The organism is Embleya sp. NPDC020630 (assembly GCF_044334985.1).
In the GTDB taxonomy this organism is placed as follows: domain Bacteria; phylum Actinomycetota; class Actinomycetes; order Streptomycetales; family Streptomycetaceae; genus Embleya.
This window is the reverse complement of sequence record NZ_JBIRUB010000001.1, coordinates 1049074-1106744: the sequence shown is the minus strand read 5'-3', so window position 1 is coordinate 1106744 and position 57671 is coordinate 1049074. Positions and strand designations below refer to the sequence as shown.

Sequence of the window (57671 nt, the reverse complement as noted above, 5' to 3'; positions counted from 1 at the left end):
CGTCACGGTGTGCGGGCCCACGTCGACCGATCCGGCCCGAGAGGCGTCACGCCCCGCGCAGCACCGCCCCGGTCCGCTCCGCCGCGAGCGCCACCGCCGCGTCCCGCGCGGCCGTCGCCTCCTCGACCGTGAGCGTGCGGTCCTGCGCCCGGAAACGCAGCGCGTAGGCCAGCGACTTGCTGCCCTCGCCGACCTGCGAGCCGGTGTACACGTCGAACAGGCGCACCGATTCGAGCAGCGCCCCGGCCCCCTCGACCAGCGCGGCCTCCACCTCGGCGGCCGGCACCGAGTCGGGCACCACGAGCGCCACGTCCTGGGTGGCCACCGGGTAGGAGGAGACGTGCCCGGCCTGAACCACGCGCTCCCCGTCCAGGTCGGCGGTGAGCAGGTCCAGGTCCAACTCCATCGCGCCGACCCGCTCCGGCAGGTGCAGCGCCTTGAGCGCCCTCGGGTGCAGCTCGCCGGCGTGCCCGACGACCCGCTCGCTCCCGTCCGGCGCGGTCGCCACCAGCGCGGCGCAGCGCCCGGGGTGCCACGGCTCGTGCCGATCCGCCCGCACGGTCAGCTCGACCCCGACGGCGTCCGCGACCACCCGCGCGGCTTCGATCGCGTCCGCCCAGATCTGCGGCCGGCCCTTGCCCCACCACCCGGAGCGCTCGCGCTCCCCGGACAGCACGACCGCGATCCGCTGCGGCTGATGCGGCAACGCCGCGGCCAGCGCGGCCAGTTCCTCCTCGCTCGGCCGCCGGTCCACGGCGAGCACGGGCGCGGGCGGGGTCGAGGCGTTCGGCCGGAAGACCACACCCGACTCGAACAGCGCGAGGTCGGTGTTGCCGCGCCCGAGGTTGCGGCGCAGCGTGTCCAACAGGCCCGGCAGCAGCGTGGTGCGCAGCGCCGGCTCCTCCTCGGAGATCGGGTTGACCAGCACCACGGTGCGCCGCCGCGCGTCGTCCTCGGCCAGGCCGAGGTCGTCGAACGCGCTCTGCCCCAGGAACGGGTAGTTGAGCACCTCGGTGTAGCCCGCGCCCGCGAGGGCCCGGCCCAACCGGCGCCGACGCCGCTGGTCGGCGGTCAGCCCGCGACCGGCCGGCACCTGTGGCAGCGTGGCCGGCACCCGGTCGTAGCCCTCCAACCGGATGACCTCTTCGGCCAGGTCGTTGGGGTCGGTCAGGTCGGGCCGCCAGGTCGGTGGGCCGACGGTGAGCGTGTCGATGCCCTCGACCGAGCAGCCCACCTCCTGCAACCGCTGGGCCACCGTCTCGCGGGTGTAGGGCACACCCGCGACCTTAGCCGCGTGGTCGGCGGCCAGGGTGATCCGCACCGGCTCGCGCGGCGCGTCCACCTCGGTCACGCCCGCCTCGGCTTGGGCGCGCTCGCCGCCGAGCGCGGCCAGCAGGTCGACCGCGCGCTGCGCCGCCGCGCGGGCCGCCTCCGGGTCCACGCCGCGCTCGAACCGGCGCGACGCCTCCGAGGACAACCTGTGCCGACGCGCCGTGCGCGCGATGGCCACCGGGTCGAAGTGCGCGGCCTCGATCACGATGTCGCTCGTGTCGTCGCCGATCTCGGTGCTCTCGCCGCCCATCACGCCCGCGAGGCCGATCGGCCCGCGGTTGTCGCAGATCAGCAGGTCCTCGGGGTCGAGCGTGCGCTCGACGTCGTCGAGGGTGGTCAGCTTCTCGCCGGCCTGCGCACGGCGCACCACGATCGGCCCCTGCAACCGGGCCCGGTCGTAGGCGTGCAGCGGCTGGCCCAGTTCGAGCATGACGTAGTTGGTCACGTCCACGACCAGCGAGATCGGCCGCATGCCGCTCATCTGCACGCGGCGCTGCACCCACAGCGGCGAGGGCGCGTCGGGGTCGACGCCGACCACGGTGCGCGCCACGAACCGGTCGCAGCCGGCCGGGTCCTCGACCCGCACCGGGTAGCCGTACCCGTTGGCGTCGGGCACGTCCAGCAGCGCCGGGTCGCGCAGCGGCTGCCCGTAGGCGATCGCCGCCTCGCGGGCGACGCCGCGCATCGACAGGCAGTAGCCGCGGTCCGGGGTGACCGCGATGTCGAGGACCTCGTCGACCAGGCCGAGCAGTTCGATCGCGTCCGCGCCGATCTGCGCCTCGATCGGCAGCACGATGATGCCGTCGTGGTCGTCGCCCATGCCCAGCTCGCGGGCCGAGCAGATCATCCCGCGCGACACGCGCCCGTAGGTCTTGCGCTCGGTGATCTCGAACGGGCCGGGCAGCACGCCGCCCGGCAGGATCACCACGACCTTGTCGTCGACCTCGAAGTTGCGCGCGCCGCAGATGATCTCCTGCGGCTCGCCGGTGCCGTTGGCGTCGCCGACGTCGACCTTGCAGAACCGGATCGGCTTCTTGAAGCCCTCCAGCTCCTCGATCTCGAGCACCTGGCCGACCACGAGCGGACCCTTGAGGTCCGCGCCGAGCTGTTCGACCGTCTCGACCTCGAGGCCGAGCGCCACGAGCTTGTCGGCGACGTCGCGCCCGGACTCGCCGGCAGGGAGGTCGACGTACTCCCGCAGCCACGAAAGCGGGACCCGCATCAGATCTCCATCCCGAACGGGAGGGTGAACCGGACGTCACCCTCGACCATGTCCCGCATGTCCTCGACGTTGTGCCGGAACATCAGCGCGCGCTCCAGACCCACACCGAACGCGAAACCGCTGTACACCTCGGGGTCGATGCCGCACGCGATCAGCACGCGCGGGTTGACCATGCCGCAGCCGCCCCACTCGATCCAGCCCTCGGACCGGCAGGTCCGGCACGGGTGCTCGGGGTCGCCCACCGAGGCGCCCCGGCACACGAAGCACTTGAGGTCGAGTTCGGCGGAGGGCTCGGTGAACGGGAAGTACGACGGGCGCAGCCGGGTGACGATGCCCTCGCCGAACATGGCCTGCACGAAGTGGTCGAGCGTGCCCTTGAGGTCGCCCATGGTCAGGCCCTTGTCGACGGCCAGGCCCTCGATCTGGCCGAACACCGGGGTGTGCGTGGCGTCCAGCTCGTCGGTGCGGTACACCCGGCCCGGACAGATCACGTAGATCGGCGGCGTGCGGGTGAGCATGGTGCGGATCTGCACGGGCGAGGTGTGCGTGCGCAGCACCACGCCGGAGTCCGCGGAGCCGTCCTCGGCGCGCACGAAGAAGGTGTCCTGCATGGTCCGCGCGGGGTGGTCCGGCAGGATGTTGAGCGCGTCGAAGTTGTACCACTCGGCCTCGACCTGCGGGCCCTCGGCGACCTCGTAGCCCATCGCCACGAACAGGTCCTCGATGCGCTCGGAGAGCGTGGTCAGCGGGTGCCGGGCGCCGCGCGGAGCACGGTCCCACGGCAGCGTGACGTCGACCGCCTCCTCGACGAGCACGCGCGCGTCCCGCTCCGCCTCCAATTCGACCAGGCGCCGCTCCAGGGCCTGCTTGACCGCGCCGCGGGCCTGGCCCACGCGCTTGCCCGCCTCGGCCTTGGCCTGCGGCGGGAGCGCGCCGATCTCGCGGTTGGCCAGCGCCAGCGGCGAACGGTCGCCGGTGTGCGCGACCTTCGCCTCCTGCAGCGCGGCCAGGTCGGCGGCGGCCTCGACCGCGGCGAGCGCCGCGTCCCTGGCCCGCTCGACTTCCTCGGGTTTCAACGCCTCGACCTCGACCGGGTCGTACGACTTGTTCGGTGCCGACATCTGTGTCCAGTGCTCCTGTGGGGGATCCGCCGGTGGTGGAGGCGGCAATGACGTCCTGCGACGTCCGCGCTCCGAGTTTACTGACGCCCGATGGGCGTGCGTGTCCGCGGCCGCCGGACCGCGACGACGTGGGTGGGACTTCCTCCGCGCGGGCAGCGCTACATGAGGACGTCCGGCATCGCGGCCGGCAGGGTGAATCGAAATCGGGCCCCGCCGCACTCGGCGCGATCCACGCCGATGGTGCCCGCGTGCGCTTGGACCAGGCCCTTGACGATGTACAGCCCCAGGCCGGTGCCACCGCGGCGGTTGCCGCGCCAAAAGCGGGTGAAGACGCGCTCGAGGAGTTCGTCCGGGATGCCCGGGCCCTCGTCGCTCACCGTGATCTCCGTCCCGTACGCACCGGGCGCGGACCCGATGGAGACCGCGCGCATCTCGATGGTGACGGTTCCCGCGCCGTGGCGCACCGCGTTTTCCAGCAGGTTGCCGAGAATCTGGTCGAGTTTGTCGGCGTCGAGCCACATGCGGGGCAACGGCCCGTCCACCACGACCACGAAGCGCTCGTCCGGCAGGCCGTTGCATTCGAGCGCGCGCAGGTGCCGGTGTACCGCCTCCTCCATGTCGACGACCTGGCGGTTGAGTTGCAGCCGGCCCGCGTCGATCCGGGAGATGTCCAGGAGTTCGGTGATCAGCCGGGTGACCCGGTCCGCGTCGGCGTCGACCGTCTCCAGCATCAGCCGCTTCTGCTCGTCGGTGAACCGCTCCCACTTGGCGAGCAGCGTCGCGGTGAAGCCCTTGACCGAGGTGAGCGGCGAGCGCAACTCGTGCGCGACGGTGGCGATCAGGTCGGAGTGGCCGCGCTCGATCCGCCTACGCGCGTCGGTGCAGCGCAGCGACACCACGAGTTTGCTCAGCGGCCCGCGCGGCCCGTCGTCGCGCACGTAGGACGCGGTGACCAGGATCTCCCGCCCGGCGAGCAGCAGGTTGCGCTCGGGTTGGCGGGTCCGGGTGGACAGCCCGCCGTACGGATCGGTGCACACCCACCAGCGCCGGCCCTCGATGTCCTCCAGCGGCAGCGCGTCGGCGATGTGTTTGCCGAGCGCGTCCTCGGGACGCGTCCCGGTGATCCGGGCGGCGGCGGCGTTGAAGGTGACCACCGTGCCGTTCTCGTCGGCGACCACCAGGCCGTCGGGCAGCATGTCGGCGTCCATCGGCCCCCTTCCCGTTTCGGGCCCGAGGGAGTTCCGGGCCGGACACACTATCCCAAGGCGCAGCGTGCCGTCCGGGTGCGCCGGACGCAACCGACTCGTTCCCCGGCACTCGCCAGTCAAGCCGGGTACGTCGGGGTCATCGCGCGTTTCGCGCGCCGGAGCGGCAGCCCCCGTGACCGCGCTGCGCGCGGGCGGAGGCATACAGACACACGGCCGCGGCAGTCGCCAGGTTCAGACTCTCGGCCCGTCCGTGGATCGGCACCCGCACCACGGCGTCGGCCAGCGCGCGGGTCTGCTCGGGGAGCCCCCACGCCTCGTTGCCGAATATCCACGCGGTGGGTCCGGCGAGCCCGCCCGCGTCCAGTTCGCCGTCCAGATCGGCCTCGCCCGCGCCGTCCGCGGCCAGGATCCGCATCCCGGCGGCGCGCAGCGCGGCGACGGTGTCCTCGATCCGGGCGCCGGTGACGACAGGCAGATGAAAGAGGCTGCCCACCGAGGCGCGCACTGCCTTGGGGTTGTACGGGTCCACGGAAGCGTCGGTGAGGACGACCGCCTCGGCGCCGGCCGCGTCGGCCGCGCGCAGCACGGTGCCCGCGTTGCCGGGGTCGCGCACGTTGGCCAACACCGCGACCAGGTGCGGCCGCGCCGCCATCGCGTGTTCCAGGGTCACGTCCACGAACCGGCACAGCGCCACCACGCCCTGGGGGGTGACGGTCTGGCTGATCGCGGCGACGACCTCGTCGGTGGCGGTGAACACCGGTACCCGGGCCTCGTGCGCGCCGGCGACCAGATCGGGGTAGCGCTCGGCCACCTCGGGGGTGATGTACATCTCGCGCAGCGTGCCCGGCAGGGCCACCGCCTCGCGCACCGCCTGCGGTCCCTCGGCCAGGAACAACCGCTCCCGGGCCCGGAAAGCGCGTTTGGCGAGCCGCCGAGCCGCCGCCACTCGTGGTGATCGGGTGGACGTCAGCTCGGGGCTCGCCATCGCGTTACCGTTCTCTGCTCTCGACCTGCAACGGTCTGGGAAGTGCTGCGACATCGACGACGTGAGTCGACGATCAGGCCGCGGCGTCTTCCTTCTTCGCGTTGACGTCGGCCGGGAGGGCCTTCTGCGCTACCTCGACGAGGGCGGCGAACGCCGGGGCGTCGTTGACCGCGAGCTCGGCGAGCATCTTGCGGTCGATCTCCACACCGGCGGCCTTGAGGCCCTGCACGAAGCGGTTGTAGGTCATCCCGTTCAGGCGGGCAGCGGCGTTGATGCGCTGGATCCACAGCTGACGGAAGTCCCCCTTCCGCTTCTTGCGGTCGTTGTAGTTGTAGACCATGGAGTGGGTGACCTGCTCCTTGGCCTTCCTGTACAGACGGGACCGCTGGCCGCGGTAGCCGGACGCCCGCTCGAGGATGACGCGGCGCTTCTTGTGGGCGTTGACCGACCGCTTGACGCGTGCCACTTGATGAACTCCTTGATGTCAGACCGCGGTGTGTCGACCGCGGCCCGGGTAAGTCTGGGACCGTCGCCTGTCGCCGACCGGTGGGTTCTCGTCAGCCGGTGCGACGACTGCTGCCTACTACTACTTCTTGAGCAGCTTCTTGATCTTCTTGGCGTCGGCCGGGGCCACCTCGACGACACCGGCGAGGCGCCGGGTCAGGGTCGAGGGCTTGTGTTCGAGAAGGTGACGGCGACCCGCACGCTGGCGCAGCACCTTGCCGGAGCCGGTGATACGAAAGCGCTTGCTGGCACCGCTGTGGGTCTTGTTCTTCGGCATGTCGCCGCAGTCTCCTCGTCGTGCCGTACCCGCCCGGTACCACCGGGCAGGCACAGGTGTGTGTGCAAATCGGCGCGGGGCGACCCGTTCCGGGTCAGACCTGCTCTTCGGCCTTCGGCTCCGCGTCGGACTCGACGGGGGCTTCGGCGACCTGAGCGGCGGCCTCGGCCCTGCCGGCTTCCGACTCGTCGGGGCGTTCGTCCCCGGACTCGACGGCCACCCGACGCGCGTCCTTGCGCGCCGCCTGGGCCTCGCGAGCCTCGGCCATGGCCTCGGTCTTCTTCTTGTGCGGGCCGAGAACCATGATCATGTTGCGGCCGTCCTGCTTCGGGTTCGATTCGATGAACCCGAGCTCCTGGACGTCCGTCGCGAGACGCTGCAGCAGTCGGTAGCCCAGTTCGGGCCGGGACTGCTCGCGACCACGGAACATGATCGTGATCTTGACCTTGTCGCCCTGCTTCAGGAACCGCTCGACGTGACCCTTCTTGGTGTCGTAGTCGTGCGGGTCGATCTTCGGCCGGAGCTTCATCTCCTTGATGACCGTGTGCGCCTGGTTCTTGCGCGCCTCACGGGCCTTCATGGCCGACTCGTACTTGAACTTGCCGTAGTCCATGAGCTTGCAGACCGGCGGCCGGGCGTTGGCCGCGACCTCTACGAGGTCGAGGTCGTACTCCTGGGCAAGTTCCATGGCCTTGGCCAGCGGGACGATTCCGACCTGCTCGCCGCCAGGACCAACGAGTCGCACCTCGGGGACGCGAATCCGGTCGTTGATGCGGGGCTCGGCGCTGATGGGGCCTCCTCATACCTGAAGCGACCGCGGGCGAAGCGGTCACATGTGTCTCGGTGTCACTTCCCCCCGAGCCAGGTTCTCCGCGAAGCCATCCAGGCAACGCGAAAAAGCCTCGCACGGTTGCATGCGAGGCTCCACCACCGGCTGACGAAGCCGCCCAGAGGGCGGCAAACGTGGAACGGACGCACACGAAGTGCGTCGCACCGGACCGGTACCCGTCGTCCGTGAGGTCGATCGGGTGGGAGACGGAGCCTCCGCTTGCAGGCCGGGCATGCAGATGCCCGGTCGGTCGATACACCACTCTACCACTGGCTCGAACATGCCGAAGGGCCCCGTTGTTCCCCGATTCGGGGGCATACCCGAGACTGGTTCCCATGAGCGAGAGCGCCCCCCATATTGCACCCGGCCCGGCCGACGACGTCGACGTCATGACCCGCGACATCGCGGACGTGCCGGCCGTCGAGGTCATCACCACGCTGTCCGTCCACCTGATGAGCGCGGCGGCGGTCAAACTGGGCCTGGCCGAGGACGGCGAGGCGCACAAGGACCTGGACGAGGCCCGCAAACTGATCACCGCCCTGGCGGGCCTGGTCACCGCCGCGGCCCCAGAGGTCGGCTCCTACCACGCGGGCCCTTTGCGCGACGGCCTCAAAACCCTCCAACTGGCCTTCCGGGAGGCTTCCACATACCCGGACGTCCCCGGAAAGGGTCCAGGCGAAAAACTCACAGGCCCAGTCCACTAACCCCAAGCGGGGTGCCGGGACCCTGGCCCGGCACCCCGCCACGGAAGCGAACCGAGCCATCCAGCCGGTCCGGCGCTTGAGGACAACCGGACCGGAGGCCGGCCCCGGAAGCGACCCGGCCCAACTCAGCCCGTCCGGCGCTTGAGGACAAGCAGGGCACAGCCCGGCTCGGGGGCAAACCCGCCCCATCAGCCCTCCGGCGAATGAGGATCGGCAAGCACCACCGAACCCAAGCCGAGCAACCAATCCAGCCCGTCCGGCGCTTGAGGACAACCGGACCGGAGGCCGGCCCCGGAAGCGACCCGGCCCAACTCAGCCCGTCCGGCGCTTGAGGACAAGCAGGGCGCAGCCCGGCTCCGGAGGCGACCCGGCCCCAATCCGGCCCGTCCGGCGCTTGAGGACGAACCCCGGTCGCGTCTATCGCGAAAAGAGTGGCTCCGCCTCCAGCGAAGCGCCCGGCGGCAACATCGCCAGGTCGAGCCCACGATCCAGCCGGGCCCGGACCACGTCGTCCTCCGCCAACCGCCCCACGATCCGCCGCGCGGCCTCCGTCACCTCGATCGGCGACGCCGCCGCCACCAGGCTCAGCGTCAGGTCGTTGCCGCCGCCCTCGGTCAGGTACACAGCCGACACCGCGCTCTCGGGGTGCACCGCCTCCCGCACCGCACCCAGCACCTCCGGATCCCGGTGCGGAGCCAGATGCGCCCGCCCCTCCGCCACCGCCCGCAGCCGACTGCCCGACACCTCGTACGGATACGGCCCGGCCAGGTCGAGCAACAGCGTGTCCGCCTCCTCCGCGTACGCGGCGTGCGCGGCGCGCGCGGCCTCGACCGGGATCGGCCGGGCGTCCGCCCGCCAACGCGCCAGCGCCGCGACCGAGGTGAACGCCGGCAGCGCCCGCCGCCCGTCCGGACCCTGGATCGTGGGCACCGCCATGTCGCTGGACTTCTCCCGCCGCAACTCCCCGGGCGCGACGTCCTCCTCCTCGGTCAGGATCGCCACCACCGGGACCAGCAGTCGCGCCTCGCACAGGGCCCGGGAGACCGCCTCGTCGTCCACCTCCGGCGCCGCCAGCGCCTGTGCCAGCGCGGGGTGGGCGCTGCCGTCGTCGTCGGGGAATCCGGTGTCGGGAATGCTCTTGCCGCTGAAATCCACCCGTCGACTGTAGGCCACCGGCCGACCGCCGCCACCACCCCGGACCAGCCCCGGGAGCATCGCGGGTCGGCGACCACTTGCCGACCCGCGACCTCCCTATCGAGGTCCGGCTCGCCCGCCCCGCACATCCGACCCGCGACGGCGCGATCGAGCCGCCACGGCCCCGGGAGACCGGACGAGGCGCCGGGCCGAGCCGGCCCGTCCTGGCCCGTGCTCGGACGGGTCGGGCTGAAACCGGCGCGGATCCCGAACCGCGTTCAGCGTAGATCCGGCGGGATTTGCCGTTGGGGACTCCCACCACGCTCACCCATTCGAGTGAACCCCAAGTCACCCGCTTGCCCCGCACCTGCCGTACAGGCATCCATCGCGCGCAGCGCCCACCGAGGCACCGAGTTCGACACACCAACGGCGCGAGGCAACCTGGACGCCGGGGGCACGAGGCGGGCGGACGAAGGCGCCTCGGTGGAGCGCAGCGGAACCGCAACCCACTCCACAACCGGCAGAGCGCAGCGGAGCCGGAACCCCCAAGGCGCCGCGCAGCGGCAACGCCCCCCGCGCTTCCGCCCCCGACGGAGCGAAGCGGAGGAGAAACCACTTCACACCCACCCCGACCGCGCCCCAGAGGCCGCCGGGGCCCGGCCGGAGTCGGGGGGCAACCAAGACGCGAAGCCAGGACCGCGACGCAAGCCAACCAAGCAGCCAGGCTCGCGGCATGAGCAGCCCAAGCAACCAGGGTCGCAACACGAGCCACCCAAGCCACCACACCCGCAACACAAGCCACCCAACCAACCAAACCCGCAACACAAGCCACCCAAGCCACCACACCCACAACACAAGCCACCCAACCAACCAAACCCGTATCCCGCAGCGTTGCTTCTTATCGGGCGCTTCGCGCCGGCTCGCGAGGGACCACCCGACCCAAAACTCGCGGCTCCGCCGCTCTCCGCGCTGCGCGCGTCGATCACGCGGGCGGCCCGAGTAGTGGGCGCTGACGCGCCAACGGGGGTGCGCGTCGCGTGTAGGGCGGCCGAGTCGCGGGGGGCTCACGCGCCACAGGAGTGTGCGCACCGGATGGGCGAGGCAGCCCGAGTCGCGGGGGGGGGCTCACGCGCTACCGGGTGCGCCCACCGGATGGGCCGGCAGCCCGGGTCGTGGGCGCTGATGCGCCGACTGAGTGCCCGGCTGCGCCTTCGGTGCACGTCAGAGTCGCGACCGGAAGCGGTTCCGGTGTGCGCCGCGTCGAGGTCGGTGCCCGCGCCGGCCCCGTCCCACCCCCGTGGTCGTGTCGTCAGAGGCCCAATCGTCGATAGCGCGATCGTCTCCTCGCCAATCGGGTCGGGGTGTCCATGGTTCGCAAAGTGTCGAGTTCCTCGCGGAGGGTTTCGGCGACCCGTTGTACGAACGCCACGGGTTCGGTGGCCGCGTCCGGGTGTTCGGGGACCACTCGGTCGACGATGGCGCTGTGGTGCAGGTCGGCGGCTCGGATGCCCTGGCGGTCGGCGATTTCGGGGGCGCGATCCGTGGTGCGGTACAGGATCGCCGACGCGCCCTCGGGGGGCAGCGGCGACAGCCAGCCGTGTTGGGCGCAGACGACCCGGTCGGCCGGCAGCAGTGCGAGGGCGCCGCCGCCGGAGCCCTGGCCCAGCAGCAGGCACACCGTCGGCGCGGGCAACAGCACCAGCTCGGCCAGGCACCGGGCGATCTCCCCGGCCAGCCCGCCCTCCTCCGCCTCCGGGGACAGCGCCGCACCGGCGGTGTCCACCACGGTCACCAGCGGCAGCCCCAACTCGGCCGCGAGCCGCATTCCGCGTCGGGCCTGGCGCAGCCCCGCCGGGCCGAACGGGCCGTGCTCGCTCTGCCGGGTGCGGTCCTGGCCCAGCACCACACACGGCGCCCCGGGGCCGGCCCCGACCCCGAACCGGGCCAGCACCAGGCGCAGCGCCGGTTCGCTCTCCCCCTCCCCCGTCCCGCGCAGCGGGGTGACCGAGCGCGCGCCGTGTCGCAGCAGCGTGCGCAGGCCCGGCCGGCGCGGATCGCGCGAGCGCCGCACCGACGTCCAGGCCGGCACGTCCGGCAGCGGTTCGGCGACGACCTCGGCGTCCGGGACGGCCGACCCGGACGGCACGGGCGGCCCCGGCGGCGCGGCGTCCGGGCCGAGCACGTCGAAGACCCGGATCACCACCCGGCGCAGCTCCTCCGGCGGCACCACCGCGTCGATCAGCCCGTGCTCGTACAGGTTCTCCGCGACCTGGACCCCGTCGGGGAACGGGCGATCGTGCAGGGCCTGGTACACCCGCGGCCCGAGGAAGCCGATCAGCGCGCCGGGCTGGGCGGCCGTGACGTGGCCGAGCGAGCCCCAGGACGCGAACACGCCGCCCGTGGTGGGGTGGCGCAGATAGACCAGGTACGGCAGACCCGCGGCGCGATGCGCGGCCACCGCCGCGGAGATCTTGACCATCTGCAGGAACGCGACGGTGCCCTCCTGCATGCGGGTGCCGCCCGAGGTGGGCGAGGCGACCAGCGGCAGGCGCTCGGCGGTGGCGCGCTCGACCGCGAGGGTGAGCCGTTCCGCCCCCGCGACGCCGATCGAGCCGGCCAGGAAGTCGAACTCGCAGGCCACCACCGCGACCCGGCGCGCGTGGATCCGGCCCTCGCCGGTGACCAGCGCCTCGTCCAGGCCGGTGCGCTCGCGGGCCGCCGCCAGTTCGGCCGCGTAGTCCGGGTCCGGGGCGGCGAGCGTCGGCAGCGGGTCGTTCCAGGCCCGGAAGCTGCCCGGGTCCAGGACGCGGTCGATCAGGTCGAGCGCCCGCACCCGCTCGGGGTGACTCATACGATCAAGCTAACGCACCGTCAACGCCCCGTCGGCGCGACTCGGCGCAGACGCACCCGGGCCGCCCGACGAGCCCACCACCGGCCACGAGCCCTACCCGCGAGTGCTACCGATCGGTACGTCGATCTGGCAGGCTGCGGCCATGGTCTCCGCCGCGCCCCCCGTGTCCGCTCCCGCCCCGACGCCGACGGCGAGCGCCGACCGGTCCCGCTACGACCGGGCCACCGCGCACCTGGACGCCCCCTTCGCGATCGTCGATCTGGACGCCTTCCGGGCCAACGCCGCCGACCTGGTGCGCCGCGCGGCCGGCACGCCGGTGCGGGTGGCCAGCAAGTCGGTGCGCTGCCTGCCGCTGCTGCGCGAGGTGCTGGCCATGGACGGCTACCGCGGCGTGATGGCCTTCACCCTGCCCGAGGGCCTGTGGCTGGCGGCCGAGGGCGTCACCGACATCCTGGTGGCCTACCCCTCCGCGGACCGCGCGGCGTATCGGCGGCTGGCCGCCGACGCCGAGGCCGCCGCGCGGGTGACGGTCATGATCGACGACCCGGCGCAGCTGGACCTGATCGAGCGCGCGCTCGCCGACGTGCGGCCCCGGGCCGAGGTGCGGGTGTGCCTGGACATCGACACCTCCTGGCAACTCCTCGGCGGCCGGGTGCACATCGGCGCGCACCGCTCGCCGCTGCGCACCCCGGAGCAGGTGGCCGCGGTCGCCGAGGCGGTCGTACGGCGGCCGGGCTTTCGGCTGGTCGGCCTGATGGCCTACGAGGCGCACATCGCGGGCGTCGGCGACGCGCCCGAAGGCCGCGCGCTGTACGGCCGGGTGGTACGGGCGATGCAGGCGCGCTCGGGCGGCGAACTGAGCCGGCGCCGGGCCGACATCGTGCGCGCGGTGCGGGCGGTCGCGCCGCTGGAGTTCGTCAACGGCGGCGGTACCGGCAGCGTGGAGCGCACCGTGGCGGAGACCTCGATCACCGAGGTCGCGGCCGGCTCCGGGCTGTTCCAGCCGCGGCTGTTCGACCACTACAGCGCCTTCCGGGGCCGGCCCGCCGCGCTGTTCGCCCTGCCGGTGGTGCGCCGGCCCGGCCACGGTTGCGTGACCGTGCTCGGCGGCGGCTACCCCGCGTCCGGCGTGCCCGCGCCCGACCGGCTGCCCCAGCCGTACCTGCCCGCGGGGCTGACGTACCACGCGCAAGAGGCCGCCGGCGAGGTGCAGACCCCGCTGCGCGGCGCGCCGGCCGACGATCTGCGGATCGGCGACTCGGTGTGGTTCCGGCACGCGAAGGCGGGCGAGTTGTGCGAACGTTTCGACGCGCTGCATCTGGTCGAGGGCGACCGGGTGGTGCGTACGGTGCCCACGTATCGGGGCGAGGGCCACACGTTCCTGTAGGCCGCGAACCCGAAACCCGGACCCGCCGCGGCCCTTCGTGTCGGCCCCGGCACCCGAACCGACCTGCCGTTACCCGGACAAGACCCTCTCGTTCGGCCCACCGCGCAAAAAACGACCCGTTGAGGGGCTGTCCGGCACCACTCCGGATGGCCCACAATGCCCATTGCCGGCGCCGTATCGGCGCGGCGGTACGTCCGGCCGGTGAAAGGTCGCAGCCATGATCGCGCGCTTGGGCACCCTCGGGCAGGAACATCCCGTCACCGGGGTGACGATCTGGCGCGGTTGTGCGGTCGTCCACCTGGCCGGCGAACTGGACCTGCACAACGCCCCGTTGTTGCACCGCACCCTGATCGAGTTGATCGACGGCGGGTGTCGTCGGGTGGTGGTGGACGCCACCGGGCTGAACTTCTGCGACTCGGTCGGCCTGGGTGTGCTGATAGACGCGTTCAAGTCGATGCACGCGTTCTCCGGCGAACTGCGGCTGGCCGCGCCCGACCGCAACGTGCGGGCGACGCTGCGGATGACCGGCCTGATCGACGTGCTCGGGGTGCGCGACACCCTCCAGGAAGTCCTGGACGAGTTCGCCGACTGACGCCGGCGCCGGCGGGCGGGCCGGCGCGACCCGCACGACCGCGCGAAGGTCGGCTCCCGCGTCGGTGCCGTGCGGCATGATCGGGCTCGTGACCGAACGTCTGATGCTCCTCGACACCGCGTCCCTGTACTTCCGCGCCTACTTCGGCGTCCCGGAATCCGTCAAGGCACCCGACGGCACGCCCGTCAACGCCGTGCGCGGCCTGCTCGACTTCATCACCCGCCTGGTCGAGGACCGCGAGCCGACCCGGCTGGTCGCGTGCATGGACGCCGACTGGCGGCCGCAGTTCCGAGTCGACGCGATCCCCTCCTACAAGGCGCACCGGGTCGCCGAGGAGATCGGTCCCGACGAGGAGGAGATCCCGGACACGCTCGGCCCGCAGGTGCCGGTGATCGAACAGACGTTGGACGCGCTGGGCATCCCGCGCGTGGGGGTAGCGGGCTTCGAGGCCGACGACGTGATCGCCACGCTGGCCACCCGAGCGCCTACGGCGGTGGACATCGTCACCGGCGACCGGGACCTGTTCCAACTCGTCGACGACGCGCGCTCGGTCCGGGTGCTCTACACGGTCAAGGGCGTGGCCGCGCACGAGGTGATCGACGAGGCGGCGGTGCTGGCCCGCTACGGCGTACCCGCGTCGGCCTACGCCGACTTCGCCACGCTGCGCGGCGACGCCAGCGACGGGCTGCCGGGGGTCAAGGGCATCGGGGACAAGACCGCCGCCCAGTTGATCGTCGAATACGGCGACCTGGCGGGGGTGCGCCGGGCGGCGGCCGACCCCCGGGCCAGGCTCACCCCGGCCCGGCGGGCGCGGATCGTCGAGGCGAGCGACTACCTCGACGTGGCACCGGGCGTGGTGCGCGTGGTGCGCGACGTACCGCTGCCGCCGGCGGCCGAGTGGGATCGGCCGTTGCCCACCGAACCGGCCGATCCGCAGGCGCTGGACGCGCTGCGCCGGCAGTGGGGCCTGACCGGGCCGGTGCACCGACTGCTCGACGTGCTCGCCGCCCGCCGGTGATGCCCGGAATCTCCACCTGAGGACGGCGGCCGGCCACTCGAAAGGGTCGCTCCGGAACGCGCCGGGCGCACGGGCGTGAATGTGACCCGGGTCACATTCAAGAAAACTTCGGCGAACTTTGTCACGTTCGTCGCAAAGCCCGCTCTCGACCGCCATGCGTACCGAGTGTGACACCCCGATCACCGCCCAACCCGACCGCGACTGGCTCCGCGGCGAGTGGCAGCGGGTGACCCTGCGGGCCGGTTGGCCCACCCGGGTCGCCTGGCACAGCGACGCCGTCGAGCAGTGCCTGGACGCCTTCGTCAGCGGCGGCCGGGACCACGCCGCCTGCCTGGCCCTGGCCCGGGACCGGGCCGCCGCCGAGATCCCGCTGGAGGTGGCCCTGGCCGAACTGGACGCGCTGTTCCTGTGCGCCCTCGCGCACAGCGCCCCCGGCCCGCTCGTCCAGGCCTACCTGAGCACCCGCGCCCGGGCCAACCCGCCCGGCACCCTGCCCCCCGGCACCGACCCGATCACCGAACTCCCCTCCGCCGCCCTCCTCCAGCAGCGCCTCGTCGAGCGCACCGCCGCCGGCGAACACGTGCGCATCGTCGTGGTGCGCCTGGAGGTGCCCGAGTCGCTGCTGTGGGGGCACCTGCGCCACCTGCTGCTCACCGCCCGCCACCTGGAGCGGGCCCTGGGCGACCTCGCCTACGCGGTGCCGCCCGGCCGGCTGATGGCCCTGCTCGACGGCGACGACCCGGAACTGCCCGACCGGCTCGACCGGTTGTGCCGCGCCCCCGTCGACCCGCTGGACGGCCCCGGCGGAGCACCCGGCGGCGCGCCGCGGATCCCCCGATCGAGCGTGCGCGTGACCACCGCGCCGGGCACGACGGGTCGATAGCACCGTGACGAACCACTACTTCGCACCCCCGTTCGTCACCCGAACGACGCAGCGTCACCCCGGCCGCGGTTCCACTGTCGAAACGGGCGCGGACCTCGACCATCCGCGCCCGTACCGCACCACCTGCGCCGGAGCGCACTCCGGGTGCCTTGCCGAGGGCCATCGCTTCTGGACAGACCGTGGCCGGATGGTCACGATGCTGTGCGACCGATCGGGCACGGCAAGGGCACAAGGGGGCAAACGGTGGCACGCGAGGACGACTCGGCGACCCCGGACCCCAGCGGCGGCGACATGGGCGGCGCCGCGGAGGCGACCGGATCCGGCGCCCCCTTCGTCCCCGGTCAACGCGGCGTGCATCACCCTCGGGTGTACGACGGCGACCTCTGGCCCGCCGAGCCGGCCGCAGCCGAACCGGCCCAGCCCGGGTCGGCCCACGCCGCAACGACCGACCCCTTCACGCCCGAATCGGGCGGCGACGGCACCGAGCGCCCACCGTGGGACGACGAGGCGGTACCCGTGTTCGAGGGGCCCACGGACCTGGAGTTGGCCGAGCGGGTACGCGCCGGCGACGGCAACGCCTACGGTCTGCTGTACCAGCGACACGTGCGCTCGGTACGCGCCTTCGCCCGCACCTGCACCCGCACCCCCGAGGCCGCCGACGACCTGTGCGCCGACGCGTTCGCGGCCACCCTGGAGGCGCTGCGGGCGGGCGGCGGGCCCCGGGAGGCGTTCCGGGCCTACCTGCTCACGACCGTGCGCCATCTAGCGATCAGCTGGACCAGGAACAACCGGCGCGAATGGCTCACCGAGGACTTCGCCGTCTTCGAATCGGCGTGCGAGAACCAGGATCCCCTGGTGAGGGCCGACGACACGCGACTGGCGTACCAGGCGTTCCAGGAGTTGCCCGAGCGCTCCCGGACGGTGCTCTGGCACGTCGACATCGAGGGCGAACAGGCCGTCCAGGTCGCCCCGTTGGTCGGCGAGAACCCGGACAACGTGCGCAAGATCCTGGAGCGGGCCCGCCAGGAACTCAAGGACAACTACTTCGTGGCGTTCGCCACCGGCGGTGTCGACGACGAGAAGTGCAAGAAGTTCACCCGGCACTACGGCCGGCACCTGCGCAACCGCATGGACTCGGAACGGCGCCGGGAGAGCATCGACGCACACCTGAAGAAGTGCAGCAGGTGTCACGACACCTACGCGGAGATGGCCGACGTGCGCGACCGGTACGGGCCGATCGCGCTCGCGCTGATCGGCATCACCGCGCCGGTCTTCCTCAGCGGTACCGCCGTGGCCGCCGGCGCCGCCGCGGCGGGGGCGGCGGTGGCCGGCGGTCTCGGCCTGGCGGTCGGCGCCACCGGTGCGGGCGGCGTCGCGAGCGGCGTGGCCGCGGGCGCCGCCGCGGCCGGCGGCGCGGCGGCGGGGGCGGGCGTGGGCACCGCCGCGGTCAAGGGCACGGCGCAGGGTGGGCAGACGGCCGGCCGCTCGTCGCTGATCGCGGGCGGGGTGGTGGTCGCCGTCGCGGTCGCCGCGTTCGCCCTGGTGGATACCGACAAACCCAAACCCAAACACCCGTCCCCGCCGGTCGCCGCTTCCGCGCCGGCCCCCCTGCCGCCCGCCCCACCCCCCGCCGAGACCCGGCCCCCGCAACCCTCGCCGCCCAAGCCGGCCGAGGTGGCGTCACCCGAGCCGACCCCGCCGGCCGCCTCGCCGCGCCCGGCGCCCACCACCCGCCCACCGGCCCACCGGCCCAGCCCGACCGTCAAGCCCACCCGCTCCGGACCGACGCTGGTGGCCAACAACAAGGAGTTCCGGGTCGACGACGCCAAAATCGGCTTCCGGTGCGACAACGGCGCCGGCAAGTGGTGCGAGAACCCGACCATCACCGTGCCCAGCGCCCTGGCCGCGCCGCTGATGCCGGCCGGCTCCACCGCGGAGTGCACCGAGATCAAGGGCAAGAACGGCTCGCACTACACCCTGTGCCGACGCTGAGCCGCACACCCCGAGCCGCCGACTGCTAGCGCGGAGGGCGCGCCGTACCCGCCCACGGGGCCGCCGCCTCCAACTGCCCGGCGAGGCGCAGCAGCGTCGTCTCGTCGCCGTAGCGGCCCGCGAACTGCACGCCCACCGGCATCCCGTCGGCCGTACTGCCCAGCGGCACCGACATGGCCGGCTGCCCGGTGACGTTGAACAGGCTGGTGAACGCCGCCATGCCGCGCATCCCCGCCAGCGCCGCCCGCGGATCGCGGTTGGGGTCCAACTCGCCCAGCTTCGGCGGCACCACCGCCATCGTCGGGGTGAGCAGCACGTCGAAGCGCCCGGTCAGCCGGGTCACCGCCCGCCCGATGGTGTGCATCGTGTCCACCGCGGCCAGATAGCGCGCCAGCGTCAGCCGCCGGCCCTTCTCCACGATCAGCTCGGTCGCCGCGTCCAGGTCGCCGGGGCGCAACTCGCGCCCCAGCTCGGCCAGTCGCAGGTCCACCATGCGCGCCATGTGCGCGGCGCTGATCGGCGCGATCACCTCGCCGGGCCGGGTCAGCGTGTCCGGCCATGCGACCGGCTCCACGTCGTGCCCCAGTGCCTCGCACAGCGCCGCCGCCTCCTGCGCGGCCCGGGTGCACTCGGCGTCCACGAGCACGTCGGCGTCCACGGGGTTCAGGATCAGCCCGATCCGCAACCGCCCCGGGTCCGCGCCCACCTCGGCGGCGTACGGGCCCACCGGCTGCGGCGCGTGGTAGGGGTCGCCCGGCTCCGGGGTGCCGGTGACATCGAGCAGCGTCGCGCTGTCGCGGACCGTGCGGGTGACCGCGTGCGCCACCGAGAGACCGGCCCACGACTCGCCGCGGTCGGGCCCGGCGGTGACCCGGCCCCGACTCGGCTTGAGGCCGAACAGTCCGCAGCACGAGGCCGGGATCCGAATCGAGCCGCCCCCGTCGGTGGCGTGCGCGACCGGCACCATGCCCGCCGCGACGGCCGCCGCCGAGCCGCCGCTGGAGCCGCCGGCGCTGTGATCGAGCCGCCAGGGGTTGTGCGCGGGACCGAACAGGGCCGACTCGGTGGTGGTGCCCAGGCCGAACTCGGGGGTGTTGGTCTTGCCCACGATCAGCACGCCCGCCACCCGCAGCCGGGTGACCAGGGTGCTGTCCCGCTTCGCCGGCGCGCCCGCGAACAGGCGCGAGCCGTTGGTGGTGGGCGTGCCGGCCACGTCGCACTCGAGGTCCTTGATCAGGTACGGCACCCCGGCCAACACGCCGGGCAACAAGCCGGCGACGGCGGAGCGGGCCTGCTCCTCGCACAGCGCGACCACCGCGCCCAGGGCCGGTTCGCGCTCCTTGATCGCGGCGAAGGCGACGTCGAGCACCTCGTCCGCGCTCACCTCCCCGCGGGCGATCAGGCCCGCGAGTCCGGTGGCGTCATGGGACTGATACTCGTCGATCCGCACGGTGGGACCTCCTGGGCTGGGGAAACACGTCCGCCCCGCACCGTACGCGACCGTACCCACTCGCCGTGTGGCCGCTCGGCGGATCGGCACAATCCGGCGCGTCCTGCGGGGCGGCCCCGCTCAGCCGACCGAGGAGTAGGCGACCACGCCGCGGCGCAGCCCCTCGATCGCCTTGCGGGCGGTGCCGCCGACCTTGCTGTCGTCGGGCGCGGCGGCGGCGATCTGGCCGAGCACGTCGACCAGTTGCTTGATCCAGCGGACGAAGTCGCCGGCCGGCAGGTCGGCGTCGCCGAGGACCGCGTCCAGGCTCATCCCCGACGCCCACGAGTACGCGGTCCAGGCGAAGCCCAGGTCCGGCTCGCGCAGGAAGTCGAGGTGGTGCTGCCCCTCCAGCGCGTCGAGATGGCCCCACAGCCGGACCATGTCGACCAGCGCCGACGTCGTCGTCCCGGCCGGCACCTTCGGCGACATCGCGTCGTCGGGCTGCCGCGACTCGTACACCAGCGCGGACGCGCACGCGGCCAGCTCGGCCGGGGACAAGTCCTCCCACAGTCCCTCGCGCAGGCACTCCGCTGTCAGCAGGTCCAGCTCGGCGTAGATCCGGGCCAGCCGGCGCCCGTCCTCGGTGACCGTGTCGCCCGCCAGGTATCCCAGGTCGGTGAGCATCGCGCAGACCCGGTCGAAGGTGCGCGCGATGGTGTGCGTGCGGCCCTTCATCCGGCTCTCGATCACCTGCGTGTCCCGCAGCAGCCGGTGATAGCGCTCGGCCCAGCGCGCGTGCTCCTCGCGGTCGTCGCAGCCGTGGCACGGGTGGTGCCGGATCGCCCGGCGCAGCCGGGCCAGCTCGGCGTCGTCGGCCGCCGGCGAGCGCTGCTTGCGCCCCCGGGGATGGTCCACGTGGCCGGCCCTGGTGCGCAGCGAGGACGCCAGGTCGCGGCGGGACTGCGGATTGCGCGCGTTGAACGAGCGCGGGATGCGCAGCCTGTCGATCGCCTCGACCGGCACGGGGAAGTCGATCCCGGCCAGCCGGCGGGCCTGGCGGTCCACGGTGAGCACGAACGGGCGCGGACCCTCCGGGCCCTGGTCGGTGCCGGGGTCCAGGACCACGGCCAGGCCCGCGTACTTGCCGGTGGGCACCATGATGATGTCGCCCGACTTGAGCTTCTCCAGCGACGCGGCGGCCGCGGCACGGCGCTGGACGGCGCCCTCGCGGGCCAGTTCCGTCTCGCGGTCCTTGAGCGCGCGCCGCAGACTCCCGTATTCGGCGAAGTCGCCGAGGTGGCAGGTCATCGCCTCGCGGTAGCCGGCCAACCCCTCCTCGTTGCGCTGCACCTGGCGGGTCAGCCCGACCACCGAGCGGTCGGCCTGGAACTGCGCGAACGAGGTCTCCAACAGCTCGCGCGAGCGGTGCCGGCCGACCTGGCCGACCAGGTTGACCGCCATGTTGTAGGACGGCTTGAAGGAGGAGCGCAGCGGATACGTGCGGGTGCCCGCCAGGCCGGCCAAGTGGGCCGCGTCGAAGCCCTGGTGCCACAACACCACCGCGTGGCCCTCGATGTCGATGCCGCGTCGCCCGGCGCGGCCGGTGAGCTGGGTGTACTCGCCCGCGGTCAGGTCGGCGTGCGTCTCGCCGTTCCACTTGACCAGCTTCTCCAGCACCACCGAGCGGGCGGGCATGTTGATCCCCAGGGCCAGCGTCTCGGTCGCGAAGACCGCCTTGACCAGGCCCTTGACGAACAACTCCTCGACGACCTCCTTGAAGGTCGGCAACATGCCCGCGTGGTGTGCGGCGATGCCGCGCTGGAGCGCGTCGAGCCAGGAGTGGTAGCCCAGGACGTGCCGGTCCTCGTCGGGGATGCCGGTGGTGCGCGCCTCGACGATCGTGCGCACCTCGGCCCGCTCCGCGTCGCCGTTGAGCCGCAGGCCCGCGTGCAGGCACTGCTGGACCGCGGCCTCGCAGCCCTTGCGGCTGAAGATGAAGGTGATCGCGGGCAGCAGGCCCTCGGCGTCGAGCCGGTCGATCACCTCGGCGCGGCTGGGCGTCCAGATCCGGCTGCGCACCGGCCGGGCCTCCTGGCCGCGGTTGCGCCGGTAGCGGTCCTGCGGGCGCCCGGCCCGCTCGCTGTCCATCCGCCCCAGGCGCACCAGCTCGGGGTTGACCTCGGTGTGGTTCTCGTCGGTGAACAGGTCGTAGGTGCGGTTGCCCGCGATCACGTGCTGCCACAGCGGCACCGGACGGTGCTCGGAGACCACGACCTCGGTGTCGCCGCGCACGGTGCCCAGCCAGTCGCCGAACTCCTCGGCGTTGCTGACCGTCGCCGAGAGCGAGACCAGGGTGACCGATTCGGGGAGATGGATGATCACCTCCTCCCACACCGCGCCGCGGAAGCGGTCGGAGAGGTAGTGCACCTCGTCCATGACCACGTAGCCCAGGCCCGCGAGCGCGTTCGAGGACGCGTAGAGCATGTTGCGCAGGACCTCGGTGGTCATCACGATCACCGGGGCGTCGGAGTTGACCGAGTTGTCGCCGGTGAGCAGGCCCACGTTGGCCGCGCCGTAGAGCTTTTGGAAGTCGGTGAACTTCTGGTTCGACAGCGCCTTGATCGGCGTGGTGTAGAAGCACTTGCGGCCCTGTTCCAGGGCCAGGTGCACGGCGAACTCGCCGACCACGGTCTTGCCCGAACCGGTGGGCGCGGCGACCAGGACCCCCTTGCCGGCCTCCAGGGCGCGACAGGCCTCGACCTGGAAGGAGTCGAGGCCGAAGGGGTATTGCTCGCGGAACGCGTGCAGACTCGTGCGTTCGTCCGCGGCACGGCGCCGGGCGGCCGCGTAGCGCTCGGCCGGGGACATCTGGGTATCGCGGTCCGTGCCGCGTGCGGGATCGAGAGGCATCTCGTCAAGCAGACTACCGGCCGGGACCGACGGCTGTGATCACCTTTTTTCGATCTTGCCGACCGACGGGTCGAACAGACGACCGCGGCACACCCGACCGGTCCGCCCCGCCCTGCTCGGCCCGACTCGGCCGGGCGGCCCGGGGGCACCGCCGTACGCCTCAGCCGGGCGGCGCGGGGACCAGCGCCCGGACCGCGGCCGGGACGCAGTCCGCGGTCAGCGGCAGTGCGCCCAGGCGCTCCCCGTCGGCCCAGCCGCTGAGCCCGCGCGCGCTCAGCGACACGGTCGCGGCCCGGTGCACGGTGACCAGCGGGTGGCTCACGTGCCGCCCGCCGTAGACCTTGGGGAACACCCGCAACAGCTCGGCCCGCCCGCAGGCGGCCACCACCGTTATGTCGAACAGCCCGTCGGCGAGGTCGGCGCCCGGGCACATCCGCATGCCGCCGCCGTAGGAGCGACCGTTTCCGACCGCTATCAGCGTCGCCTCGACCTCGAACGGCTTGCCGTCCAGTTCCAGCTCGTAGTCGATCGCCTTCAGCGCGCCGAGTTCGCCCAGCAGCGCGGCGTTGTAGCGGGTCCGCCCGCCCGCCCAGGTCATCCGGTTGGCCCGCTCGTTGACCCGCGAGTCGAAGCCGGTGCACAGGATCGTGCCGAACCAGCGCTCGCCGACCCGGCCCAGGTCCACCGGGCGGATGTGCCGATCGGCCACCACGCGGGCCGCCGCGGCCACGTCGCCCAGCGGCAGGTCCAGCGCGCGGGCGAAGTCGTTGCCGGAGCCGATCGGTATCACGCCCAGCGGCGTCGGGGTGCCGGCGACCGCCTGGAGCGCGGCCGCGACCGTGCCGTCGCCGCCGACCGCGACCACCGCGTCCACACCCGTGCGCACCACCGAGCGCAGCCGGGCGATGCCCTCCGCGGCGCCGGGAGCGGACACCTGGTGCGGCGTCAGCCCCCGGTCGCGCAGCAGGTCGGCGGCGAGCGACGCGGCCTTCAGGCCGCGCCCGCGGCCCGCGGTGGGGTTGACGAATATTGCGATCTCCCGAGACACAAGGCGCGAGAGTAGCCCACCCGACCTCAGGTGATGTCGTCCACCCTGGCGGCAGAGCCCGGGTCCGGGTCCTCGCCGACGGCGCTCGGGCGCTCGACCGGGCGCACCGAGGTGTCCAAGACCGACGCCTCGTCGTCGTCGAGGTCGGCGCCGAACGCCTCCTCGCGCCGCCTGCCGCGCCGGCGGTCGTTGATCCAGGCCACGATCAGCGCGATCCCGTACAGGATCGTGATTGGGATGGACAGCAGGATCATCGTCAGCGGGTCCGTGGTGGGGGTGGCCACCGCGCCGAAGATGAAGATGCCCATCACCACCCAACGCCACCAACTTGCGAGTTGCTTCGCGGTGACGACCCCGCCGATGTTCAGCATGATCAGCACGAGCGGCAATTCGCACGCGATGCCGAAGACCACGACCATGCGGATGACGAAGTTGAGGTAGTCGTCCAGTTGGATCTGGTTGCTGGCGTCCGCGAGCGTGAAGTCGAGGAGCACCTGCAGGGCGTGCGGCAGGATCCAGTACGAGAAGTAGGCGCCGCCCAGGAACAGCGGCACACCCACGCCGACGAACGCCAGCGAGTACTTCTTCTCGTGCTTGTGCAGCCCCGGCGCCAGGAAGGCCCACATCTGGTAGAGCCAGATCGGAGAGGCCGCGATGATGCCGGTGGCCAGCGAGATCTTCAGGGCCATCGAGAACGGCGAGAGCACGCCCTGCTGGACCAGGACGCCCTGACCACACTTGGTGACACCCGTGCCCTTGACGTCCTTGAGGTCGCAGACGGGGTGGACCAGGAATCGGCCGATGTCCTCGTAGAAGAACGCGGCGACGATGGTCACGACAATGATGGCCAGGAGCGCCTTGACGAGCCGGTTGCGCAATTCGCGCAGGTGCTCCATCAGGGGCATGCGCCCCTCGGCGTCCTTGATCTTCTTTTGTTTCGGGCCGGACTCTCGTCCACGCCCTGCCTTGTCAAGCACCTTGAGGGCCGACTCCTAGAGGGCGTACGGACTCAGCGACGGTTGTGGTCGGGCTCGCCGACCGGCCGCGCCTCGTTCACGTCGCCCGGAGCGGCCGAGATGGTGCGCGGCGGCGCCTCGGTGGTCTTGGCACTCTTGTCGGACGCGGGGGCCTCGGCCGCCCCGTCCTCCTTCATCGCCTTGGTCTCGCTCTTGAGGATGCGCAGCGAGCGACCCAGCGCCCGCGCCGTGTCCGGCAGACGCTTGGCGCCGAACAACAGCACGACGACAACCAGGATCAGGATGATCTCGGGCCAACCGAGCTTGCCAAACATAGTCAGTACCTCATTGCCGGGGCCGGGGGGTTACGGGTTCGATCGTACGCCGGTGCGGATGACGCACGTGCAACGCAATGGTGGCGAACAACTGCACCGGGCGTAACCCCCAGGGGTCACGCGGGCGAATCAATACCGGTGCGCGGACGCGGACCGCGGGTGCGGTACGACGTCGTCTCGCGCCGTGGGGCGGCCCGCCGCGTCCAGCTCGGCCGCCGCCCGGGACAACCGGTCGGCGGCGTCGGCGACGGTTGTGCCCAATCGGCGAACGTCACCGAACAACCGCATGGCGAACCAGGCGAGGACGCCGAGTCCGACGAGCACGAGCACGAGGAAGAGCAGGACCCACGGCAACATGCGGCGACCCTAACAGCCCGCGAAGGCCCCGCTCAGCGTGCCACCTGCATGGACGACACCCCGCCGTCGGTGAGCAGTTCGACGATCCGCTCACCGGCCGGGCGGCGCACCGAGTCCGCGCAGGTGGGGCAGCGGAAGAGGTAGAAGGACTTGTTCGGTCGCAGCACCAGCCGTAGCTGATCCGCCGTCAGCTCCACCCGTCCGCATACCGGGCAGCGCGCCGTGAACGTCGACACCGTGGGCCTCCTCGCAAGGTCGGGAAGGTTGTCGTCGGTGGTACCGGGAGGTGCCGGCGGGCCGGATCCGGGGGCGTGTGCCGTTTTTGGACAGTCGCCCGCGGGCCCGGCCGCTCGGTCTATTCCGCGTAGGCCGCGAGCGCGGCCGAGGCGGTGCGTCGTACGTCGTCGACCAGCTCCGGCGGGGAGATCACCCTGCCGTGTCCGCCCAGGCGCAGCGCCAGCCGCCGGATCCCGGCGGGGTCGGGCGTACGCAGGGTCAGCCGCAGACCGCCGTCGGCCAACTCCTCGACCTTGTCGTAGCGGTAGTACTCGGTGACCCAGCGCCCGCCGGGCCCCAGTTCGAGCACCACCTCGATGCCGTCGGCGGCGGTCGGCGCGAAGCCGTCGGCCAGGTCGAGCGGTTCGATCGGCTGCGGCTCGGACGCCTCGTCCAGCAGCACCGCCTCGGCGACCCGGTCGAGCCGGAACAACCGGCGCCCCTCGGCCTGGCGACACCACGCCACCAGGTAGGTGTGTCCGTCGACCAGGACCAGCCGGATCGGGTCCACCTCGCGCTCGGTGATCTCGTCCCGGCGCGGCACGTAGTAGCGCAGCCGCAACCGGCGCTTCTCGCTCACCGCGCGGTCCATCGTGGCGAACGCCGACTCCTGGGCCGCGTCGTCGCCCTCGAACTCGACGGTCACCCCCTCGGCGGCGCGCGCCGCCTCGCCGGCCGCGTCCTCCAGCTTGGCGGTCACCCGGCCCAGCGCGACCTTGTCCCGCTCGCGCAGCCCGGACAGCCCGGCCAGCGCGCGCAGCGCCACGAGCAGCGCCAACGCCTCGTGCGGGGCCAGGCGCACCGGGCGCACCGGGGCGTCGGCGTTGTCCAGGAAGACCCGGCCCTCGAAGTCGACGTGCGGCTCCAGGAGGTCGTCGGCCATGAAGCTGGTGCCGCACATGTGCAGGGTGCCCAGGTCCGCCTCGACCTGGGTCACCGGCAGGCCGAAGGCGCGCGCCACGTCGTCGAGTTGGGTGCCCGGGCGCTCGCGCAGGTAGGCCACCAGGGACAACAGCCGTCGGGTGTCGTCGATCGCGTTGCTCATCCGACCTTCACCTGTCCCGTCGCCCCGTGGGCGGCCTCGCGCAGTTGCGCGACCACGGCGTCGCGCAGGTGGGGCGGCTCCAGCACGACCACGTCGGGGCCGAACTCGGCGAGCCAGTGGTGCAGCCCGTGTCCGTGACTCATCTCCAGCTCGTCCCAGCCCTCGCCGGCCGGACGCACCGCGCTCGCGCGCGCCCGCAGCGGGAACCCCGCGCCGGTGCGCACCCGGATCCGGGCGATGCCCTCGCCGCCCTCGCCGGCGAAGCGCGCGACCTGGGCGCGCACGTCCACTTTCGCAGGCACCTCGGCCGAGAACGGCTCCTTCAGCGGCTTCGGCTTGGGCTTGTCGGCGATCCGGTCCAGCCGGAACACCCGCTGCTCGCCCCGGTCGCGGGCGAAGCCCACCAGGTACCAGCGGCCGCGCCAGCAGCTCATCCCCCACGGCTCGACCACCCGCGCGGTGACCTCCGCGGCGCCCGAGCGGCGGTAGGCGAACTGGATCGGCCGACGGGTACGCAGCGCGTCCAGGAGCGGACCGAATGCCGGCTCACGGGCGGTGACCCTCGGCTCGACGCTGGTCAGCGGGGCCGAGTCGATCTCCACGCCCGCGGCCTTGAGCTTGTACAACGCGCCGGTGGCGGCGCCGGCCAGCGCGGACTGCTGCCAGGCGCCGGCGGCCAGGGCGAGCGCGGCGGCCTCCTCCGGGTCCAGCTCCACCGGGGGCAGCGTGTTCGCCTCGGGACGGATGCGGTAGCCGTCGGCCGACTCGATCAGGGGGTCGTTGGCACCGGTCTCGACGATGAAGCCGAGCTCGCGTACGTCGTCCTTGTCCCGCTCGAACATGCGGTCGAAGGCTTCGTCGGACGTGCACAGTCGATACGACTCGATCGACTGCCGCAACTCTTCCTTGGTGACGTAGCGACGGGCGGCGAGCAGGCACATGACCAGACTCACCAACCGCTCCTGCTTCGGAATCGCCATCAGATCCCAGTCCCTCCCACACGGCGCAGCCCCGACCGTACCGCGTTCGGCGCGCGGGTTGGTCCCGCCCGCCGATCTGCCCCCCGAGTTCGCCCGTCGCAGGCCGGCGCCGTTAGGCTCTCGGACCGTGATCACCTGGCGACGCGGCGAAGTGACGGCGATCCGACGGGCCTGGCGCGGGGCCGTGGAGGTGACGGTGACGGTGCCCGAACCCGAGCCCGCCCGCGTGTTGCGCGCGATCGCCTACCCGCACCTGACCGGTATCCCCGAGGTCGGCGACGCGGTGCTGCTCAACACCACCGCGCAGGACATGGGCCTGGGCACCGGCGGCTACGCGCTGGTGGTGGCGCTGCCCGAACGGCTGCCCGCGGACCCGCCGCCCGGACCGGGGCATGTGGTCAAGGCCCGCTACACCCCGATGCAGGCGGTGGTGCTCGGCGTCGACGAGCAGGACTCGCCGCACCACGCCACGCTGAGCGCGGCCGACTCGCTCGAGGGCATGCCGGTGGTGGTCGCCGACCTGCACTCGGCGCTGCCCGCGATCTGCGCCGGGATCCGCGCCGCGCGCCCGGACGCGCGGGTGGTGTACGTGATGACCGACGGCGGCACGCTGCCGCTGTGGTTCTCGATGACCGTCGACACGCTGCGCACACACGGCTGGCTGGCCGCCTCGATCACCGTCGGCCAGGCACTCGGCGGCGACCTGGAGGCAGTCACCCTGCACACCGGCCTGCTGGCCGCGCGCCATGTCGAACACGCCGACGTGGCGATCGTCGCGCAGGGCCCGGGCAACCTGGGCACCGGCACCCGGTGGGGCTTCTCCGGGGTCGCGGCGGGCGAGGCGATCAACGCGATCGCCACACTCGGCGGGCGCCCGGTCGCGTCCCTGCGCATCTCCGACGCCGACGGCCGCGAACGCCACCGCGGCGTCTCCCACCACAGCCTCACCGCATACGGCCGAGTAGCCCTGGCCCCGGCAGACGTGATCGTCCCGGTCCTCCCGGAACCCCTGGCCACACAGGTAGCAGCCGACATCACCCCCCTCCAAGCCCGCCACCGCATCCACACCCACCCCACCACAGGCCTGGACGGAGCCCTACAAACCAGCCCGGCCCGCCTATCCACGATGGGCCGCGACCTGAAAGCCGACCACGCCTACTTCCTGGCCGCAGCCGCAGCCGGCCACTGGGCCGCAACCCAACTCCCCACGTAACCCAGCCAAACAGACCGCCCCCCAACCCGTCCGGCGCACGAGGACCGGCGGGCAGGCCAGGAAAGCAAACAGCCACGTCCAGCACAGGCAGGCCACTCCCAGCCCGTCCGGCGCTTGAGGACAGCAGGCCGGCTGGGAACGCCTCCGGCCCGGCGACGAGCACAGGCAAGCCGACACCACCCGGCCCGTCCGGCGCATGAGGACCCGCAGGCAGGCCAGGAAAGCAAACAGCCACGTCCAGCACAGGCAGGCCACTCCCAGCCCGTCCGACGCTTGAGGACAGCAGGCCGCAGGCCGGCCGGGAACGCCTCCGGCCCGGCGACGAGCACAGGCAAGCCCACTCCCAGCCCGTCCGGCGCATGAGGACCCGCAGGCCGGCCAGGCAAGCAAACAGCCACGTCGAGCACAGGCAGGCCATCCCAGCCCGTCCGGCGTTTGAGGACCCGCCGGCCAGGCCGGGAACGCAAACGGCCCCGATCCGCACAACGTGTGCACGAACCGGGGCCGTCGCCGAGCGACTAGCGCACGTTCAACAGGTCCACCACGAAGATCAGCGTCTCCCCGGGCGCGATCGCCCCCGGCGATCCGCGGTCCCCGTACGCCAGGTGCGCCGGAATGACCAGCTTGCGCCGACCCCCGACCTTCATCCCCTGCACGCCGCGGTCCCAGCCCTCGATGACCTGACCGATCCCGAGCCGGAAGTCCAGCGGCCGGCCCCGGTTCCAGGACGCGTCGAACTCCTCACCGGAGGAGAACGACACGCCGACATAGTGCACGCTGACGTCCTGGCCCGCCCGGGCCTCCGCGCCGTCGCCCTCCCAGATCTCGGTGATCTCCAGGTCGGCGGGCACGCCGCCCTCGGGGAAGTCGATCTCGGGCTTCGTAAGCTCGCTCACAGCGGTATCCGTATCCGTTCGAGTACTGAATGCGCGTCCAAACGTACCGGGCGACCCGCCCGGTACGACCACCACACCGGCCGTCAGGCGGCCGTACCGCCCAGCGCGTCGACGATGTCCACGACGAACACCAGCGTCGAGTTGGCCGGGATGGTCGGCTTGGCCTCGGCGCCGTAGCCCTTGTCCGCGGGCAGCACCAGCAGGAGGCGGCTGCCGACCTTCTGGCCCACCAGACCCTCGTCCCACCCGGGCACGACCTGGCCGACACCGATCTTGAACGCGGTCGCGCCGCCGTGGTCCCACGACGAGTCGAACTTGGTGCCCTTGTCGAAGAGCGCGCCGGTGTACTGAGCCACCAGCGTCTGGCCCTTTTGGACCACCGGGCCGGTGCCCTCGATCAGCGGCTGCACGACCAGCTTGGTCGGCGCGGCGGTACCCGGCGGGATGGAGATCTCCGCGGCCTTGCCCGACTCGACCTTCGCCACCGGCAGACCGGCCGGCGGGGTCACCGCGGCGCCCTTGGCCTCGGCCTTGGTGTCGATCGTCTTGGTCGACTTCAGGTCCAGCATCAGCACGACGGCCTGCTTTTCCTGGGTGACCTTGGCCGGGACCACCACGAGCATCCGGGTGCCGACCTTCTTGCCGATTATCCCCTGACCGATCTCCTTCAGGAGCTCAGCGCTGCCCGCCTGGAAGACCTCGGGGGTCTTGGTGTCGTACGAGTTGCCCGCGTCCGTGCCGTCCCAGTTCTTGCCGACGGTGTCCGCGACGACGTAATCGTCCTTCTTGATCACATCGCCGGTGCCCTCGATGAGAATCTTGGTCGTCGTCTTGTCGCCGGACTTCCCCTTGGGGATCTTGATGTCCGGCTTCTGCCCGAAGGCACCGGTCACGATGGGTGTAACGGTTTTTCCTCCGTCGTCATCGCCACACGCGACCGCGGTGAAGGCCAGTGCGGGGACCAGAAGGAGCGCAGCGAGACGGCGCACGATGTTCCTCTGCTGAGATGGACAAGGACCGGGACACTCTATGGGGTCCCGATGTGAGGGCGACGTGAAGACGACAATCGCGTTCAGGCCACTTCGCGCCCCGGCCGGCGCAGCCGCGCCGCCCAGCGCCCGTCCTCGGCGCGCACCGTCAGCGGAATCCCGAAACACTCGCTGAGGTTGGCGTCGGTCATCACCTCGCGCACCGGCCCCGCGGCCACCGTCGCGCCGCGCCGCAGCAACAACGCGTGGGACACCGCGGTGGGCAGCTCCTCCAGGTGGTGCGTCACGATCACCAGGGTCAACCGCGGATATTCGCGCGTCAGCGAGTCGATCGCCTCGAGCAGCTCCTCACGGCTGGGCAGATCCAGCGCGTTGGCCGGCTCGTCCAGCAGCAGCAGCCTCGGATCGGGCATCAACGCCCGGGCGATCCGGGCCCGGCCGCGCTCGCCCTGCGAACACACCGCGATCTCGCGCCGCGCCAACCGCTCCAGGCCGAGCAGCGCGATCAACTCCGCCGCCCGGGCGTGTTCGGCCGGCCCGTACTTGCCGTACAGCGGCTGCACCGTGCCGCTCGCGCCGGTGAGCACATAGTCGGTCACCGTCAGGTATTCGGGCACCCGCAGCGCCGCGTTGACCGCGCCCACCTGCGCCCGGACCTCGCGCACGTCGACCTTGCCGAGCCGCTTGCCCAGCACCGTCACCGCGCCGTTGCCCGGAAAACGCAACGCGCCCGCCAACGCCAGGATCGTGCTCTTGCCCGCGCCGTTGTGCCCCAGCAGCGCCCAGCGCTCGCCCTCGCGGACCGTCCAGTCCACGCCGACGAGCATGTCGGTGCGCCCGGCGGGCCCGTGCGCCCACACATCCACCCCGTCGAGCTCGAAGACGGGCGGAGCGATGTCCCATGCAGGTGTATCGACCATCGATCAAGCATGCCGGCCGCCCACCCGGCTCCCGACGCGGGAGGGGGTGGGCGGCGGCCTCGTCTCACATGCCGGCCGGCGCGGGTCGAGACGCCCGGCTCACATGCTGGCGATCAACTTCTCCACACGGTCGTCCACCGACCGGAAGGGGTCCTTGCACAGCACGGTGCGCTGCGCCTGGTCGTTGAGCTTGAGGTGCACCCAGTCGACGGTGAAGTCGCGCCGCTGCTCCTGGGCCTTCTTGATGAACTCACCGCGCAGCCGCGCCCGAGTGGTTTGCGGCGGCAGCGACTTCGCCTCGAAGATCTTCAGGTCGTTGCCGATCCGGTCGACCTGTCCGCGTCGCTCCATCAGGTAGTAGAGCCCTCGGCGCCGGTGGATGTCGTGGTAGGCGAGGTCTATCTGCGCCACCCGCGGCGAGGACATGGGCAGGTTGTGCTTGGCCCGGTAGCGCTCGATCAGCTGATACTTGATCACCCAGTCGATCTCGCGCCCGACCAGATCGAGATTGCCGGAGTCGATCGCCTCGAGGGTGCGCTCCCACAGATCGAGCACCTTCTCGACCGTGCCGGTGCGGATGCCCCGGCGATCGGCGAACTCCTGCGCCTTGGTCAGGTATTCGCGCTGGATGTCCAACGCGCTGGCCTCGCGGCCGTTGGCCAGCCGCACCTTGCGCGAGCCGGTCATGTCGTGACTGACCTCGCGGATCGCCCGGATCGGGTTCTCCAGGGTCAGATCGCGCATGACGATCCCGGCCTCGATCATCCGCAACACCAGGTCGGTCGAGCCGACCTTGAGCAGCGTGGTGGGCTCGGCCATGTTGGAGTCGCCGACGATCACATGCAGCCGCCGATAGCGCTCGGCGTCGGCATGCGGTTCGTCGCGCGTGTTGATTATCGGACGGGAACGGGTCGTGGCGGAACTGACGCCCTCCCAAATGTGTTCGGCGCGCTGACTCACGCAGTACACCGCACCGCGCGGCGTCTGGAGCACCTTGCCCGCGCCGCACAACATCTGACGGGTCACCAGGAACGGGATGAGCACGTCGGCGAGCCGGGAGAATTCCCCGTGCCGCGCCACACAATAGTTCTCGTGGCAACCGTAGGAGTTGCCGGCGGAATCGGTGTTGTTCTTGAAGAGATACACGTCACCCGCGATGCCCTCTTCGTGCAGCCGCCGTTCGGCGTCGACGAGAAGACCCTCGAGAATGCGCTCACCGGCCTTGTCGTGCACGACAAGTTCCGGCACCGAGTCGCACTCGGGCGTCGCGTATTCGGGGTGGCTGCCCACGTCCAGATACAGCCGGGCCCCATTGCGTAGGAAGACATTGCTGCTTCGGCCCCACGAAACGACTCGGCGGAAGAGGTACCGCGCCACCTCGTCCGGGGAGAGCCTGCGCTGCCCCCGGAACGTACAGGTGACGCCGTACTCGTTCTCCAGCCCGAAGATGCGGCGGTCCATGCTGCAACATTACGCCGACGACGCGCCGTTCCGGGACAACTCCGCGTCGGTGGTTTTCACAAGCTGGATCACGTTTGGGATCAGCCGGCCCCGACCGGCCAGCAATACCAGCAATCCGAGCCCCGCACCGACCCCCGCGACCGCGAACGCACCCCGCGCGCCGGCCACTTCTCCGGCCCAGCCGGCCACCGCCATGCCCAGCGCCGCGCCCGCGCCCATCGCGGCCACCAGCCACGCGAACGCCTCCGTCACCGTGCCGCGCGGCGCCAACTCGTCGATCAGCGTGAACACGCACGCGATCGCCGGCGCCAGGAACACCCCCGACAACACCGCGAGCGGCATCATCAACCACGGCCCGGGCACCACGATCAGCGGCAGGTAACACACCGTCAGCCACCCCATGAACCACAACAACCGGCGCGCCGGCGGGGTACGCCAGGCCCGTACCCCGTGCACGAGACCGCCCAGGAGCGCGCCGAACGACATCGCCGCCAGGAACACCCCCGACAGCGCGTCCGAGCCCTCGCGATCGGCGTACGCCACCGCCGCCACGCTCAACACGCCCAGCGCGACCCCGGCCAGCGTGAAGGCCGGCAGCACCACGCGCAGGCCGGGCGAGCGCAGCGCCCCGGCCCAGTGCGGCGTATGCGGCTCGCCGCGCCAGACCCTCGACGGGTGCGAGGTGGCCACGATCAGCGTGCCCGCGACGCCGACCAGCCCGGTCAGCAGCACGGCCAGCTGCGCCGAGCCCAGCTGGACCACGACCACCACGATCAGCGGCCCCACAGTGAACAGCACCTCCTGGGCGGCGGCGTCCAGCGCGTAGGCGGCCTGCACCCGCTCGGGGGTGAGCACCGAGGGCCACAACGCCCGCAGCCCGGCCTCCAGCGGCGGCGTGGTGAAGCCCGCCACCAGCACCGCCGCCACCGCCACCGGGAGCGGATGGGCGCCCACCAGCGCGAACACCGCGTAGGCCAGCGCGGACACCGTCGCCGAACCGATCAGCACCCCGGTCTGCCCGCGCCGGTCCATCCACCGCCCGAGCACCGGCTGCCCCGCCGCACTGGCCAGCCCGTACACCGCCGACAACGCGCCCGCCAGGCCGTAGCCGCCGCCGTCCGCGCGCACCAGCAGCAGCACCGCCAACGCACCCATGCCGTTGGGCAGTCGCCCGAACAGCGTCCCGCCGAGCAGCCGCCCCGCGTAGGGCACGCGCAGCAACTCCAGATAGGTCCGCATCCGCGGATACCGCCCTCCCGTGCCGCACCCGACACATCCGCTCATCCCGAAGTCATACGTATGACTATCCCGTATCACTGTGCCCGCCCGGTCGGCCGCATGGCAAGCGCGTTCTAGGCTGGACCCGCCCCGCCCCGCCCCGCCGCCCCGCCCCGACTCCGCCGCCCGAGGTCACCGTGCCGTCGCCCCCGCCCCCCGCCGGTCGCCCGACCAGCAAGGACGTCGCCCGACACGCCGGCGTGTCGCAGTCCACCGTGTCCCTCGTCCTCGCCGGCAAATGGCGCGGCCGGGTCTCCCCCGCCACCGTCGAGACCGTGCGCGACGCAGCCGCCGCCCTCGACTACCGGCCCAACACCTCGGCGCGGTCGCTGCGCCTGGGCCGCACCCGCACGGTGATGCTCGTCGTACCGGTGCTCACCTCGCCGTTCTTCGGCGCCGTGCACAGCGGCGCCGCCCGGGTGGCGGCCGAACGCGACTTCGGCGTCGTCGTCTACCCCACCCTCGACGGCGCCGACCTGGCCCCCAACGCCTTCTCCCCGGCCGCCATCGACGGCGTGCTCGCCTCCTCGATGGCCGCCGAACCGCTCGACGTGCTGCGCTCCGCCGGCCCCGGCACCGGCCACCTGCCCCTGGTCATGCTCGACAGCGAACCCGGACACGGCCTGCCGACGGTCAACCACGACGTCGCCGAGGGCATGCGCACGATCGCGCGGCACGTGGTCGGCCTCGGCCATCGGCGCGCGGCCCGGCTGCGCTCCACCGTGCGGACCTGGACGTTCGAGGCCCGCGACGCGGCCTTTCGCGCCGCGCTCGGCCCCGCCGAGGTGATCGCCGAGGCGTGCGCCCCGCTGACCCTGGACGGCGGGCGCGAGGCGGCGCTGAGCCTGCTCGCCGCGCCCGCCCGCCCCACCGTGCTGGTGTGCGACGACGACCTCCAGGCGGCCGGCGCCTACAAGGCCGCCCGCACACTGGGTCTGCGCGTGCCCGAGGACCTGTCCGTCACCGGCTTCGACGACATGCGCTACGCGCGCGTGGTCGAGCCCGAACTGACCACCTTCCGACTGCCCGCCGTCGAACTGGGCGCCCGCGGCATGAGCGCGCTGCTCGACCTGCTCGACACCGGCGACGCGGGCCCCGACGTGGTCCTGCCCGGCGAACTGGTGATCCGCGGCTCCACCGCGCCCCCGGCACCGGCCTGACCCCGCCGGCGCCGCCCGCACGCGTCAGGGCCCGCACACCGAGGCGGTGTACGGGCCCTGTGACGGGATCCGGGCGGACGGGGCGCCCGGGAGCAAAAAACCTGCGGAACTACTCCTCGCCGGCCTCGGGAGCGGTCTCCGGCGCGGCCTCGGCCGCCCCCTCCGCCGCCTCGCCGGTCGGCTCGGCCTCGCCGAGCAGGCGGGTCAGCTGACCGCCCACCAGACGCTTGAACTTGCGCTGCTGCGGCCTGGTGCGATCCAGCGTCGCGACCTCCAGCTGCGAGGCCGTGATGGAGCGCTTCTCGCCGACACCGTCGCGCGAGAGGGCGTCGACCGCCACCTTGAGCGCGTCCTCCAGCGACAGCCCCTCGCGGTGCCGGCGCTTGAGCTGGTCGGTGATCTGCTCGACGTTGCCGCCCATCGCCACGTAGTTGTGCTCGTCGGCGACCGAACCGTCGTAGGTGAGCCGATAGATCTGGTCGTCCTCGGACGCGGCGCCCACCTCGGCGACGATCAGCTCCACCTCGTAGGGCTTCTCCCCCCCGCTGGAGAAGATCGTGCCCAGCGTCTGCGCGTACACGTTCGCCAGACCACGGGCGGTGACGTCGTTGCGCGCGTACGAGTAGCCGCGGATGTCGGCGTAGCGCACGCCGCCGATCCGCAGGTTCTCGAACTCGTTGTACTTGCCCACCGCGGCGAACGCGATGCGGTCGTAGATCTCACTGATCTTGTGCAGGGCGCGAGAGTAGTTCTCCGCCACGAACAGGATGCCGTCCGCGTAGGTCAACACGACCACGCTGCGGCCCCGGGCGATGCCCTTGCGGGCATAGTCGGCCCGGTCCGCCATGGCCTGCTGCGGCGACACATAGAAGGGCGTCGTCACCGTGGAGTCCTTTTCGTCGAAGCCGGTCTCGAAGGGTCGGCTGGTGGGGTCGTCGACATCGACGTCAGGTCAGCGGGGCGGTCGGGCCGTCGGGGGCGTCCATGCGGGCGTTCACCACGGTCCGGACGATGGCGCCGACCTCGTCGGAGGAGAGCCGCTGGATGCCGTCCTCGGTCACCAGGGTGACCACCGGGTAGATCCGTCGGGTCAGGTCGGGACCACCGGTGGCGGAGTCGTCGTCGGCCGCGTCGTAGAGCGCCTGGATGCACACCTGCACGACGCCGTCGGCGTCCAGGCCGGAGCGGTAGAGCTTCTTCAGCGCGCCCCGGGCGAACAACGAGCCCGAACCGACCGCGTGGAAGCCGTGCTCCTCCGACCGGCCGCCGGTGACGTCGTAGCTGAAGATGCGCCCGACCCCGCCGTCCACGTCGAAGCCGGCGAACAGCGGAACCACCGCGAGGCCCTGCATGGCCATGCCGAGGTTGCCGCGGATCATCTGCGACAGCCGGTTGGCCTTGCCCTCCAGCGAGAGCGTGGTGCCCTCGATCTTCTCGTAGTGCTCGAGTTCGACCTGGAACAGCCGGACCATCTCGACCGCGAGCCCGGCGGTGCCGGCGATGCCCACGACCGAGTACTCGTCGGCCGGGAACACCTTCTCGATGTCCCGCTGTGCGATCAGGTTCCCCATCGTGGCCCGCCGGTCGCCGGCCATCACCACGCCGCCGTCGAACGTCGCGGTCACGATCGTCGTACCGTGCGGCGCCTCGATCGTCACGGGCTGCAGCGGCGGCGTCCTACGCGCGGGCAACAGCTCGGGCCGATACGCGTCGAGGAATTCGGCGAACGAGGACGACCCGGGGGTCAGGAAGGCAGCCGGTAGACGCCCGGTGCCACGAGTGTTGGCTTCCACACGATCCCTTCCACATAGGTTGCGGCCCGGCGCAACGCGTCGGGTCGATCCTTGAACATGCCCAGTGCGGCATTGCAGTTGAAGCAGAGTACGGCTCGGACCCTACCGGTTTCGTGATCATGATCGACGTGCTCGGGCCGGGTGGACCGACAGATCGGACATACGCCCATTTGGTCGGCGAGCATGGCCCGATAATCAGCCTCGGTCATGCCGTACTTGCGCTTGAGATGACCGGCCCGACTTTCGACCTTGCGACAGGCCTTACAGGCCGCCGCCAAACCGTCCCATTGTCGGGAAATTTTATGCCATTCGGAATGCGGCTTGATCTCTTCACATTTCGAGCAGCGCTTATATCCGTCCGGCACGTCGACTCTGGGCCGCACCTTGAATCCGGCACGCTCCCGCCGTGCGCGGTAGGACGCCGAATTACGCTGCCGATTACACCCAAGGCAATAGAATGAAAGCCCGTCCGGGCTCTTCACGTTGGATCCGAAGTCCCGGACGGGTTTCCACTCCTTGCAGTCAGGGCATTTCTTGCCCGATCTCAAATCGGACATTTACTCCTATTCACCACCTTTTTGGACAAATCCACGCACGAATTCCTCGGCATTCTCCTCTAGCACCTCGTCAATTTCGTCCAATACCGCGTCGACATCGTCCGTCAACTTTTCGTGCCGTTCCTGCACGTCCGACTGGGCCTCGGCGGTGGTCTCCTCGACCTCTTCCGAGCGCTTTGTCGCGCGCTGTTGACCGCCGCTGTCCTTAGTGGCCATGTCACTCACCCCACCTTGAGATCATTTCCTTGAACCGGTGCTTATCCATTCCCCGGAGGATCCACACCCCCGATCCCGAAGGATCGGGGGTGTAAGTGCCAACGAGTGTCGGATGCCCGGTGTTCCGGAACACGATTTATCCGTCCGTTCGCTTTGTTCCCGCGAACGGGCGAGGTCACCCACCCGTGAGCGCGCGGACCAGATCCTCGGCGGTGCGGCAGCGGTCGAGCAGGTCCTTCACGTGGGCCTTCGTCCCCCGCAGCGGCTCCAGGGTGGGCACCCGCTGGAGCGAGTCGTGACCGGCGACGTCGAAGATCACCGAGTCCCACGAGGCCGCCGCGACCTCGTCGGCGTACTGCTCCAGACACCGGCCGCGGAAGTAGGCCCTGGTGTCCTCCGGCGGCAGATGCACCGCTCGCTGCACCTCGGCCTCGCCGGCGATCCGCTCGAAGCGGTCCTCCAGCTTGTTGTACAGCCCCTTGTCGGGCCGTACGTCGGCGTACTGGAGGTCGACCAGGTGCAGCCTCGGCGCGTCCCAGTCGAGCGCGTCCCGTTGCCGGTAGCCCTCCAGGAGCTGGAGCTTGGCCACCCAGTCCAGCTCGCGCGCCAGCGACATCGGATCGGTCTCCAGGCGGGCGAGCACCGACTCCCAGCGGTCGAGCACGTCCGTGGTGTCGGCGTCGACGTCCTTGCCGAACCGGTTCTCGACATACTTCCGGGCCAGCTCGAGGTATTCGAGCTGGAGCTGGATCGCGGTCAGCTTCCGGCCGCTGCGCAGCGTGATCAGCTGCTTGAGGGTCGGGTCGTGGGACACCTCGTGCAGCGTGCGCACCGGCTGGTCGACGGTCAGGTCGTTGCCCAGGAAGCGGTCCTCGATCATCGACAGGACCAGCGCGGTGGTGCCGAGCTTGAGGTAGGTGGACACCTCGGACAGGTTGGCGTCACCGATGATCACGTGCAGGCGCCGGTACTTCTCCGCGTCCGCGTGCGGTTCGTCGCGGGTGTTGATGATCGGCCGCTTGAGCGTGGTCTCCAGGCCGACCTCGACCTCGAAGTAGTCCGCGCGCTGGCTGATCTGGAAGCCGTGCGTGGAGCCGTCCTGACCGATGCCCACCCGGCCCGCGCCGCAGATCACTTGCCGGGAGACGAAGAACGGGGTCAGGTGCCGGACGATGTCGGCGAACGGCGTGGCGCGCTGCATGAGGTAGTTCTCATGGGTGCCGTAGGACGCGCCCTTGTTGTCGGTGTTGTTCTTGTAGAGCAGGATCTGCTGCCCGCCGGGCAGCTCGCCGGCCCGCCGTGCGGCCTCGGCCATGATCCGCTCGCCGGCCTTGTCCCAGATCACCGCGTCGCGCGGGTTGGTGGTCTCGGGCGCGCTGTACTCCGGGTGGGCGTGGTCGACGTAGAGCCGAGCGCCGTTGGTCAGGATCACGTTGGCCAGACCGACGTCCTCGTCGGTCAGCTGGCTCGAGTCGGCCAGCTCGCGCGCCAGGTCGAACCCGCGCGCGTCGCGCAGCGGATTCTCCTCCTCGAAGTCCCAGCGGGCCCGGCGGGCCCGCTGCATCGCTGCGGCGTACGCGTTCACGATCTGGGAAGACGTCAACATCGCGTTGGCGTTCGGATGTCCGGGTACGGAGATTCCGTACTCGGTTTCGATGCCCATCACACGCCGGACGGTCATGCGACCCCCTCGTCCCTCACCCGGCCGGTACCCGTTCCACACTCTCCGTGGTCGGGGTACACCCTGGTCATGCTGCCGAGCCTATTGCCGTTGGATTGCCTTGGGGATACGGCCGGAACTATTGCCCTGTGCGGAAGTGTCGTGCCGGCACGGCGCCGCGACCCGTGTTCGACCGGAACACGGGTCGCGGCGGCGGTGGTCAATCGATGCTCGATGGGGATCAGAGGTACTGACCGGTGTTGGCCACCGTGTCGATGGAGCGCCCGGCCTCGTCGCCCTGCTTGCCCGAGACCAGGGTGCGGATGTAGACGATCCGCTCGCCCTTCTTGCCGGAGATCCGGGCCCAGTCGTCGGGGTTGGTGGTGTTGGGCAGGTCCTCGTTCTCCTTGAACTCGTCGACGCACGCGGCGAGCAGGTGGGCCACCCGGATGCCCTTTTGGCGGTGCTCCAGGAAGTCCTTGATCGCCATCTTCTTCGCGCGGCCCACGATGTTCTCGATCATCGCGCCGGAGTTGAAGTCCTTGAAGTAGAGGGTCTCCTTGTCACCGTTGGCGTAGGTGACCTCCAGGAAGCGGTTCTCCTCGTTCTCCGAGTACATCCGCTCCACCGCGACCTGGATCATCCCGGTGACCGTGGAGTCGCGGTTGCCGTCGTGTTCGGCCAGGTCGTCGTCGTGCAGCGGCAGCGAGACCTTGAGGTACTTCGCGAAGATGTCCTTGGCCGCCTCGGCGTCCGGACGTTCGATCTTGATCTTCACGTCGAGTCGGCCCGGGCGCAGGATGGCCGGGTCGATCATGTCCTCGCGGTTGGAGGCGCCGATGACGATGACGTTCTCCAGGCCCTCCACGCCGTCGATCTCGGACAGCAGCTGGGGGACGATGGTGTTCTCCACGTCCGAGCTGACGCCCGAGCCGCGGGTGCGGAAGAGCGAGTCCATCTCGTCGAAGAAGACGATGACGGGAGTGCCCTCGCTGGCCTTCTCGCGGGCCCGCTGGAAGACCAGGCGGATGTGCCGCTCGGTCTCGCCGACGTACTTGTTGAGGAGTTCGGGGCCCTTGATGTTGAGGAAGTAGCTCTTGCCCTGTTCGTTGCCCTGGGCCTCGGCGACCTTCTTCGCGAGGGAGTTGGCCACGGCCTTGGCGATCAGCGTCTTGCCGCAGCCGGGCGGACCGTAGAGCAGGATGCCCTTGGGCGGGCGCAGCTCGTGTTCCTTGAACAGGTCGGGGTGGAGGTAGGGCAGTTCCACCGCGTCGCGGATCATCTCGATCTGGTTCCGCAGACCGCCGATCTTGGTGTAGTCGATGTCCGGGACCTCTTCGAGGACCAGTTCCTCGACCTCGCTCTTGGGCACCCGCTCGTACACGTAGCCCGAGCGGGAGTCGAGCAGAAGCGAGTCGCCCGCGCGCAGCGGGGCGTCGAGCAGCGGCTCGGCGAGGCGCACCACGCGCTCCTCGTCGGTGTGCCCGATGACCAGGGCGCGTTCGCCGTCCTCGAGGAGTTCCTTGAGCATCACGACGTCGCCGATCAGCTCGTACTCCATGGCGTCGACGACGTTCATGGCCTCGTTGAGCATGACCTCTTGGCCACGCCGGAGTTCGTCGGGCTCGATGTTGGGGCTGACGTTCACGCGCAGCTTGCGCCCGCCGGTGAAGATGTCGGCCGTGCCGTCCTCGTTGGCCTGTAGGAACACGCCGAACCCCGAGGGGGGTTGGGCGAGTCGGTCCACTTCCTCCTTGAGGGCCACGATCTGATCGCGGGCCTCTCGCAAGGTCGCGACCAGTCGCTCGTTTTGTGTGGTCATGCCGGCCAAGGACGTCTGAAGATCGACGACCCGCTCCTCGAGCAAACGGCTCTGGCGCGGTGAGTCGGCGAGCTTGCGACGCAGGACGGCGACTTCCTGCTCTAGAAAAGAAACCTGGCTTACGAGGTCGTCCGTACCCCGAGCCGGCCTCCCACCACGGTTCATGTCGTCGTCGTGGACTGCCACGGCCCTCACCTCCTCCTGGGAGCTGCGACGTCTCCGACCCTACCTATGGCAGGAGGGGTTGAAACCCCTTGATCAGCAAGACTGTCCGGGCGTGTCCGATCTTCACCCGTGCGATTGCCCCCACGCTTGTGAGGATCAGATACCCACCCGACCGCGTCGGGAAGCAGGCGCGAGTAGGGTCTGTTGGTCGCGTGTCGGTACGAATCGGTGAAGAGAGAGGCCGCATGTCCGCGGAAAACGAACCCCTCGAGGTCTGGATCGATCAGGATCTCTGCACCGGGGACGGCATCTGCGTCCAGTACGCGCGGGAGGTCTTCGAGCTGGACATCGACGGGCTGGCGTACGTCAAGGGCGCGGACGACGAGCTGCGCACCGAGCCGGGCGCGGTGGTTCCGGTGCCCGCGCCGCTGCTCGTGGACGTGATCGACGCCACACGCAAGTGTCCGGGAGAATGCATCCACATGCGTCGGGTTTCCGACGGAGTCGAGGTATTCGGGCCGGAAGCCTCCTGAATTCCGCTTTGTGATCTCGTGTCTGGCGACGCGTCAGATCCGTTGGGCACCGAGTGGAGTCAGTCGCCAGCGCAGTGTCGTGCTCGTGTCGGGGCAGCAGCGCGGGATGCCGGGCGTGGACCAGCCCTGGGCGTGTGCGGTGATCGTGTCGCCGGCGCGGGTGAGGTCGTCGACCAGCAGGCCCTCGTCGGCGCCGAGGAGGGTGGCGACCAGGCGCGGCGCGCCGGCGTCCCAGGCGTAGGCGAGCAGCGCGGTGGGCGGGCTGCCGGAGCCGGCGGCGCAGGTGACGCGGACCACGGTGGGTCCGTCGGGGTCGGTGAGCACGCTGTGGACGCGGGTGCCGACGCCGGGGCAGTCGAGTGGGAGGGCGAACCCGGCGAGTTCGGCGGCGCCGGGGCCGCCGGCGGGTCGGCGGTTGCCCGCGAGCGGTGCGGCCTGCACCGTCTCGGTGGGTGGGCCGGCCGGTTTTCGCCCCTGCTCGGTGGTGGTGCCGCCGGCGTGGGTGGGTTCGAGGGTGCGCGGCGCGGCCGGGGGGTCCTGTTGGTTGGGGCGGCCTCGGGCCGGTGCGGTGACGCCGGGTATGCCGCCGTCGAGGGATGCGGCGGCCCAGATGACCAGGCCGGTCACGACGATGAACAGGAACACGATGCCCGCGGCGGCGAAGGCGATGCCGTTGCGTACGTCGGGTACCGCGCGGTGCGGGGGGATCGTGGTGTCGGGTGGTCCGTCGGTGGTCGCGAGCCCGCGGGGACTGTCGCCGCGCACGGGCCGGTTCTCAGAGTGATCGTCCGCCACGGTGGATGACGATATGCGGCGGGCCGGGCCCCGGTACAGGGTTCCGGCCCGCCTTGTCTCAACCATTACCGGCGATTCGACACATCGCTGACGGTGGGTCAGGATGCCGCCGAGTCGCCCGCCTCCGCGCCGGGGCCGGCGTAGTCGTCGCCGTAGGAGCCCTTGGACGGGCGGCGCCGGCGCAGCGGCGGCTCCACCCCGTCGGCCAGTCGGCGGGCGGTGACCAGGAAGCCGGTGTGTCCGATCATCCGGTGGTCGGGGCGCACCGCGAGGCCTTCGACGTGCCAGGAGCGCACCATCGACTCGAACGGCTGCGGTTCGGTGAAGCAGTTCATCACCCGCATGGTCTCCACGGTGCGCGAGAGCTGCGTGGTGGTGGCCACGTAGCAGCACACCAGGCCGCCGGGGGTGAGCGCCTTGTAGACCGCGTCGAGGCATTCCCAGGGCGCGAGCATGTCGAGGATGACGCGGTCGACGCCGGTTTCGACGAGGTTGTCCTGGAGGTCGCCGACGGTCAGCTTCCACGCGGGGTGGGGGGCGCCGAAGTAGCGTTCGACGTTCTTGCGGGCGATGTCCGCGAAGTCCTGTCGGCGTTCGTAGGAGGCGAGCTGCCCGCTGTCGCCGATGGCGCGGAGCAGGAACGTGCTCAGCGCTCCGGAGCCGACGCCGGCCTCGACGACGCGGGCGCCGGCGAAGATGTCGGCCATCGCGAGGATCTGGCCGGCGTCCTTGGGGTAGATCACCGCGGCGCCGCGGGGCATGGACAGGACGAAGTCGGGGAGCAGAGGTCGCAGCGCGAGGTAGTCGGTGTTCCCGGTGGACCGTACGACGGTTCCTTCGGGGGCGCCGATCAGCGCGTCGTGTTGAAACGAGCCCTTGTGGGTGTGGAACGCCTTGCCCGCTTCGAGGGTGAAGGTGTGGTGGCGGCCCTTGGGATCGGTCAGCTGAACCTGGTCCCCGACCTGGAAGGGTCCGCGCCTGCGCGCGGTACCGGTCGGTTCGGACATGGGGGTCAGCCTAGTCGGTCGGCGGCGACGCTCCGACGCGTGGGTCCGGGGCCCATGGGGGTCGAACCGGGTCTCGGTTGCATAGCATCTTGACCGTGACTGATTCGAGCAGGCCGCAGGGACGCCGGGTGCGGCAGGACGAGGCCCCGCGGCGGGAGCCGAGGCGTGGCCTGCTCATGGGGCGTCCGTTCGGGGTGCCGGTCTATGTGGCGCCGACGTGGTTCGTGATCGCGGCGGTGATCACGGTGCTGTTCGCGCCGACGTTCGAGAGTCTGTTCCCGGATCTGGGGCCGTGGCGGTTCGTGTTGTCGTTCGGCTTCGCGGTGTTGTTGTACGTGTCGGTGCTGGTGCACGAGTTGGCGCACGCGGTGACGGCGCTGCGGCTGGGTCTGCCGGTGCGGCGGATCACCATCCAGTTCCTGGGCGGGGTGTCGGAGATCGACAAGCCGGAGACGGCGCGGCACGAGTTCCTGGTGTCGGCGGCGGGTCCGGTGTTGTCGTTGGTGCTGGGTGGCGGGTTTTGGCTGATCGGCCTGGCGTTGCACGTGGACACGTTGCCGGGGCGGATGATCGCGTTGTTGGCGGTGTCCAATCTGCTGGTGGCGGCGTTCAATCTGCTGCCGGGGTTGCCGTTGGACGGCGGCCGGATGTTGCGGGCGGTGGTGTGGCGGGTCAGCGGGCGGCCGTTGGCGGGCACGATCGCGGCGTCGTGGGCCGGTCGGGTGCTGGCGGTGGTGGTGTTGGTGGCCGCGGTGGCGTGGTCGTTGGGGGCGGATGCGGGCGAGCGCACGTACACGATGATCTTCGGCGCGTTGGTGGCCGGTTTCATGTGGGCGGGGGCGGTGCAGTCGTTGCGGGCGGAGCGGTTGCGCGAGCGGTTGCCGCAGTTGCGGGTGCGGGTGCTGACGCGGCGGGCGATTCCGGTGGCGGCGAGCGTGCCGTTGGCGGAGGCGCTGCGGCGGGCGCACGAGGAGGGGGCGCGGGGGCTGGTCGTGGTGGACGGGGGCGGGGATCCGGTCGCGCTGGTGCGGGAGGCGGCGGTGTTGGCGACGCCGGAGCATCGTCGGCCGTGGGTGGAGGTGGGGGCGTTGGCGCGGGATCTGGCGGAGGGGATGCGGGTGCCGGCGGACTTGGCGGGTGAGGAGTTGTTGGTGGCGATGCGGGGCGCTCCCGCGAGTGAGTATCTGGTCGTGGAGCCGGATGGGCGGGTGTACGGGGTGCTGGCTCGGACGGATGTGGAGCATGCGTTTTTGGCCATGATGCGGGGTTGAGTGCGGGCTTTTGGCCTCATGCGCCGGCCGGGCTGGGGGTTGTTGCTTGCGACGCGTGTCGAGGTTGCGGCGGGTGTTCGCGGGCCTTTTTTCGGCCTCAAACGCCGGCCGGGCTGATTGGGCTGTCGCCACCGGGCCGGGGGCGCTGCTCGCGGCACGGGTCAAAGTTGCGACAGGCGATCGCGGACCCTTTTTCGGCCTCAAACGCCGGCCGGGCTGATTGGGCTGTCCCCGGCCGGGCTGGAGGCGCTGCTTACGACGCGCGCCGGGGTTGCGACGGGTAATGGCGGACCCTTTTTGGCCTCAAACGCCGGCCGGGCCGATTGGGCTGTCCCGGCCGCGTAGTGGGCGCGGGGGCTGATTGGGCTGCCCCTCGGCCGCGTAGCCGACGCGCATCGCGGCGCGAAGCGGCCCCCGCGCAGCGCAACCTCGTACCGCCCTGCGCGGCGCCCCCGGGCGCGCCACGACCCGCCCCGCGCCGCCCGCCACCGCGCGCTCCCGCCTTCCTGCCGGCTCAGCGCCCCGGCGTGACCGTCACCGTGTACCGCCCCGCCGTCGAGGTGTCGACGCGGGCGACGGTGCCATGGGTGTCCACCCGGGCCCGCCCCGGCCCGGTGACGCGGATCGTCGGGGGTTCGGCGTATACGTCCTTTGGGAGGGTGATCTCCGTAGGGGCATCGGCGCCCCGGCGGGTGGTGAAGGTCAGGGTGTAGGTGCGGGTGTCGATGTCGTAGGTGTACGACTCCGGGTTTCCGGCCACGGCGCGGGCGTAGGGCTGGGTCAGGAGTTTGTTGTTGGGCTTCATGCGGCCGTCGGCGTCGAAGGTGCAGTAGCCGCCGCCGTTGCACCATTGCCAGCCGGCCCAGCCGGTGCCGAAGCGGTCCATGGCGGCGGTCATGCGCCGGTAGAACAGCGGGATGTTGGGCAGCGACTGGTCGGGCGGGCCCCACTCCCCCACGATCAGCGGGAGTTTGTTCGCCTTGGGGTAGGCGGTGATCGCGGCCTCGTAGTTCTCGATGAAGCCGCCGGCCGGGTCGTAGTCGGCGCCGGTCTCCATGGCCGTCTCGTAGAAGTGCGGGGCGTAGGCGACCTTGTCGTCGCTGATCGGGCCGAGCGCGGTGGGTACGCCGAGGCCGACGATCGGGGTGGGTTCGACGAAGATCCAGTTGCGGCGGTCGACGAGGCGGATGGCGTCGGTGAGCCGGTTCCACGTGTCGGTGATCTGGGTCGATTCGAGCCGGGCTGCGGCGGTGGGGATGTCCTCGCCGTCGCGGAAGCGGCCCATCGGCTCGTTCATCAGGTCGTAGCCGAGGACCGCGGGGTGCCGGCCGAACGTGGCTGCGACCCTGGTCCACATGGCCGCCTGCGCGCGCCGCAGGTCCCGGTCCTCGTACAGGTGGTCGAACGCGGCCTGGACGCCGGGCGTGTAGTACTCGGCGAACCAGTCGCCGGGTACCGGCTCGTACGGCAGGCCCTCGTCGCGGGTGGTCCACTCGGGGTTGCCGCGGTGGTCGGAGAAGTAGGGCCCGTAGACGTCCTGGTGCGCGTCGAGGATCACCTTGACGTGGTACTTCTCGGCCCAGTCGAGGATGCGGCCGATGCGGGCGAGGTAGTCGCGGTCGTAGCGGCCCGGGCGCGGTTCCAGGTCGTCCCAGAAGAACAGCACCCGGGCGAGGTTGAAGCCGCGCGAGGACAGTTCGCGGAACTGGTTCTCGGTGACGTCCTTGAACGCCTGCGCGCCGCGGTGCGCCTTGTCGCCGATGTTGAAGCCGCGCCACTGGGTGGCCCGCCCGTGCTCGTCGGCGATGAAGGTGCGGTCGCCGACGGTGATCTTGTCGGGTCCGCGGCCGTGCTGCCCGCCCTGCGCGTACGCGGGGCCGGGCAGGCCGGCCAGGAGCAGGCCGCCGGCGAGTGTGGCGGCGCCGAGCAGTCGGGTGCGGGTGGGGACGCGCATGGGGCCTCCGTCGGGACGAGGGGTGGGGACGGGGAGGGCGTGCGTGGGACTCGCGGGCCGGTATCGCGCCTCGCGGAGCCGGACTCTACTGACTGGTAGGCGCGATGGACAGGGCCTTCGATCCGCGCGGGCGCACAGGGTGTCGCCGTGCGCGCATAGGGTGTGCGGCATGAGTGCCAGCCCCTCCGAAGCCGCCGGCGTCGCGTCGGCCGATGTCGATCCCGCCGCCGCGCCGACTGTCGCGGTGCCCGCCCAGGCCGGTGCGCGGGAGTCGCGGCCGCCGGTGTCGTTGTCGCCGTCGCGGGCGGCCGACTTCATGCAGTGCCCGCTGCTGTATCGGCTGCGGGTGATCGACAAGCTGCCGGAGAAGCCGAGCGCGGCGGCCACGCGCGGCACGGTGGTGCACACCGTCCTGGAGCGGCTGTTCGATCTGCCGAGCGGGCAGCGCACGCCGGAGCGGGCGGTGGCGATGGTGCGGCCGGCGTGGGACGCGTTGTTGGCCGAGCGGCCGGAGCTGGCCGAGTTGTTCGGCGAGGACGTCGCGGGTCTGGGTGCGTGGCTGGCCGACGCCGACAAGCTGGTGGAGCGCTACTTCACGCTGGAGGACCCGAACCGCCTGGAACCCGCCCGGCGCGAGTTGTACGTGCAGACCACGCTGGAGAACGGCCTGGTGCTGCGCGGTGTGGTGGACCGGCTGGATGTGGCGCCGGCGGGCGATCTGCGGGTGGTGGACTACAAGACGGGCAAGGCGCCGTCGCCGATGTTCCAGGACAAGCCGCTGTTCCAGATGAAGTTCTACGCCCTGGTGTTGTGGCGCCGGCACGGCCGGGTGCCGCGCCGGTTGCAGCTGGTCTATCTGGGCAGCGGCGACGTGATCACCTACGACCCGGACGAGGGCGAGCTGCTCGCGGTCGAGCGCAAGCTGCGCGCGCTGTGGGAGGCGATCGACCTGGCCACGCGCACGGGCGAGTGGCTGCCGCGGAAGTCGAAGTTGTGCGGGTGGTGCGACCACCGGGAGGTGTGCCCCGAGTTCGGTGGCACACCCCCGGTGTATCCGCTGCCGGTGGTGCCGGCCCCGTAGCGGTCCTGTCCGTCGGGGCCGGGCGGGCGCTCAGATGGCGCCGGGGCGCACCAGGCCGCTCTCGTAGGCGTACACGGCGGCCTGGACCCGGTCGCGCAGGCCGAGTTTGGTCAGTACGTGGCCGACGTGCGTCTTGACGGTGGTCTCACTGACGTACAGCTCGGCGGCGATCTCCGCGTTGGACATCCCGCGCGCGACCAGGCGCAGCACCTCCACCTCGCGCTCGGTGAGCATTGCGAGCGTGTCGGGGGTGGGGTCCTCGGCGGAGGGCAGCCGGGCGGCGTACATGTCGAGCAGGCGTCGGGTGATGCTGGGCGCGAGCAGCGCCTCGCCCTCGGCGATGACCCGGATGGCGGCGACGAGGTCGTCGGCGGGCACGTCCTTGAGCAGGAAGCCGCTGGCGCCCGCGCGCAGCGCCTCGACGACGTATTCGTCGAGGTCGAACGTGGTGAGCACGAGGACGCGGGCGGCGTTTTCCCCGTCGCGGCCCGATCCGGCGATCCGGCGGGTGGCCTCGACGCCGTCCATCCGGGGCATGCGGATGTCCATCAGCACCACGTCGGGCTGTAGGGCGCGGACCTGTTCGACGGCCTGTTCGCCGTCGGCGGCCTCGCCGACGACGGCGATGTCGGGCTCGGCCTCCAGGATCATCCGGAAGCCGGTGCGCAGCAGCGGCTGATCGTCGACCAGGATGACGCGGATCGTCATGGGCGGGTCTGCTCCAGTCGGTCGGGGGCGACACCGTCCGGCGGGCCGGCGGTGTCGGTGGGGTTCGTGGCGGCCAAGGGGATGCGGGCCAGGACTTCGAAGCCGTCCTGGGCGCGGGGTCCCGCGTACAGGCGTCCACCGTAGAGGGAGACCCTCTCACGCATGCCGAGCAGGCCGTGTCCGGTGCGTTCGCCGGTGGGCGCGGTGCTGCCGCCGCGGCCGTCGTCGGCGACGCGGACCAGGAGTTCGGTGCGGCTGTAGCGCAGCAGCACCCGGGCCTCGGCGGGGCCGGCGTGCTTGAGCGTGTTCGTGAGGGCTTCCTGGACGATCCGGTAGGCGGCGAGGTCGATGCCGGGCGGCAGGGCGCAGGGGGCGCCCTCCAGGGACAGTTCGACGGGCAGGCCGGCTTCGCGGACCTGGGTGACGAGGGTGTCGAGTTGGTCCAGGCCGGGTTGGGGGGCGTTGTGTCCCTCGTTGGGGCCGCCGACGGCGTCGGTGGTGTCGCGCAGGATGCCGACGAGGCGGCGCATCTCGACGAGGGCGCCGCGGCCGGTCTGTTCGACGGCGGCCATCGCCTCCTTGGCCCGGTCGGGGTTGCGCGCGACCATGCGCTGCGCGGCGGAGGCCTGCACGGTCATCACCGAGACGTGGTGGGCGACGACGTCGTGCAGTTCGCGGGCGATGCGGCCGCGTTCCTCGGCGATCGCGGCGCGGGTGTCGGCTTCGCGGGTGCGTTCCAGGCGTTCGGCGCGGGCCTCGAGTTCGGCGGTGTAGGCGCGGCGGAAGCCGACGCTGCGGGCGAAGGCCCAGACGGCGAAGATCGCGGCGAGGTTGGCCACCACGTCGAGGAAGACGATGTCGCTGTCGCGGAGCGCGAGCCAGACGACGGTGGCGCTCTCGGTGAAGCCGAGCGCGATGGCGGCGGGCACGCGGGAGCGGCCGACGGCGACGGCGTACAGGGCGACGATCTGGCCGATGCCGGCGCCCGCGGACTCGTAGTGCGCGCCGGCGAGGAGCAGTCCGGCGGCGCTGACGGCGACGAGCACGCGCAGCGAGTGCGCGCCGCGCCACAGCAGCGGCACGGCGGTCAGCAGGGCGAGCACCACGCCCCACACGTCGGGGTCGCGCACGTCGCGCAGGCCGAGTTCGCGAAAGTACAGGCCGCCGACGGCGAAGACGGACAGCAGGACGACCAGGGCCAGGTCGAGCACGGTGGGGCGCGGCCAGGGTTGCTGCGCGTCGCGGCCGAGTTCGTGGACGATGTCGGCGAGGCCGGCGCGTGGTCGCACGACCCGGGGCGCGAGATCGCTCGGGGCGGGTCGGTCTGAGGTCCCGGCGGGGGTGTCCGGGTCGGGGGTCACGGCGCGCACGTCTCTTACGGTAGGGCCCCCGGCCGGGGGTTTTGACCCCCTGGGGCCTCGGTCTCGTCCCCTGGGAGGAGGGGTGGGGCGATCTCCTCCCAGGGGCGGAGTCGCGGGCCGTACTCAACGGTGTGGCGGGGCGGGCGAGGGAGTGCGGGACAACGCGAGGGACTTCCCTGAAGCCCTGCCCTTTCCGATCGCGAACACTGGACATCACACGGGGAACCCGGCAACGGGAACCACGGGCAGTACTACGGGGGTAGTACTACGGGGGTCCGATTCCTTCGGGGATCGGGCGGAGCACGACCGGGAGACCTCTCGGCGGTCACGGGGACGGGGGAAACCGCCGCCGGGAGGTCGACAGGGCCGACGGGGAACTGCGGGTCGGAGCACGGGGGCTCCGATTCGGGGGACACGGGGAACCCGGGAACCGCGATTCGGGGGAATCGCGGGGAACGAATCCGGGGAGTACGGGAACCGCGGTTCGGGGGAGCCGCGGGGAACGGGCAAGGCAGTACGGGGGAAACACGGGGATGTGGGAGCGGGCGGGCCTTCGGGGCCGCCCGCTCCCACCTGTTTGCGGGTGTGGCGGCCGCGGGTGCGGCGGCGCCGCCGGTCAGCGGGCGACGCGGGCCCGGGCCAGGTCGCGCAGGTACGCGAGGTCGACCTCTTCGAGGGAGTCGACCACGGTGCGCGTGGGCGCGGGCGGGATGGGCGTCATGCTCGGCACGGCCAGCACGGCGCACCCGGCGGCCTCGCCGGCGGCGATCCCGGTGGGCGAGTCCTCGACGACCACGCAGGCCCAGGGTTCGGCGTCGAGCCGGCGGGCCGCGGTCAGGTACGGGTCGGGGTGCGGCTTGGTGCGCGCGATCTCGTCGCCGGCGAGGGTGAGGCGGAAGTGGTGGGCGCCGATCGAGGGCAGGACGGCGTCCACGATCAGCCGCTGGGAGGCGGTGACGAGCGCGCACGGTACGCCCGCGTCGTCGACCTCGGCGAGCAGTCGTTTGGCGCCTGGGCGCAGGTCGACGCCGTCGCGCAGGCGGCGCACCATGCCGGCGTTGATCCGGTGCTCCAGTTCGGCGGGCGGCACGTCCAGGCCGGAGGCCGAGAGCAGGTAGGCGACCGCGCGCTCCATGGGGCTGCCGAGGAGTTGCTCGGCGTGTTGCGCGGTGAGGGTGAAGCCGAGGTCGGCCATCACCGCGGTCTCGGTGGCGAACCAGTGGCGTTCGGTGTCGACCAGGGTGCCGTCCATGTCGAACAGGACGGCTTGGAGGCCGTGGCCCGGGCGGGCTCCGGTGGTGGTCGTCAGCGCTGCCGTCATCGGGTGGCCGCCTCTCCGCCGGTTCGCGGCGTGGTGGTGTGGATGGGGTGGGTGAATCTCCTCACGCGGGTTCTCCAGGGGTCGGATCCGCCGGTTGGCTCCGGCGGGTCCTCGATTGTGCGGCGTCGTCAGGGATTGGGCAACCGCCGAACGGGGTCGTATGCGGAAACAGTGATCGAAGCGGTCACGACCTGCGGGTTCGCCAGCGCGGCGAGCCGGGTGCGCAGCCGCTGGGGGTCGGTGTGCCAGGCGCTGGGGCCCATCGCGACCACGGTGGCGATCGCGGCGTGGTCGAGCGTCATGGGGTAGGTGAGGGTTTGCCGGTCGCGCACGGTGAACCAGGAGGCGAGTTTGGCGTCGATCCGCTCCTGCTTGTCCGTGTCGACGCGGAGCAGGTCGAGGGCGGGGACGAGTTCGCCCAGGTGTCCGGGGGCGGGGGCGGCGACGATCAGGGCCCCGTCGGGGTGCAGGACGCGGTGCAGTTCGGGTGGGTTGCGCGGGGCGAACACGTTGAGTACGCGGGCGGCGACGCCCTCGCGCACCGGCAGCGGGCGCCAGGCGTCGCAGACGGCCGCGCCCATGCGGGGGTGGGCGCGGGCGGCGCGGCGCAGCGCGTATTTGGAGATGTCCAGGGCGAGCCCGCACCGGTCCGGCAGGGCGTCGAGGACGTGCGCGAGGTGGTGTCCGGTGCCGGCGCCGACGTCGACGAGGGTGCCGGGGGGTGCGTCGGCGCAGGCGGCGGCGAGCGCGTCGCCGAGGCGGTCGTAGTGGCCGGCGCCGAGGAAGTCGACCCGGGCGGCGACCATGGCGGCGGTGTCGGCGGTGCCGGTGGGGCCGTTGCCGGTGAGCAGGTTGACGTAGCCCTGGCGGGCGATGTCGAAGGTGTGCCCGGCGGCGCAGCGCAGGCCGGTGTCCTCCCCCGCCAGGTCGGCGCCGCAGTGCGGGCAGGCGAGGGTGTGCAGGACGTCGCCGAGCATGTGCCTCGTTCGGGCCGCCGGTGCGGCCGGGGCGGTGGGTGCCCCGGCCGTGGCCGGTGTGGGTGGGTGGGTCAGCGGGCGTTGAAGTAGTTCGCCTCGGGGTGGTGGAGCACGATGGCGTCGGTGGACTGTTCGGGGTGGAGTTGGAACTCCTCGGACAGTTCGACGCCGATGCGCTCGGGCCCGAGCAGTGCGGTGATCTTGGCCCGGTCCTCGAGGTCGGGGCAGGCGCCGTAGCCGAGCGAGAAGCGCGCGCCGCGGTAGTGCAGCTTGAGCATGCCGTCGAGGTCGGCGGGGTCCTCGCCGGCGAAGCCGAGTTCGGCGCGCACGCGCGCGTGCCAGTATTCGGCGAGGGCTTCGGCGAGTTGTACGGACAGTCCGTGCAGTTCGAGGTAGTCGCGGTAGGCGTTCTCCGCGAACAGCTCGGCGGTGGCGCCGGACAGGCGCGGGCCCATGGTGGCGATCTGGAAGCCGACGACGTCGATCTCGCCGGATTCCTCGGGGCGGAAGAAGTCGGCCAGGCACAGGTGCCGGTCGCGGCGTTGGCGCGGGAAGGTGAAGCGGGTGCGCTCGTTGCCGGAGTCGTCGAGCACGATCAGGTCGTCGCCCTTGGACACGCAGGGGAAGTAGCCGTAGACCACGCCCGCGTCGAGGAGGTTGTCGGTGACGATGCGGTCGAGCCAGTAGCGCAGGCGCGGGCGGCCCTCGGTTTCGACGAGTTCCTCGTAGGAGGGCCCGTCGCCGCCGCGGGTGGGCTTGAGGCCCCACTGGCCCATGAAGGTGGCGCGCTCGTCCAGCCAGGACGCGTAGTCGTTCAGCTGGATGCCCTTGACCACGCGGTCGCCCCAGAACGGCGGGGTGGGCACGGGGTTGTCGACGGCGACGTCGGAGCGGGCGGGCATCTCCTCGGGCTCGGTCTCGATCACCTTGGCGGCGGCCACCTTGCGCCGGCGCAGCGCGGGCAGTTCCACGCCGGGCACGCCGCGCTTGACGCCCATCAGGGCGTCCATCAGGCGCAGGCCCTCGAAGGCGTCGCGGGCGTAGCGGACCTCGCCGGCGTAGATGTCGTAGAGGTCCTCTTCGACGTAGGCGCGGGTGAGGGCGGCGCCGCCGAGGATGACGGGGTAGCCGGCGGCCAGGCCGCGGGTGTTCAGCTCCTGGAGGTTTTCCTTCATGATCACGGTGGACTTCACCAGCAGGCCGGACATCCCGATCACGTCGGCGCGGTGTTCCTCGGCGGCTTCGAGGATGGCGGACACCGGCTGCTTGATGCCGATGTTGACCACGTTGTAGCCGTTGTTGGACAGGATGATGTCGACGAGGTTCTTGCCGATGTCGTGTACGTCGCCCTTGACGGTGGCGAGCACGATGGTGCCCTTGCCGTCCTCGCCTTCGACCTTTTCGATGTGCGGTTCCAGGTGCGCGACGGCGGACTTCATCACCTCGGCGGACTGGAGCACGAACGGCAGCTGCATCTGGCCGGAGCCGAACAGCTCGCCGACGACCTTCATGCCGGCCAGGAGGGTGTCGTTGATGATGACCAGTGCGCTGCGTTCGCGCAGCGCCTCGTCGAGGTCTTCCTCCAGGCCGGCGCGTTCGCCGTCGATGATCCGCCGCTCCAGGCGTTCGTTCAGCGGGAGTGCGGCCAGTTCCTGGGCGCGGGTGGCGCGTACGGACTTGGCGTCGACGCCCTCGAACAGCTCCAGGAAGCGCTGGAGCGGGTCGTAGTCCTCGCGCCGGCGGTCGTAGACCATGTCGAGGGCGACCTCGCGCTGCTCCTCGGGGATGCGCGCCATCGGCAGAATCTTGCTGGCGTGCACGATCGCCGAGTCGAGGCCGGCTTCGATGCACTCGTTGAGGAAGACCGAGTTGAGCACGATGCGCGCGGCCGGGTTGAGGCCGAAGGAGACGTTGGACAGGCCGAGGGTGGTCTGCACCTCGGGGTGGCGGCGCTTGATCTCGCGAATCGCCTCGATGGTCTCGATGCCGTCGCGGCGGGTCTCCTCCTGGCCGGTGCCGATGGGGAAGGTGAGCGCGTCGATGATGATGTCGGAGACCTTGATCCCCCACTCCTGCGTGAGCGCGGTGATCAGCCGCTCGGCGACGCGGACCTTCCATTCGGCGGTACGGGCCTGGCCCTCCTCGTCGATGGTCAGCGCGACCACGGCCGCGCCGTGCTCCTTGACCAGCGGCATGATGCGCCGGAAGCGGGAGGTGGGGCCGTCGCCGTCCTCGTAGTTGACCGAGTTGACCACAGCGCGCCCGCCGAGCAGTTCCAGGCCCGCTTCGAGTACCTCGGGCTCGGTGGAGTCGAGCATGATCGGCAGGGTGGAGGCGGTGGCGAGGCGGCCGGCGAGTTCGCGCATGTCGGCGACGCCGTCGCGGCCGACGTAGTCGATGTTGAGGTCGAGCATGTGCGCGCCGTCGCGGGTCTGGTCGCGGGCGATGTCGAGGCAGTCGTCGTAGCGGCCTTCGAGCATGGCCTCGCGGAACGCCTTGGAGCCGTTGGCGTTGGTGCGCTCGCCGATGGACAGGTACGACAGGTCCTGGCGGAAGGGCACCGACTGGTAGAGCGAGGCGGCGGCGGGCTCGTGGCGGGGGTTGCGCGGGGTCAGCTCGCGTCCGTGCACGCGCTCGACGACGGCCTTCAGGTGCGCGGGGGTGGTGCCGCAGCAGCCGCCGACCAGGGCCAGGCCGTAGTCGCGGGTGAAGGTGTCGTGCGCGTCGGCCAGTTCGTCGGGGCTGAGCGGGTAGTGCGCGCCGTCCTTGGTCAGGATCGGCAGGCCGGCGTTGGGCATCGCGGTGACGCCGATGCCGGCGTGCTGGGAGAGGTGGCGCAGGTGCTCGCTCATCTCGACCGGGCCGGTGGCGCAGTTGAGGCCGATGAAGTCGATGCCCAGCGGCTCGAGCGCGGTGAGCGCGGCGCCGATCTCGGAGCCCATCAGCATGGCGCCGGTGGTCTCGACGGTGACCTGGGCGAAGACCGGCAGGTCGACGCCGGCCTTCTTCAGGGCGCGCTGGGCGCCGATGATGGACGCCTTGGTCTGCAGCAGGTCCTGGCTGGTCTCGATGAGCAGGGCGTGCGCGCCGCCGTCGATCAGGCCGGCGGCGTTGACCTCGAACGCGTCGCGCAGCGTGGCGAAGGGGACGTGGCCGAGGCTGGGCAGCTTGGTGCCGGGGCCGATCGAGCCGAGCACCCAGCGGGGGCGGTCGGGCGTGGTGTAGCCGTCGGCCACTTCACGGGCGATCCGGGCGCCGGCTTCGGCGAGTTCGTAGATCCGGTCCTGGATGTCGTACTCGCCCAGGTTGCCGAGGTTGGCGCCGAAGGTGTTGGTTTCGACGCAGTCCACGCCGACGTCGAAGTATTCCTTGTGCACGTTGCGCACGATGTCGGGTCGGGTGACGTTCAGGACCTCGTTGCAGCCTTCGTGGCCCTGGAAATCGTCCAGGCTGGGATCCTGGGCCTGGAGCATGGTTCCCATCGCTCCATCGGCGACGACGACGCGGGTGGCGAGTGCTTCGCGAAGCTGCTGCGGGGTGGCTGTCATGAGAATGCGTCTCCGATGGGTGCGACGGCTGTCGGCTTGCCCGGTGCCGTCGTGACGGCTCGGGCCAGAGCGCCAGCTTAATGCGATCCTCGTCGGGAGCTCGATGACTCGCGGGTGACGTGTCCCACTGGTCACCGTGTGGTCACACACGTTTACCGGGTCGTTCGTGGCGCGTTGGCCGCGCGGGTTGGTGGGCGGGGCGCGGATTTCACTGTGGGCGAAGTCGGCGCCGGCGGGTCTGGTCGGGGGTGCCGCAACCCGTAATGTGGGGACCGTACAGCTCTCGCGGTCCCCACGTACGGTCGGCCGCGGCGCACGGATCCCGGCCCCGGCCGGAAGGAGGCACTGGGTGATCGAGCTCGACGACCTGCCCGAGCTGATCGACCCCGTCATGGTGGCCGCGTTCGAGGGCTGGAACGACGCCGGCGACGCCGCTTCCGCCGCGATCGAGCACCTGGACCGGGTCTGGAAGGGCGAGGTGTTCGCGGCGCTCGACGCCGAGGACTATTACGACTTCCAGGTGAACCGGCCGACCATATGGCTGGACGGCGACACGCGGCGGATCACCTGGCCCACCACGCGGCTGTCGGTGGTCCGGCTGACCGAGCCGCGGCGTGACCTGGTGCTGGTGCACGGGATAGAGCCGAACCTGCGCTGGCGCTCGTTCTGCAACGAACTGCTGGGCTTCGCGCACGAGTTGGGTGTGGAGACGGTGGTGGTGCTGGGCGCGATGCTGGGCGACGCGCCGCACTCGCGGCCCGTCCCGGTCAACGGGACGACCTCCGACCCGGTGGTGGCGCGCAATGTGGGGCTGGAGCAGTCGCGGTACGAGGGGCCGACCGGGATCGTGGGCGTGTTCCAGGAGGCGTGCGCGCACGCGGGCATGCCGGCGCTGACGTTTTGGGCCTCGGTTCCGCACTACGTGGCGCAGCCGCCGTCGCCGAAGGCCACGCTGGCGCTGTTGCGGCGCCTGGAGGACTTCCTCGACGTGAACGTGCCGATGGGCGAGCTCGCGGAGGACGCGCGGGCGTGGCAGGTGGGCGTGGATCAGCTCGCGGCCGAGGACACCGAGGTGGCCGAGTATGTGCGGTCGCTGGAGGCGGCGCGGGACACGGAGGATCTGCCGGAGGCGTCGGGCGATGCGATCGCGGCGGAGTTCGAGCGGTATTTGAAGCGTAAGGGTGATCAGTCGGAGGGGTGAAAGGCTCGCGGCCACATGGCCCTGATGGGGCTGGGGCGGTGGGCGGGGTATGCGCGTCGCTGGTCGCGGCGGCGGTGTCGGCGGCGGCCGGCCTCCGGCCCGGGTGTCCTCAAACGCCGGACGGGCTGCATGAGGCCCGGGTCTCCTACTGGGCCGGCCTCCGGCCTGGTTGTCCTCAAACGCCGGACGGGCTGCGTGGGGGCCGGATCGCCTCCCGGGCCGGGCTCCGGCCCGGGTGCGCTCCAGCGCCGGACGGGCTGAGATCGCTTCGAGAGCCGGGCCGCGCCCCGCCTGTCCTCAAACGCCGGACAGGCTGCATGAGGCCCGGGTCTCCTACTGGGCCGGCCTCCGGCCTGGTTGTCCTCAAACGCCGGACGGGCTGCGTGGGGGCCGGATCGCCTCCCGG

49 protein-coding genes are annotated in these 57671 nt (G+C 71.6%); 12 read left to right on the top strand and 37 right to left on the bottom strand.

Features of this window, described 5'->3' with window-relative positions; all coding sequences use genetic code 11:
* Positions 1-46: 46 nt before the first annotated feature.
* The 7 genes from pheT to infC form a co-directional block, all read right to left on the bottom strand.
* Positions 47-2554: a phenylalanine--tRNA ligase subunit beta gene (pheT, locus tag ACH4XV_RS04510; protein WP_395786754.1), complete on the bottom strand. Its 2508-nt coding sequence runs from the start codon at positions 2552-2554 to the stop codon at positions 47-49.
* Positions 2554-3675: a phenylalanine--tRNA ligase subunit alpha gene (gene pheS / locus ACH4XV_RS04505; protein ID WP_395786753.1), complete on the bottom strand. Its 1122-nt coding sequence runs from the start codon at positions 3673-3675 to the stop codon at positions 2554-2556. Before pheS ends, pheT begins: the two co-directional genes overlap by 1 nt.
* Before the next feature lie 158 nt (positions 3676-3833).
* A complete protein-coding gene (locus ACH4XV_RS04500) occupies positions 3834-4883 on the bottom strand; it encodes an ATP-binding protein (protein WP_395786752.1) in 1050 nt (349 codons plus the stop codon).
* 136 nt (positions 4884-5019) lie between these two features.
* A complete protein-coding gene (locus ACH4XV_RS04495; protein WP_395786751.1) occupies positions 5020-5868 on the bottom strand; it encodes a TrmH family RNA methyltransferase in 849 nt (282 codons plus the stop codon).
* Positions 5869-5941: 73 nt separating this feature from the next.
* A complete protein-coding gene (gene rplT / locus ACH4XV_RS04490; protein WP_020552013.1) occupies positions 5942-6334 on the bottom strand; it encodes a 50S ribosomal protein L20 in 393 nt (130 codons plus the stop codon).
* Between the two features lie 120 nt (positions 6335-6454).
* Positions 6455-6649 (bottom strand): 50S ribosomal protein L35, encoded by a 195-nt coding sequence (gene rpmI, locus ACH4XV_RS04485; protein ID WP_078978620.1) that lies wholly within the window; start codon positions 6647-6649, stop codon positions 6455-6457.
* 94 nt (positions 6650-6743) lie between these two features.
* On the bottom strand, positions 6744-7439 hold the full coding sequence (gene infC / locus ACH4XV_RS04480; RefSeq protein ID WP_395787056.1) for a translation initiation factor IF-3: 696 nt from the start codon (positions 7437-7439) through the stop codon (positions 6744-6746).
* A gap of 374 nt (positions 7440-7813) precedes the next feature.
* Here infC and ACH4XV_RS04475 point away from each other — a divergent pair, with 374 nt between their 5' ends.
* Positions 7814-8182 (top strand): DUF1844 domain-containing protein, encoded by a 369-nt coding sequence (locus ACH4XV_RS04475; RefSeq protein WP_380001054.1) that lies wholly within the window; start codon positions 7814-7816, stop codon positions 8180-8182.
* A 417-nt stretch (positions 8183-8599) separates the two neighbouring features.
* Here ACH4XV_RS04475 and ACH4XV_RS04470 read toward each other — a convergent pair whose 3' ends face one another.
* Positions 8600-9337 (bottom strand): SseB family protein, encoded by a 738-nt coding sequence (locus tag ACH4XV_RS04470; protein WP_395786750.1) that lies wholly within the window; start codon positions 9335-9337, stop codon positions 8600-8602.
* Positions 9338-10625: 1288 nt separating this feature from the next.
* Entirely contained in the window at positions 10626-12167 is a 1542-nt protein-coding gene (locus ACH4XV_RS04465; protein WP_395786749.1) for a carboxyl transferase domain-containing protein, read from the bottom strand.
* 142 nt (positions 12168-12309) lie between these two features.
* Between ACH4XV_RS04465 and ACH4XV_RS04460 the strand changes: the two genes are divergently transcribed.
* From ACH4XV_RS04460 to ACH4XV_RS04440, 5 genes are all read left to right on the top strand, one after another.
* Positions 12310-13554, top strand: coding sequence for an amino acid deaminase/aldolase (locus ACH4XV_RS04460; protein WP_395786748.1), 1245 nt, complete (start codon positions 12310-12312; stop codon positions 13552-13554).
* 217 nt (positions 13555-13771) lie between these two features.
* A complete protein-coding gene (locus ACH4XV_RS04455; RefSeq protein WP_020552020.1) occupies positions 13772-14146 on the top strand; it encodes an STAS domain-containing protein in 375 nt (124 codons plus the stop codon).
* 76 nt (positions 14147-14222) lie between these two features.
* A complete protein-coding gene (locus ACH4XV_RS04450) occupies positions 14223-15164 on the top strand; it encodes a 5'-3' exonuclease H3TH domain-containing protein (protein ID WP_395786747.1) in 942 nt (313 codons plus the stop codon).
* Positions 15165-15318: 154 nt separating this feature from the next.
* Positions 15319-16047, top strand: coding sequence for a hypothetical protein (locus ACH4XV_RS04445; RefSeq protein ID WP_395786746.1), 729 nt, complete (start codon positions 15319-15321; stop codon positions 16045-16047).
* 243 nt (positions 16048-16290) lie between these two features.
* Positions 16291-18039, top strand: coding sequence for an RNA polymerase sigma factor (locus ACH4XV_RS04440; protein WP_395786745.1), 1749 nt, complete (start codon positions 16291-16293; stop codon positions 18037-18039).
* A 25-nt stretch (positions 18040-18064) separates the two neighbouring features.
* On the opposite strand, the gene ACH4XV_RS04435 is transcribed toward ACH4XV_RS04440, so the two are convergent.
* The 9 genes from ACH4XV_RS04435 to ACH4XV_RS04395 form a co-directional block, all read right to left on the bottom strand.
* Complete coding sequence (locus ACH4XV_RS04435) at positions 18065-19489, bottom strand: amidase (RefSeq protein WP_395786744.1); 1425 nt, start codon at positions 19487-19489, stop codon at positions 18065-18067.
* A 120-nt stretch (positions 19490-19609) separates the two neighbouring features.
* Positions 19610-22339, bottom strand: a complete 2730-nt coding sequence (locus ACH4XV_RS04430; protein ID WP_395787055.1) for a DEAD/DEAH box helicase — start codon at positions 22337-22339, stop codon at positions 19610-19612.
* Positions 22340-22541: 202 nt separating this feature from the next.
* Entirely contained in the window at positions 22542-23429 is an 888-nt protein-coding gene (locus ACH4XV_RS04425; protein WP_395786743.1) for a YegS/Rv2252/BmrU family lipid kinase, read from the bottom strand.
* 26 nt (positions 23430-23455) lie between these two features.
* Positions 23456-24334: a twin-arginine translocase subunit TatC gene (gene tatC / locus ACH4XV_RS04420; protein WP_395786742.1), complete on the bottom strand. Its 879-nt coding sequence runs from the start codon at positions 24332-24334 to the stop codon at positions 23456-23458.
* 104 nt (positions 24335-24438) lie between these two features.
* Positions 24439-24720 (bottom strand): Sec-independent protein translocase subunit TatA, encoded by a 282-nt coding sequence (gene tatA, locus ACH4XV_RS04415; RefSeq protein ID WP_078978608.1) that lies wholly within the window; start codon positions 24718-24720, stop codon positions 24439-24441.
* 129 nt (positions 24721-24849) lie between these two features.
* On the bottom strand, positions 24850-25077 hold the full coding sequence (locus ACH4XV_RS04410) for a hypothetical protein (RefSeq protein ID WP_395786741.1): 228 nt from the start codon (positions 25075-25077) through the stop codon (positions 24850-24852).
* Positions 25078-25109: 32 nt separating this feature from the next.
* Positions 25110-25313 (bottom strand): hypothetical protein, encoded by a 204-nt coding sequence (locus tag ACH4XV_RS04405; RefSeq protein WP_078978606.1) that lies wholly within the window; start codon positions 25311-25313, stop codon positions 25110-25112.
* A 119-nt stretch (positions 25314-25432) separates the two neighbouring features.
* On the bottom strand, positions 25433-26398 hold the full coding sequence (locus ACH4XV_RS04400; protein WP_126636044.1) for a YafY family protein: 966 nt from the start codon (positions 26396-26398) through the stop codon (positions 25433-25435).
* Positions 26395-27378, bottom strand: a complete 984-nt coding sequence (locus tag ACH4XV_RS04395; protein WP_395786740.1) for a helix-turn-helix transcriptional regulator — start codon at positions 27376-27378, stop codon at positions 26395-26397. Before ACH4XV_RS04395 ends, ACH4XV_RS04400 begins: the two co-directional genes overlap by 4 nt.
* Before the next feature lie 127 nt (positions 27379-27505).
* Here ACH4XV_RS04395 and ACH4XV_RS04390 point away from each other — a divergent pair, with 127 nt between their 5' ends.
* Positions 27506-28591: a DUF3866 family protein gene (locus ACH4XV_RS04390; protein WP_395786739.1), complete on the top strand. Its 1086-nt coding sequence runs from the start codon at positions 27506-27508 to the stop codon at positions 28589-28591.
* Positions 28592-29109: 518 nt separating this feature from the next.
* Here the strand turns inward: ACH4XV_RS04390 and ACH4XV_RS04385 are convergent.
* From ACH4XV_RS04385 to ACH4XV_RS04365, 5 genes are all read right to left on the bottom strand, one after another.
* Positions 29110-29487, bottom strand: a complete 378-nt coding sequence (locus ACH4XV_RS04385; protein ID WP_395786738.1) for an FKBP-type peptidyl-prolyl cis-trans isomerase — start codon at positions 29485-29487, stop codon at positions 29110-29112.
* Positions 29488-29570: 83 nt separating this feature from the next.
* Entirely contained in the window at positions 29571-30380 is an 810-nt protein-coding gene (locus tag ACH4XV_RS04380; RefSeq protein WP_395786737.1) for an FKBP-type peptidyl-prolyl cis-trans isomerase, read from the bottom strand.
* Positions 30381-30559: 179 nt separating this feature from the next.
* Positions 30560-31396, bottom strand: coding sequence for an ABC transporter ATP-binding protein (locus ACH4XV_RS04375; protein ID WP_246126500.1), 837 nt, complete (start codon positions 31394-31396; stop codon positions 30560-30562).
* A gap of 99 nt (positions 31397-31495) precedes the next feature.
* Positions 31496-32857, bottom strand: a complete 1362-nt coding sequence (gene pafA, locus ACH4XV_RS04370; RefSeq protein WP_078978599.1) for a Pup--protein ligase — start codon at positions 32855-32857, stop codon at positions 31496-31498.
* 9 nt (positions 32858-32866) lie between these two features.
* The gene (locus tag ACH4XV_RS04365) at positions 32867-34096 is read right to left on the bottom strand and encodes an MFS transporter (RefSeq protein WP_395786736.1); all 1230 of its coding nucleotides are present in this window, start codon (positions 34094-34096) and stop codon (positions 32867-32869) included.
* 176 nt (positions 34097-34272) lie between these two features.
* Here ACH4XV_RS04365 and ACH4XV_RS04360 point away from each other — a divergent pair, with 176 nt between their 5' ends.
* Positions 34273-35295, top strand: a complete 1023-nt coding sequence (locus ACH4XV_RS04360) for a LacI family DNA-binding transcriptional regulator (protein WP_395786735.1) — start codon at positions 34273-34275, stop codon at positions 35293-35295.
* Between the two features lie 109 nt (positions 35296-35404).
* Here ACH4XV_RS04360 and prcA read toward each other — a convergent pair whose 3' ends face one another.
* The 6 genes from prcA to arc all read right to left on the bottom strand — a co-directional run bounded on the left by prcA (position 35405) and on the right by arc (position 41529).
* Positions 35405-36178 carry a proteasome subunit alpha gene (gene prcA / locus ACH4XV_RS04355; RefSeq protein ID WP_395786734.1) on the bottom strand — a complete coding sequence of 258 codons (774 nt, stop codon included), beginning with the start codon at positions 36176-36178 and terminating at the stop codon, positions 35405-35407.
* A 64-nt stretch (positions 36179-36242) separates the two neighbouring features.
* A complete protein-coding gene (prcB, locus tag ACH4XV_RS04350) occupies positions 36243-37088 on the bottom strand; it encodes a proteasome subunit beta (protein ID WP_395786733.1) in 846 nt (281 codons plus the stop codon).
* Entirely contained in the window at positions 37040-37645 is a 606-nt protein-coding gene (locus ACH4XV_RS04345; RefSeq protein WP_395786732.1) for an endonuclease VII domain-containing protein, read from the bottom strand. The genes prcB and ACH4XV_RS04345 overlap by 49 nt, the downstream gene beginning before the upstream one ends.
* A gap of 6 nt (positions 37646-37651) precedes the next feature.
* Positions 37652-37861 (bottom strand): ubiquitin-like protein Pup, encoded by a 210-nt coding sequence (locus tag ACH4XV_RS04340; protein ID WP_078978594.1) that lies wholly within the window; start codon positions 37859-37861, stop codon positions 37652-37654.
* Between the two features lie 175 nt (positions 37862-38036).
* Positions 38037-39542 (bottom strand): depupylase/deamidase Dop, encoded by a 1506-nt coding sequence (dop, locus tag ACH4XV_RS04335; protein ID WP_078978593.1) that lies wholly within the window; start codon positions 39540-39542, stop codon positions 38037-38039.
* A 220-nt stretch (positions 39543-39762) separates the two neighbouring features.
* Entirely contained in the window at positions 39763-41529 is a 1767-nt protein-coding gene (gene arc, locus ACH4XV_RS04330; RefSeq protein WP_078978592.1) for a proteasome ATPase, read from the bottom strand.
* A 224-nt stretch (positions 41530-41753) separates the two neighbouring features.
* Here arc and ACH4XV_RS04325 point away from each other — a divergent pair, with 224 nt between their 5' ends.
* Positions 41754-42041, top strand: coding sequence for a ferredoxin (locus tag ACH4XV_RS04325; protein WP_078978591.1), 288 nt, complete (start codon positions 41754-41756; stop codon positions 42039-42041).
* Between the two features lie 33 nt (positions 42042-42074).
* On the opposite strand, the gene ACH4XV_RS04320 is transcribed toward ACH4XV_RS04325, so the two are convergent.
* Positions 42075-42836 (bottom strand): hypothetical protein, encoded by a 762-nt coding sequence (locus tag ACH4XV_RS04320; RefSeq protein WP_395786731.1) that lies wholly within the window; start codon positions 42834-42836, stop codon positions 42075-42077.
* A gap of 98 nt (positions 42837-42934) precedes the next feature.
* Positions 42935-43843: a tRNA (adenine-N1)-methyltransferase gene (locus tag ACH4XV_RS04315; RefSeq protein WP_395786730.1), complete on the bottom strand. Its 909-nt coding sequence runs from the start codon at positions 43841-43843 to the stop codon at positions 42935-42937.
* A 128-nt stretch (positions 43844-43971) separates the two neighbouring features.
* Here ACH4XV_RS04315 and ACH4XV_RS04310 point away from each other — a divergent pair, with 128 nt between their 5' ends.
* The gene (locus tag ACH4XV_RS04310) at positions 43972-45114 is read left to right on the top strand and encodes a site-2 protease family protein (protein WP_395787054.1); all 1143 of its coding nucleotides are present in this window, start codon (positions 43972-43974) and stop codon (positions 45112-45114) included.
* Positions 45115-45628: 514 nt separating this feature from the next.
* Here ACH4XV_RS04310 and ACH4XV_RS04305 read toward each other — a convergent pair.
* Positions 45629-47068: a cellulase family glycosylhydrolase gene (locus tag ACH4XV_RS04305; protein ID WP_395786729.1), complete on the bottom strand. Its 1440-nt coding sequence runs from the start codon at positions 47066-47068 to the stop codon at positions 45629-45631.
* 169 nt (positions 47069-47237) lie between these two features.
* Between ACH4XV_RS04305 and ACH4XV_RS04300 the strand changes: the two genes are divergently transcribed.
* Positions 47238-48149: a RecB family exonuclease gene (locus ACH4XV_RS04300; RefSeq protein ID WP_395786728.1), complete on the top strand. Its 912-nt coding sequence runs from the start codon at positions 47238-47240 to the stop codon at positions 48147-48149.
* Between the two features lie 30 nt (positions 48150-48179).
* Here the strand turns inward: ACH4XV_RS04300 and ACH4XV_RS04295 are convergent, their stop codons facing one another.
* From ACH4XV_RS04295 to metH, 5 genes are all read right to left on the bottom strand, one after another.
* Positions 48180-48857: a response regulator transcription factor gene (locus ACH4XV_RS04295; RefSeq protein WP_078978583.1), complete on the bottom strand. Its 678-nt coding sequence runs from the start codon at positions 48855-48857 to the stop codon at positions 48180-48182.
* Positions 48854-50227 carry a histidine kinase gene (locus ACH4XV_RS04290; protein ID WP_395786727.1) on the bottom strand — a complete coding sequence of 458 codons (1374 nt, stop codon included), beginning with the start codon at positions 50225-50227 and terminating at the stop codon, positions 48854-48856. The genes ACH4XV_RS04295 and ACH4XV_RS04290 overlap by 4 nt, the downstream gene beginning before the upstream one ends.
* Before the next feature lie 607 nt (positions 50228-50834).
* Positions 50835-51539: an HAD family hydrolase gene (locus ACH4XV_RS04285; RefSeq protein WP_395786726.1), complete on the bottom strand. Its 705-nt coding sequence runs from the start codon at positions 51537-51539 to the stop codon at positions 50835-50837.
* Positions 51540-51667: 128 nt separating this feature from the next.
* Positions 51668-52516, bottom strand: a complete 849-nt coding sequence (locus tag ACH4XV_RS04280) for a putative RNA methyltransferase (protein ID WP_395786725.1) — start codon at positions 52514-52516, stop codon at positions 51668-51670.
* 71 nt (positions 52517-52587) lie between these two features.
* Entirely contained in the window at positions 52588-56064 is a 3477-nt protein-coding gene (gene metH, locus ACH4XV_RS04275) for a methionine synthase (RefSeq protein ID WP_395786724.1), read from the bottom strand.
* 349 nt (positions 56065-56413) lie between these two features.
* Here metH and ACH4XV_RS04270 point away from each other — a divergent pair, with 349 nt between their 5' ends.
* Positions 56414-57265 (top strand): PAC2 family protein, encoded by an 852-nt coding sequence (locus ACH4XV_RS04270; protein WP_395786723.1) that lies wholly within the window; start codon positions 56414-56416, stop codon positions 57263-57265.
* The last annotated feature ends 406 nt before the right edge of the window (positions 57266-57671 follow it).

What these genes read in the sequence shown, in the direction of transcription:
- pheT (WP_395786754.1), bottom strand. Translation starts at nt 2,554, where the DNA reads ATGCGGGTCCCGCTTTCGTGGCTGCGGGAGTACGTCGACCTCCCTGCC.
- pheS (WP_395786753.1), bottom strand. Translation starts at nt 3,675, where the DNA reads ATGTCGGCACCGAACAAGTCGTACGACCCGGTCGAGGTCGAGGCGTTG.
- ACH4XV_RS04500 (WP_395786752.1), bottom strand. Translation starts at nt 4,883, where the DNA reads ATGGACGCCGACATGCTGCCCGACGGCCTGGTGGTCGCCGACGAGAAC.
- ACH4XV_RS04495 (WP_395786751.1), bottom strand. Translation starts at nt 5,868, where the DNA reads ATGGCGAGCCCCGAGCTGACGTCCACCCGATCACCACGAGTGGCGGCG.
- rpmI (WP_078978620.1), bottom strand. Translation starts at nt 6,649, where the DNA reads ATGCCGAAGAACAAGACCCACAGCGGTGCCAGCAAGCGCTTTCGTATC.
- ACH4XV_RS04475 (WP_380001054.1), top strand. Translation starts at nt 7,814, where the DNA reads ATGAGCGAGAGCGCCCCCCATATTGCACCCGGCCCGGCCGACGACGTC.
- ACH4XV_RS04465 (WP_395786749.1), bottom strand. Translation starts at nt 12,167, where the DNA reads ATGAGTCACCCCGAGCGGGTGCGGGCGCTCGACCTGATCGACCGCGTC.
- ACH4XV_RS04460 (WP_395786748.1), top strand. Translation starts at nt 12,310, where the DNA reads ATGGTCTCCGCCGCGCCCCCCGTGTCCGCTCCCGCCCCGACGCCGACG.
- ACH4XV_RS04455 (WP_020552020.1), top strand. Translation starts at nt 13,772, where the DNA reads ATGATCGCGCGCTTGGGCACCCTCGGGCAGGAACATCCCGTCACCGGG.
- ACH4XV_RS04450 (WP_395786747.1), top strand. Translation starts at nt 14,223, where the DNA reads ATGATCGGGCTCGTGACCGAACGTCTGATGCTCCTCGACACCGCGTCC.
- ACH4XV_RS04445 (WP_395786746.1), top strand. Translation starts at nt 15,319, where the DNA reads ATGCGTACCGAGTGTGACACCCCGATCACCGCCCAACCCGACCGCGAC.
- ACH4XV_RS04430 (WP_395787055.1), bottom strand. Translation starts at nt 22,339, where the DNA reads ATGTCCCCGGCCGAGCGCTACGCGGCCGCCCGGCGCCGTGCCGCGGAC.
- tatC (WP_395786742.1), bottom strand. Translation starts at nt 24,334, where the DNA reads ATGCCCCTGATGGAGCACCTGCGCGAATTGCGCAACCGGCTCGTCAAG.
- tatA (WP_078978608.1), bottom strand. Translation starts at nt 24,720, where the DNA reads ATGTTTGGCAAGCTCGGTTGGCCCGAGATCATCCTGATCCTGGTTGTC.
- ACH4XV_RS04410 (WP_395786741.1), bottom strand. Translation starts at nt 25,077, where the DNA reads ATGTTGCCGTGGGTCCTGCTCTTCCTCGTGCTCGTGCTCGTCGGACTC.
- ACH4XV_RS04400 (WP_126636044.1), bottom strand. Translation starts at nt 26,398, where the DNA reads ATGAGCAACGCGATCGACGACACCCGACGGCTGTTGTCCCTGGTGGCC.
- ACH4XV_RS04395 (WP_395786740.1), bottom strand. Translation starts at nt 27,378, where the DNA reads ATGGCGATTCCGAAGCAGGAGCGGTTGGTGAGTCTGGTCATGTGCCTG.
- ACH4XV_RS04375 (WP_246126500.1), bottom strand. Translation starts at nt 31,396, where the DNA reads ATGGTCGATACACCTGCATGGGACATCGCTCCGCCCGTCTTCGAGCTC.
- pafA (WP_078978599.1), bottom strand. Translation starts at nt 32,857, where the DNA reads ATGGACCGCCGCATCTTCGGGCTGGAGAACGAGTACGGCGTCACCTGT.
- ACH4XV_RS04365 (WP_395786736.1), bottom strand. Translation starts at nt 34,096, where the DNA reads ATGCGGACCTATCTGGAGTTGCTGCGCGTGCCCTACGCGGGGCGGCTG.
- ACH4XV_RS04345 (WP_395786732.1), bottom strand. Translation starts at nt 37,645, where the DNA reads ATGTCCGATTTGAGATCGGGCAAGAAATGCCCTGACTGCAAGGAGTGG.
- ACH4XV_RS04340 (WP_078978594.1), bottom strand. Translation starts at nt 37,861, where the DNA reads ATGGCCACTAAGGACAGCGGCGGTCAACAGCGCGCGACAAAGCGCTCG.
- dop (WP_078978593.1), bottom strand. Translation starts at nt 39,542, where the DNA reads ATGACCGTCCGGCGTGTGATGGGCATCGAAACCGAGTACGGAATCTCC.
- ACH4XV_RS04325 (WP_078978591.1), top strand. Translation starts at nt 41,754, where the DNA reads ATGTCCGCGGAAAACGAACCCCTCGAGGTCTGGATCGATCAGGATCTC.
- ACH4XV_RS04315 (WP_395786730.1), bottom strand. Translation starts at nt 43,843, where the DNA reads ATGTCCGAACCGACCGGTACCGCGCGCAGGCGCGGACCCTTCCAGGTC.
- ACH4XV_RS04305 (WP_395786729.1), bottom strand. Translation starts at nt 47,068, where the DNA reads ATGCGCGTCCCCACCCGCACCCGACTGCTCGGCGCCGCCACACTCGCC.
- ACH4XV_RS04300 (WP_395786728.1), top strand. Translation starts at nt 47,238, where the DNA reads ATGAGTGCCAGCCCCTCCGAAGCCGCCGGCGTCGCGTCGGCCGATGTC.
- ACH4XV_RS04295 (WP_078978583.1), bottom strand. Translation starts at nt 48,857, where the DNA reads ATGACGATCCGCGTCATCCTGGTCGACGATCAGCCGCTGCTGCGCACC.
- ACH4XV_RS04285 (WP_395786726.1), bottom strand. Translation starts at nt 51,539, where the DNA reads ATGACGGCAGCGCTGACGACCACCACCGGAGCCCGCCCGGGCCACGGC.
- ACH4XV_RS04280 (WP_395786725.1), bottom strand. Translation starts at nt 52,516, where the DNA reads ATGCTCGGCGACGTCCTGCACACCCTCGCCTGCCCGCACTGCGGCGCC.
- metH (WP_395786724.1), bottom strand. Translation starts at nt 56,064, where the DNA reads ATGACAGCCACCCCGCAGCAGCTTCGCGAAGCACTCGCCACCCGCGTC.